At 33.6% G+C, this 57,671-nt stretch carries 59 protein-coding genes (2 of these 59 cut by a window edge); 23 read left to right on the top strand and 36 right to left on the bottom strand.

Annotation, left to right across the window (positions count from 1 at the left end; genetic code table 11):
* The 3 genes in view from IEV63_RS04170 to IEV63_RS04160 are tightly spaced (at most 28 nt apart) and all read right to left on the bottom strand, a layout consistent with a single transcriptional unit that may run on beyond the window.
* A protein-coding gene (locus tag IEV63_RS04170) for an efflux RND transporter permease subunit (RefSeq protein WP_188405532.1) crosses the window boundary here: on the bottom strand, positions 1-2,318 show its 5' portion. It extends 877 nt beyond the left edge of the window; the window shows 2,318 of its 3,195 coding nt (coding positions 1-2,318); its start codon is at positions 2,316-2,318; its stop codon lies off the left edge, out of view.
* A gap of 6 nt (positions 2,319-2,324) precedes the next feature.
* Positions 2,325-3,434: an efflux RND transporter periplasmic adaptor subunit gene (locus IEV63_RS04165; protein WP_188405530.1), complete on the bottom strand. Its 1,110-nt coding sequence runs from the start codon at positions 3,432-3,434 to the stop codon at positions 2,325-2,327.
* 28 nt (positions 3,435-3,462) lie between these two features.
* Entirely contained in the window at positions 3,463-5,373 is a 1,911-nt protein-coding gene (locus IEV63_RS04160) for an ABC-F family ATP-binding cassette domain-containing protein (RefSeq protein ID WP_188405529.1), read from the bottom strand.
* Between the two features lie 64 nt (positions 5,374-5,437).
* Here IEV63_RS04160 and IEV63_RS04155 point away from each other — a divergent pair, with 64 nt between their 5' ends.
* On the top strand, positions 5,438-5,815 hold the full coding sequence (locus IEV63_RS04155; RefSeq protein ID WP_188405528.1) for a DUF983 domain-containing protein: 378 nt from the start codon (positions 5,438-5,440) through the stop codon (positions 5,813-5,815).
* On the opposite strand, the gene IEV63_RS04150 is transcribed toward IEV63_RS04155, so the two are convergent.
* The 8 genes from IEV63_RS04150 to IEV63_RS04115 form a co-directional block, all read right to left on the bottom strand.
* Positions 5,808-6,836: an NAD(P)/FAD-dependent oxidoreductase gene (locus IEV63_RS04150; protein WP_188405526.1), complete on the bottom strand. Its 1,029-nt coding sequence runs from the start codon at positions 6,834-6,836 to the stop codon at positions 5,808-5,810. The genes IEV63_RS04155 and IEV63_RS04150 overlap by 8 nt on opposite strands.
* A gap of 67 nt (positions 6,837-6,903) precedes the next feature.
* Positions 6,904-7,914, bottom strand: coding sequence for a type IX secretion system ring subunit PorN/GldN (porN, locus tag IEV63_RS04145; protein ID WP_188405525.1), 1,011 nt, complete (start codon positions 7,912-7,914; stop codon positions 6,904-6,906).
* 10 nt (positions 7,915-7,924) lie between these two features.
* Positions 7,925-9,502 carry a type IX secretion system motor protein PorM/GldM gene (gene porM, locus IEV63_RS04140; RefSeq protein ID WP_188405524.1) on the bottom strand — a complete coding sequence of 526 codons (1,578 nt, stop codon included), beginning with the start codon at positions 9,500-9,502 and terminating at the stop codon, positions 7,925-7,927.
* 54 nt (positions 9,503-9,556) lie between these two features.
* Positions 9,557-10,207, bottom strand: coding sequence for a type IX secretion system motor protein PorL/GldL (porL, locus tag IEV63_RS04135; protein WP_188405522.1), 651 nt, complete (start codon positions 10,205-10,207; stop codon positions 9,557-9,559).
* A 46-nt stretch (positions 10,208-10,253) separates the two neighbouring features.
* Positions 10,254-11,612, bottom strand: a complete 1,359-nt coding sequence (gene porK / locus IEV63_RS04130; RefSeq protein ID WP_188405521.1) for a T9SS ring complex lipoprotein PorK/GldK — start codon at positions 11,610-11,612, stop codon at positions 10,254-10,256.
* Between the two features lie 100 nt (positions 11,613-11,712).
* The gene (locus tag IEV63_RS04125; RefSeq protein ID WP_188405519.1) at positions 11,713-12,873 is read right to left on the bottom strand and encodes a formimidoylglutamase; all 1,161 of its coding nucleotides are present in this window, start codon (positions 12,871-12,873) and stop codon (positions 11,713-11,715) included.
* A gap of 8 nt (positions 12,874-12,881) precedes the next feature.
* Positions 12,882-15,410, bottom strand: a complete 2,529-nt coding sequence (gene topA / locus IEV63_RS04120; RefSeq protein WP_188405517.1) for a type I DNA topoisomerase — start codon at positions 15,408-15,410, stop codon at positions 12,882-12,884.
* A gap of 161 nt (positions 15,411-15,571) precedes the next feature.
* Positions 15,572-16,003, bottom strand: coding sequence for a hypothetical protein (locus tag IEV63_RS04115; protein ID WP_188405516.1), 432 nt, complete (start codon positions 16,001-16,003; stop codon positions 15,572-15,574).
* A 111-nt stretch (positions 16,004-16,114) separates the two neighbouring features.
* Between IEV63_RS04115 and miaB the strand changes: the two genes are divergently transcribed.
* From miaB to IEV63_RS04075, 8 genes are all read left to right on the top strand, one after another.
* Entirely contained in the window at positions 16,115-17,563 is a 1,449-nt protein-coding gene (gene miaB / locus IEV63_RS04110; protein ID WP_188405515.1) for a tRNA (N6-isopentenyl adenosine(37)-C2)-methylthiotransferase MiaB, read from the top strand.
* A 1-nt stretch (position 17,564) separates the two neighbouring features.
* Complete coding sequence (locus IEV63_RS04105) at positions 17,565-18,851, top strand: sigma 54-interacting transcriptional regulator (RefSeq protein WP_188405514.1); 1,287 nt, start codon at positions 17,565-17,567, stop codon at positions 18,849-18,851.
* On the top strand, positions 18,841-19,350 hold the full coding sequence (locus IEV63_RS04100; RefSeq protein WP_188405513.1) for an LptE family protein: 510 nt from the start codon (positions 18,841-18,843) through the stop codon (positions 19,348-19,350). The genes IEV63_RS04105 and IEV63_RS04100 overlap by 11 nt, the downstream gene beginning before the upstream one ends.
* A 1-nt stretch (position 19,351) precedes the next feature.
* Positions 19,352-20,140, top strand: coding sequence for a DUF8458 domain-containing protein (locus IEV63_RS04095; protein ID WP_188405511.1), 789 nt, complete (start codon positions 19,352-19,354; stop codon positions 20,138-20,140).
* Positions 20,140-20,478, top strand: a complete 339-nt coding sequence (gene secG, locus IEV63_RS04090; RefSeq protein ID WP_188405509.1) for a preprotein translocase subunit SecG — start codon at positions 20,140-20,142, stop codon at positions 20,476-20,478. The genes IEV63_RS04095 and secG overlap by 1 nt, the downstream gene beginning before the upstream one ends.
* A gap of 131 nt (positions 20,479-20,609) precedes the next feature.
* Positions 20,610-20,885 (top strand): co-chaperone GroES, encoded by a 276-nt coding sequence (locus IEV63_RS04085; protein WP_188405507.1) that lies wholly within the window; start codon positions 20,610-20,612, stop codon positions 20,883-20,885.
* 31 nt (positions 20,886-20,916) lie between these two features.
* A complete protein-coding gene (groL, locus tag IEV63_RS04080) occupies positions 20,917-22,554 on the top strand; it encodes a chaperonin GroEL (protein WP_188405505.1) in 1,638 nt (545 codons plus the stop codon).
* Between the two features lie 336 nt (positions 22,555-22,890).
* Positions 22,891-24,375, top strand: coding sequence for a S10 family peptidase (locus IEV63_RS04075; protein WP_188405504.1), 1,485 nt, complete (start codon positions 22,891-22,893; stop codon positions 24,373-24,375).
* 284 nt (positions 24,376-24,659) lie between these two features.
* Here the strand turns inward: IEV63_RS04075 and IEV63_RS04070 are convergent, their stop codons facing one another.
* The 12 genes from IEV63_RS04070 to hpt form a co-directional block, all read right to left on the bottom strand.
* A complete protein-coding gene (locus IEV63_RS04070; RefSeq protein ID WP_188405502.1) occupies positions 24,660-25,076 on the bottom strand; it encodes a ribosomal maturation YjgA family protein in 417 nt (138 codons plus the stop codon).
* A gap of 113 nt (positions 25,077-25,189) precedes the next feature.
* Complete coding sequence (gene hisS, locus IEV63_RS04065; protein ID WP_188405500.1) at positions 25,190-26,572, bottom strand: histidine--tRNA ligase; 1,383 nt, start codon at positions 26,570-26,572, stop codon at positions 25,190-25,192.
* Positions 26,573-26,619: 47 nt separating this feature from the next.
* A complete protein-coding gene (locus IEV63_RS04060; RefSeq protein WP_188405498.1) occupies positions 26,620-27,093 on the bottom strand; it encodes a DUF6495 family protein in 474 nt (157 codons plus the stop codon).
* Between the two features lie 67 nt (positions 27,094-27,160).
* Positions 27,161-27,613 (bottom strand): 50S ribosomal protein L9, encoded by a 453-nt coding sequence (gene rplI / locus IEV63_RS04055; RefSeq protein WP_188405497.1) that lies wholly within the window; start codon positions 27,611-27,613, stop codon positions 27,161-27,163.
* A 13-nt stretch (positions 27,614-27,626) separates the two neighbouring features.
* A complete protein-coding gene (rpsR, locus tag IEV63_RS04050; protein WP_188405496.1) occupies positions 27,627-27,923 on the bottom strand; it encodes a 30S ribosomal protein S18 in 297 nt (98 codons plus the stop codon).
* A gap of 2 nt (positions 27,924-27,925) precedes the next feature.
* Positions 27,926-28,267, bottom strand: a complete 342-nt coding sequence (gene rpsF / locus IEV63_RS04045; protein ID WP_188405495.1) for a 30S ribosomal protein S6 — start codon at positions 28,265-28,267, stop codon at positions 27,926-27,928.
* Between the two features lie 521 nt (positions 28,268-28,788).
* On the bottom strand, positions 28,789-30,144 hold the full coding sequence (locus IEV63_RS04040) for a UDP-N-acetylmuramate--L-alanine ligase (protein ID WP_188405493.1): 1,356 nt from the start codon (positions 30,142-30,144) through the stop codon (positions 28,789-28,791).
* 199 nt (positions 30,145-30,343) lie between these two features.
* Positions 30,344-31,078 carry a tetratricopeptide repeat protein gene (locus IEV63_RS04035; protein WP_188405492.1) on the bottom strand — a complete coding sequence of 245 codons (735 nt, stop codon included), beginning with the start codon at positions 31,076-31,078 and terminating at the stop codon, positions 30,344-30,346.
* 25 nt (positions 31,079-31,103) lie between these two features.
* Positions 31,104-31,718 (bottom strand): DUF4136 domain-containing protein, encoded by a 615-nt coding sequence (locus IEV63_RS04030; protein WP_188405490.1) that lies wholly within the window; start codon positions 31,716-31,718, stop codon positions 31,104-31,106.
* Between the two features lie 78 nt (positions 31,719-31,796).
* Positions 31,797-32,798 carry a GTPase ObgE gene (gene obgE / locus IEV63_RS04025; RefSeq protein WP_188405489.1) on the bottom strand — a complete coding sequence of 334 codons (1,002 nt, stop codon included), beginning with the start codon at positions 32,796-32,798 and terminating at the stop codon, positions 31,797-31,799.
* A gap of 138 nt (positions 32,799-32,936) precedes the next feature.
* Positions 32,937-33,512, bottom strand: a complete 576-nt coding sequence (locus IEV63_RS04020) for an adenylate kinase (protein WP_188405487.1) — start codon at positions 33,510-33,512, stop codon at positions 32,937-32,939.
* A gap of 3 nt (positions 33,513-33,515) precedes the next feature.
* A complete protein-coding gene (gene hpt, locus IEV63_RS04015) occupies positions 33,516-34,046 on the bottom strand; it encodes a hypoxanthine phosphoribosyltransferase (RefSeq protein ID WP_188405485.1) in 531 nt (176 codons plus the stop codon).
* 198 nt (positions 34,047-34,244) lie between these two features.
* On the opposite strand from hpt, the gene fabD reads away from it, so the two are divergent.
* Both fabD and IEV63_RS04005 read left to right on the top strand, forming a co-directional pair.
* Positions 34,245-35,132, top strand: coding sequence for an ACP S-malonyltransferase (gene fabD / locus IEV63_RS04010; protein WP_188405483.1), 888 nt, complete (start codon positions 34,245-34,247; stop codon positions 35,130-35,132).
* Between the two features lie 204 nt (positions 35,133-35,336).
* Positions 35,337-36,203 carry a hypothetical protein gene (locus IEV63_RS04005; RefSeq protein WP_188405482.1) on the top strand — a complete coding sequence of 289 codons (867 nt, stop codon included), beginning with the start codon at positions 35,337-35,339 and terminating at the stop codon, positions 36,201-36,203.
* A 188-nt stretch (positions 36,204-36,391) separates the two neighbouring features.
* On the opposite strand, the gene IEV63_RS04000 is transcribed toward IEV63_RS04005, so the two are convergent.
* Both IEV63_RS04000 and IEV63_RS03995 read right to left on the bottom strand, forming a co-directional pair.
* Entirely contained in the window at positions 36,392-37,216 is an 825-nt protein-coding gene (locus IEV63_RS04000; protein ID WP_188405481.1) for an SDR family oxidoreductase, read from the bottom strand.
* Positions 37,217-37,228: 12 nt separating this feature from the next.
* Entirely contained in the window at positions 37,229-38,176 is a 948-nt protein-coding gene (locus IEV63_RS03995) for a 3-oxoacyl-ACP synthase III family protein (RefSeq protein WP_188405480.1), read from the bottom strand.
* Between the two features lie 233 nt (positions 38,177-38,409).
* Here IEV63_RS03995 and IEV63_RS03990 point away from each other — a divergent pair, with 233 nt between their 5' ends.
* Genes IEV63_RS03990 through IEV63_RS03980 form a run of 3 tightly spaced genes read left to right on the top strand, consistent with a single transcriptional unit; the run spans position 38,410 to position 39,658 of the window.
* Entirely contained in the window at positions 38,410-38,907 is a 498-nt protein-coding gene (locus IEV63_RS03990) for a hypothetical protein (protein WP_188405478.1), read from the top strand.
* A gap of 38 nt (positions 38,908-38,945) precedes the next feature.
* A complete protein-coding gene (locus tag IEV63_RS03985) occupies positions 38,946-39,452 on the top strand; it encodes a hypothetical protein (RefSeq protein ID WP_188405476.1) in 507 nt (168 codons plus the stop codon).
* Positions 39,453-39,454: 2 nt separating this feature from the next.
* Complete coding sequence (locus IEV63_RS03980) at positions 39,455-39,658, top strand: helix-turn-helix domain-containing protein (RefSeq protein WP_188405474.1); 204 nt, start codon at positions 39,455-39,457, stop codon at positions 39,656-39,658.
* Positions 39,659-39,715: 57 nt separating this feature from the next.
* Here IEV63_RS03980 and IEV63_RS03975 read toward each other — a convergent pair whose 3' ends face one another.
* Complete coding sequence (locus IEV63_RS03975; protein WP_229737171.1) at positions 39,716-40,324, bottom strand: superoxide dismutase; 609 nt, start codon at positions 40,322-40,324, stop codon at positions 39,716-39,718.
* A gap of 226 nt (positions 40,325-40,550) precedes the next feature.
* Positions 40,551-41,756, bottom strand: a complete 1,206-nt coding sequence (locus tag IEV63_RS03970) for a sensor histidine kinase (RefSeq protein WP_188405472.1) — start codon at positions 41,754-41,756, stop codon at positions 40,551-40,553.
* A 113-nt stretch (positions 41,757-41,869) separates the two neighbouring features.
* On the opposite strand from IEV63_RS03970, the gene IEV63_RS03965 reads away from it, so the two are divergent.
* Entirely contained in the window at positions 41,870-42,736 is an 867-nt protein-coding gene (locus tag IEV63_RS03965; protein ID WP_188405470.1) for a flavin reductase family protein, read from the top strand.
* Positions 42,737-42,747: 11 nt separating this feature from the next.
* Entirely contained in the window at positions 42,748-43,128 is a 381-nt protein-coding gene (locus IEV63_RS03960) for a DUF3127 domain-containing protein (RefSeq protein WP_188405469.1), read from the top strand.
* 132 nt (positions 43,129-43,260) lie between these two features.
* On the opposite strand, the gene IEV63_RS03955 is transcribed toward IEV63_RS03960, so the two are convergent.
* From IEV63_RS03955 to IEV63_RS03940, 4 genes are read right to left on the bottom strand one after another with little or no spacing between them, the layout of a single operon-like run.
* Positions 43,261-43,872, bottom strand: a complete 612-nt coding sequence (locus IEV63_RS03955; RefSeq protein WP_188405468.1) for a lipoprotein signal peptidase — start codon at positions 43,870-43,872, stop codon at positions 43,261-43,263.
* Between the two features lie 33 nt (positions 43,873-43,905).
* The gene (locus IEV63_RS03950; RefSeq protein WP_188405467.1) at positions 43,906-44,529 is read right to left on the bottom strand and encodes a DUF4097 family beta strand repeat-containing protein; all 624 of its coding nucleotides are present in this window, start codon (positions 44,527-44,529) and stop codon (positions 43,906-43,908) included.
* A complete protein-coding gene (locus tag IEV63_RS03945) occupies positions 44,522-45,466 on the bottom strand; it encodes a 2-hydroxyacid dehydrogenase (RefSeq protein ID WP_188405466.1) in 945 nt (314 codons plus the stop codon). The genes IEV63_RS03950 and IEV63_RS03945 overlap by 8 nt, the downstream gene beginning before the upstream one ends.
* Positions 45,467-45,472: 6 nt before the next feature.
* Positions 45,473-45,868 (bottom strand): acyl-CoA thioesterase, encoded by a 396-nt coding sequence (locus IEV63_RS03940; RefSeq protein ID WP_188405465.1) that lies wholly within the window; start codon positions 45,866-45,868, stop codon positions 45,473-45,475.
* A gap of 139 nt (positions 45,869-46,007) precedes the next feature.
* Between IEV63_RS03940 and IEV63_RS03935 the strand changes: the two genes are divergently transcribed.
* From IEV63_RS03935 to IEV63_RS03920, 4 genes are read left to right on the top strand one after another with little or no spacing between them, the layout of a single operon-like run.
* Complete coding sequence (locus tag IEV63_RS03935; protein WP_188405464.1) at positions 46,008-46,436, top strand: ATP-dependent zinc protease family protein; 429 nt, start codon at positions 46,008-46,010, stop codon at positions 46,434-46,436.
* Positions 46,426-47,298 (top strand): 30S ribosomal protein S6--L-glutamate ligase, encoded by an 873-nt coding sequence (gene rimK, locus IEV63_RS03930; RefSeq protein WP_188405463.1) that lies wholly within the window; start codon positions 46,426-46,428, stop codon positions 47,296-47,298. Before IEV63_RS03935 ends, rimK begins: the two co-directional genes overlap by 11 nt.
* Before the next feature lie 11 nt (positions 47,299-47,309).
* Positions 47,310-48,296, top strand: a complete 987-nt coding sequence (locus IEV63_RS03925) for a succinylglutamate desuccinylase/aspartoacylase family protein (RefSeq protein ID WP_188405462.1) — start codon at positions 47,310-47,312, stop codon at positions 48,294-48,296.
* Positions 48,289-48,855: a 5-formyltetrahydrofolate cyclo-ligase gene (locus tag IEV63_RS03920; protein ID WP_188405461.1), complete on the top strand. Its 567-nt coding sequence runs from the start codon at positions 48,289-48,291 to the stop codon at positions 48,853-48,855. The genes IEV63_RS03925 and IEV63_RS03920 overlap by 8 nt, the downstream gene beginning before the upstream one ends.
* Before the next feature lie 60 nt (positions 48,856-48,915).
* Here IEV63_RS03920 and IEV63_RS03915 read toward each other — a convergent pair whose 3' ends face one another.
* The 4 genes from IEV63_RS03915 to IEV63_RS03900 are packed head-to-tail and all read right to left on the bottom strand — an operon-like array spanning position 48,916 to position 53,847.
* On the bottom strand, positions 48,916-49,494 hold the full coding sequence (locus tag IEV63_RS03915) for a DUF3332 domain-containing protein (RefSeq protein ID WP_188405460.1): 579 nt from the start codon (positions 49,492-49,494) through the stop codon (positions 48,916-48,918).
* Positions 49,495-49,519: 25 nt separating this feature from the next.
* Entirely contained in the window at positions 49,520-51,337 is a 1,818-nt protein-coding gene (locus IEV63_RS03910; RefSeq protein WP_188405459.1) for a M1 family metallopeptidase, read from the bottom strand.
* Positions 51,327-52,988 (bottom strand): S8 family peptidase, encoded by a 1,662-nt coding sequence (locus IEV63_RS03905; protein WP_188405458.1) that lies wholly within the window; start codon positions 52,986-52,988, stop codon positions 51,327-51,329. The genes IEV63_RS03910 and IEV63_RS03905 overlap by 11 nt, the downstream gene beginning before the upstream one ends.
* A 1-nt stretch (position 52,989) precedes the next feature.
* Positions 52,990-53,847: an MBL fold metallo-hydrolase gene (locus IEV63_RS03900; RefSeq protein ID WP_188405457.1), complete on the bottom strand. Its 858-nt coding sequence runs from the start codon at positions 53,845-53,847 to the stop codon at positions 52,990-52,992.
* 95 nt (positions 53,848-53,942) lie between these two features.
* Here IEV63_RS03900 and IEV63_RS03895 point away from each other — a divergent pair, with 95 nt between their 5' ends.
* Genes IEV63_RS03895 through IEV63_RS03885 form a run of 3 tightly spaced genes read left to right on the top strand, consistent with a single transcriptional unit; the run spans position 53,943 to position 57,470 of the window.
* Positions 53,943-55,820, top strand: coding sequence for a cation:proton antiporter (locus IEV63_RS03895; protein ID WP_188405456.1), 1,878 nt, complete (start codon positions 53,943-53,945; stop codon positions 55,818-55,820).
* Positions 55,821-55,832: 12 nt separating this feature from the next.
* Positions 55,833-56,939, top strand: a complete 1,107-nt coding sequence (dprA, locus tag IEV63_RS03890; RefSeq protein WP_188405455.1) for a DNA-processing protein DprA — start codon at positions 55,833-55,835, stop codon at positions 56,937-56,939.
* Positions 56,940-56,948: 9 nt separating this feature from the next.
* Positions 56,949-57,470 (top strand): hypothetical protein, encoded by a 522-nt coding sequence (locus tag IEV63_RS03885; protein ID WP_188405454.1) that lies wholly within the window; start codon positions 56,949-56,951, stop codon positions 57,468-57,470.
* 72 nt (positions 57,471-57,542) lie between these two features.
* Here the strand turns inward: IEV63_RS03885 and IEV63_RS03880 are convergent, their stop codons facing one another.
* Positions 57,543-57,671: the 3' portion of a DUF3078 domain-containing protein gene (locus IEV63_RS03880; protein ID WP_188405453.1), read on the bottom strand. It continues 780 nt past the right edge of the window; 129 of the gene's 909 nt are visible here — the last part of the coding sequence; the start codon falls outside the window, past its right edge; its stop codon occupies positions 57,543-57,545.

Here is a 57,671-nt window from a genome sequence, read left to right as displayed (position 1 = left end):
AGCTCGTACCGGACCCAAACCCTAATTTCATCTTTACCTCGCTGAAAGCGTTGTGCTTCTCTCCCAAAAAATGCATTTCGAGTTTGGCGCATAATTTCTCCTAAATCTAAACCTAAGGCATAGGCGCTTGGCTTCAAATTAATTTCAATTTCTTTGATGCCTTTTGGGTCATTATCTATAACATCTTTAAGCTGTGGATTATCTTCCATCCAAGCTTTTAATTTAGTTTTAGCGTTTTGTAACTCTTCAATATTATTCCCTAACAAAGAAACTGAAACTGGTGAACCCCCAAAATTACTTCCTGAACCAAAAGTTAAACTTTCAACTCCATAAATGGGTCCTGTTTCTTCTCGAATGGCATTGGTAATTTCTGCAGAAGAAAAGTCGCGATCTTCGCCAGGCAATAAATTTACCTGAACCGATGCTTTATTATTACCTGGACCAACTCTTTTTACTGTATTTTCAACCACTTGTAAATTTCCGCTTTGTTTTTTCGAAAACTCTTCATTAACTCGCCAGGTTGCAGCTTCAACAATAGAAATTATTGAATCGGTACGTTCTGGATTTACTCCTTCGGTCATTAACAAATTTATATCCACTCGATCGCTGGCTACACTTGGAAAAAAAGTAACTTTTACTACGTTTGCTCCAATAGCACCAAGCGTTAATGCTAAACTAGCGAATATAATGGAAAGTGAAAAAATTCGATTATGTAGAGCAAATTTTAAAATAGGGGCGTAAGATTTATCACGCAAGAATCCCATAATTTTATCGCCAAAGGCATTTACATTTTTCATTTTAGCGAAAAACTTTCCAACTAATGTTTTACGTTTTTTTCCAGGAACTTTTGGTTGAATTGCTTTTGAATGTGCAATGTGTGCGGGTAAAATTATGAAAGCTTCAATTAATGATACAGTGAGTGTAAGCAAAACAACTATAGAAACTTGACTAAAAAATTCTCCTATTCTTCCTTCTAAAAAGAAAAAAGTTGCAAAAGCTAAAATGGTAGTTAGAATAGCAGATGTTATGGGTGGTATTACTTCTAAAGTTCCACCTATTGCAGCCTTAATAGGTGGTTTTCCGCTTTCGTAGTGTTGGTAAATGTTTTCTGCAATAACAATTCCATCGTCTACCAAAATACCGATTACAATAATCATGGCAAACAAAGAGAGCACATTGATGGTTACGCCAAAAAGCCCTGCAAAAATAAACATTCCTAAAAAAGAAAGTGGCAATCCTAAAGAAACCCAAAGTGCAAGCCTAATGTTTAGAAAAATAGATAAAAATGCAATAACCAATAAAATTCCGACAGCTGCATTTTCCATGAGCAAAGCTGTACGTTGCTCTAGTGTTATAGAAGAATCACTTACTACATTTAGCTGTACATTATTATTGGCTGAGTTGAATTCTTGGATATAGTCTTTTACTTCACTGGCTGTAGATAACAAATCTTCTGAATTGGTATTGCTAATTACCATATTAACTGCTGTATTGCCACTAAAATACAAGGCATTAGGAGTTTCTTCGAAGCGATCGCGAACTGAAGCAACATCGCTTAATTGAATGGGAGAACCATTACTAGTAGTTTTTATTACTACGTTGTTAAGTTTATCTGCGTAATAACTTCTGGTATTTGCTCGTATTAAATAATCTTCTGCATCGGTTTTTATAGTTCCGCCAGTTGAAAGCATATTAGAGCCTGCAATACGTTGAGCTACTTCGTCGAAAGTTAGGTTGTAAGCTAAGAGCGCATCTTGACTTAAGGCAATTTCAATTTCTTCATTAGGAAAACCACGAATTTCTATTTGTGAAATCCCATCGATCATTCGTAAATCAGATTCTATTTTATAACTAATATCTTTTAAAGTTTTTAACGGAACATCTTTTCCAGAAACTGAAAACTCAATAGTTTGGCGAACGTTTTCAGTTTTAGCAACTACGAGCGGTTCCATTCCGATTGGGAAATTAGGCACGCGATCTACGGCGTTTTTTACTTCCGTAAGCATGACATCGATGTTCTCGCCATCTTCAATTTCAACAGTAATAGAACCCCCACTTTCTCTAGCAACTGCCGTGGTGCGGTCAATTCCTTCTAAACCTTTAAGATTATCTTCTATTTTTAAAATAATTCCTTCTTCGATTTCTTCGGGTGAAGAACCTGGATAGGTAATATTCACAGTTATAATTTTCGATTCTTGGAGTGGGAAAAAAGAAGATTTTAAACTAAAGACACCTACAAAACCAAAAATTACAAAGGCTAGAATAATTACATTTACTGCAACTTCGTATTTAATGAAATAAGTAATTAATTTTTTCAAGATCGATTAGTTTTTGTTAAGCTTTACTAGCATTCCTGAATAGGCACTAGACAGGTTAGACGTCATAATTACATCGCCATTTTCTAGCCCTTTTACAATCGCTGTATTTGTACTATAATGTAGTGGTTTAACCTTCTTTAGTGCTAAAACAGAATCTTTTACCACAAAAACTTCGTTGTTATTATTTAAAAGCGAGCGATTCAATTGAAAGGCATTTTTTATAGTTTGTCCTTTAATATTTGCTTCTAAATACATGCCTTCGTTAAGGTTTTTGTTTTCTACATTAACAAAAACTTGAATAGTTTGAGAATTAGGGTCAACTTGGCTATTAATTCTGCTAATTACACCTTTTGCAGTTGGTGTATCATCAATTGAATTTAAGCTAACCGTATCGCCAACTTGAATAAAATTAATGAAGTTTTTTTGCAAAGCAATTTCAAGCTCCATTACACTAGGGTCGATAAACTCGCCTAATCGTTGACCTGGTCTTATTAATGTTCCAGAAGTGATATCGGTTTCAGTTAAAACTCCTTTAAAAGGAGCGCGAATGGTAAACTTAGCTAAGCGAACTTCTAAATTTTTGATGTTGTAAAAAGAAGTCAATATGCCTCTACCATTAATAAAATACTTAAATGCTTCATCTTTAATTTCTGGTAATTGCGGTAGATTTTTATGAACAGATAAGGAGTTTAAATAGGTTTGCCAAGTTTCATACTGTTCAGCATAATCTAAGCGGATGTCTGGCATTATAGAAACTAATAAATTAATAAACTCACTTTTAGTCGATTTTAAACTTGCTAAAAATTCTTCATCATTAATATTCACTAAAACTTCGTTAGCTTGGTATGCTTGACCTGGTCTAAATAATTTTTTGGCTGGCGTAAAAACCCCTTGCACTTCACTAAAGATTTCGAATTTATTAAGTGCTGTTAAGTTACCGTTAGTTTGTATTTCAACTAAAATATCTGCGTTTTGAACTTCTTTAACTGAAATAGGTTTTGCAATGTCTTTTTTAACAGCAACTTCCTTTTTATTACTTTTTACTAAATAAATAGCGCCAAAAATTGAAATTACTATAATAATTAAGCCAAGAATAGCAAGTATTATTTTTCTCATGAAAATTTAATTTGTGTTGATAAATTAGTTAGCTTTCTAAGTCTAATTGAACTTCTTCCCAATCTTTCATAAGTTTAGACAGGCGTTCTTTCTTTTGGTTGTATTGATCAAAAAAATTTTCTTTAGCAATAGTTTCTTCGTAATTTATTTGCAAATCTTGGTCTATTTTTTTTATCTCTTTTTCTAATTTACTAATTTCTGATTCTACTTTTGAGAGTTTATTTTTTAAAGATTTTTGTTTTTTTTGATCTTTATAAGATTGTTTGCTTTGTACAGCATTAACCACTGTTTCTTTTGGGTTGGTATTTGCTTTTTCTACCTGACGCATATCGCCTAGCTTACGCTCTTTCAAGTAGTCGTCGATTCCTCCTAAAAATTCTTTTAATTCATGGTTTCTAAATTCGAACACTCGGTCTGCTAAACCCTGTAAAAAATCACGGTCGTGCGAAACTAAAATTAAGGTTCCTTCGAAGTTGTTCAATGCATTTTTTAATACATTTTTAGATTGTATATCCAAGTGATTTGTAGGCTCATCCATTACCAACACATTAAAAGGGCTTAATAACATTTTGGCTAATGCAAGCCTGTTTCTTTCGCCGCCAGATAAAACTTTTACATACTTCTCTACTTCATCTCCACGAAACAAAAATGAACCTAGTATATCTCTTACCTTACTTCGGTTAGTCTCGTTAGCAGCATCGATCATAGTATCGAGTACGGTTTTATTCCCATCTAAATACTCAGCTTGGTTTTGAGCAAAATATCCAATCTGCACATTGTGTCCTAATTTTAAATTGCCCTGATGTTTAATCTCTCCTATAATAATTTTTGCAAGCGTGGTTTTTCCTTGTCCATTTTGGCCAACAAAAGCCAATTTAGTTCCACGTTCTATCATGAAATTAAAGTCATTTAAAACCTTTTTATCGCCATAAGTTTTAGATACATTTTCAGCTTCAACAATTACTTTCCCAGGATTTACAGAAATAGGAAACTTAATATTCATGCTCGCATTATCTTCTTGGTCTACTTCAATGCGATCAATTTTATCTAATTTTTTAATCAGCGATTGAGCCATGGAAGCTTTAGTTGCTTTTGCTCTAAATTTCTCAATCAGTTTTTCGGTTTGTTCAATTTCTTTTTGTTGATTTTTTTGAGCAGAAAGTTGCTGCTCCATCAGCTCTTCTCGTAAAACTTTAAAATCGGAGTAATTTTTAGGATAATCATAAATTCTACCTAGTGAAATTTCGATGGTACGGTTGGTTACTTCATCTAAAAACATTTTATCGTGCGAGACAATAACCACGCATCCAGCATAATTAGTTAAAAAACTTTCAAGCCAAATAATACTTTCGATATCTAAATGATTGGTAGGTTCATCGAGAAGCAAAATATCGTTATTTTGTAGAAGCAACTTAGCAAGCTCGATTCGCATTCTCCAACCGCCAGAAAATGTATCGGTAAGTTTATCAAAATCGCTTTCTAAAAAACCTAAGCCTTTTAATACCCGCTCAGCACTACCTTTATAGTTATATCCACCTAGAAATTCGTATTGGGTTTGCTTTTCGGTTAAATCGACCATAAGTTGATGGTAGGAATCTGACTCATAGTCTGTTCTGTCAACTAAATCTTGGTTAATTACTTCGAGTTCAGCTTCAAGTTTTTTAATTTCATAAAAAGCTTGGTGTGCTTCTTCAATTACCGTTCTGCCTTCTTCAAAGTCTATGTCTTGTTTCAAAAAGCCTATACGTATGCCTTTTTCTTTAGCTACTTCGCCGGTATCTTTTTGCATTTCGCCAGAAATAATTTTAAGCATCGTAGACTTACCAGCTCCATTTTTTCCAACTAAACCTATACGGTCGCCAGCTGCTAATCTAAAACTAATATCTTTAAACAAATATTCGCCTGAAAAGGAAACAGACAAATTATTAATATGTATCATTGGTCACAATTTCTTTTTGCAAATATTGTTATTTTTACATTCCAAAACATTAAATAAATCAAAAATGCTGAAAGGCTCTAAACTCTATAGTATTTTTACCGGAACTTGTCCTGTTTGCCAATCAGAAAACATGTACGAATCGAGTAATCCATTCAATTTATCTAAAGCAACAGCCATGAATGAACGTTGCTCACATTGCGGCACAAAATACAAAATAGAGCCATCGTTTTTTTATGGTGCTATGTACGTAAGTTATGGACTTGGCGTTGCTATAGCTGTTGCGAGTTTTATAATATCGTACTATTTTTTTTCATTAGATAAACTCACTTCTTTTTTTATAATTTTAGGTGCATTAATTTTTTTAATGCCAATTAACCTAAGACTTTCTAGAAACATATGGATTAATTTCTTTATGAGTTACGACCCAGAAAAAGCTAAGTAGCTATAAAACGCTTTACATCTACTTCTTTTCTTAGCGGTTCTCCCTGCTCTATGTGTCGTAATAATTCTTCGGCAAGCAAAGGCGCCATCATTAAACCACGACTCCCCATTCCGTTTAAAATGTGCATATTTTTGTAAATGGGATGTGTACCATAAATAGGCTTCTTATCTTTTACGGTAGGCCGTATTCCAGCTATTTGTTCAATAATTTCATAAGAACAACTTATCAATTTATCTAAATAGACTAACATCTCTTCGCGAGCTTCTTGTGAAGCTAGCTTACTGAAGTCATTACGATTATAGGTAGCTCCATATTTATACACATCGTTTCCTAAAGGAATAAGAAAATATTTGTTTTTTAAAATAGCATTTAGTTGAAGCTCTCTCGATTTAAAAAGTAGATATTCGCCTTTGTTTCCTTGAATGGGAAGTTGTTTAAAAAAAGGGTTTAAGCAAATACCATAACCTTCACAAAATATAATGTTTCTTGCTTTAGTGCCTTTGTATTCGATGTGGTTTTTATGAAAAACTAACAAATCATGATTAAAAGTTTCTGTGAAAATTTTATTTTGTTGTTTCAAGTTATACAACTCATTTTGTAATAATCGCTGAATTTGGATTACTCCACCTCCAAGCACTTCACTCATTTTATAAGGAGCATTAATGTTTGGATATGCTTCTAGTATTGCATATTTTGTGTACAAGCTGGTTAATGAATTTTGAAATTGACTAACATGGTTATTTTGGTCTTCTACTGAGAAAAATACTCGATGAATTGGAAGAGATGAAAAATATTCTTGATTGAATGAAGAATAAAAGGATTTAGCATGAGGTAAAAATTCGTCTACATTCCAAACAGGTTTTCCAGTTTTAAGCATAAGAGGATTAACCAGCCCGCCAGCAGCTAAACTAGCATTTTGAGATGAGTTATTATACAATACAAATGAAAGTTTTCGATTGGACAGTGATCTGGTTACAGACAAACCAGATATACCAAATCCAACGACTATATAATCTAACATAAAATATAAAATTAAAGAAGCATCCCGAAAAGGATGCTTCTAATAATTAATGAATTATAAGTTGCAATTAGTGATTCCACATGTCTAACTCAAAATTTCTAATTTCTTCTTTGATGCGATCTGCTTCTAACAATTGCATCATTGCGTCATTTTGTATATATTCTTGGATTTTTCTATCTCCATATTCATTTTCAGTTTTATAAATCACAGCATTAAAACGTCTTGAGTTTAGCAAATGATCAAAACTAATTGGTTTTGCACTATTGTCTTTATTAAGAACCTTGGCTTTATGTAAAGCATTTCTAGCATCTGGAAACCAAATCCAAAAGTACTCTACTGGAGTTGAAGCAACATTAGTGCCTTTTGTTCGTACATCGTCACCAACAGGAGCAATACCTAGCAAACGGTAACGCATTTCACCTTGTATTTTATCGAAATACCACATTCCTTTAATATGATAGTAAGATATATCACGCGCAGAGATTTCAGTAGTTTCTACAAAAAAGTCCAAACGCTCTACTAAGTCCGCTGGATAATGCTGCTCAAGCGTACCTTCTTTATAACGCTCAATATACAAATCTTGTTGTTCAGTACCAACAATACCATACTCATCTAATATTGGAAGACCAGCATCAATAATACGTGTATATTTTAATTGATTTAAAGCTTTCTGTCCTTTATATTGATCTTCTTCTCTAAAATAATCTGAACCATAAATTTGAGTAATAGCAAATTCAGATGGATTTTCTGAAGCTCCGTCTTCAATAGCTTCTACTAAAACTTGAAATAAAGGTTTTCTACTGTCACTAAACATTGTTTCCTGAGTTGGATAATAAAGTGGAAAATTCACTTTTTGCTTTAAATCCACCTTTTCCCAGATAGTCTTAGCCCACAAAACATCGCGGTCTCCGATATAACCATATTCAAGTGGCTTGTCATTATTCCCAGATTTTTCATCTTCCGTCATCACACCCACTTCTTTAGGTGTTTTAGCATTCAATATATTAGCTTGACTAAATGCTTTTCCAGCAAATAAAACAAGAAAAAGAAGTGATAGTTTAAAAGCCTTAAATTTCATATAAATAATTTTAGTTTGTCAATTGAACTTCAAAAGAAGTTGGACTCGGTACGTTAACACCAGGAACATCTGCCTTTATATCGAAGATAGTTAAAACATCACCTGCGTTAGCAAAATTTAATAATTGCTGTGCTGCACCATCAAATGTATTTCCTGATACAGTAACAGCTGGTCTACCTGGAACACGCACAGAGAAACGTTTAACAACTGCCTTAATATCAAAGTCAAAGTTTTCAAATTCAGCTCCAACAGGAGATCTTGAAAGCGCGCTTTTAGTGATATTAATTGGCTTACCTTCTGGTATTTGTCCACGAATAGAACCTGTAGGTCTTGGTAAAGACTTAATTCTAAACACAGCAGTTGAAGGGAAAGATTGACCATCGATAGTACCCGTAACGTTAATTTTTACTTCTTTTCCAGTTGAAGGAACTAAGTTATACTTTGAACCAGATAATTTTTTTAAATTTTGTCCAGGTGCAGAAACTTGTACATTATTTTCTGGAACGCCTGGCATGGAAACTGTAATTGGATTATCTACACCACGATAAACTACGTTCATTTTATCAGCTGAAACAATGGCTTGATTTGGTTTTGGAATAACCTGAAATGATTGATCTACGGGAACTTCTACGGGTTTACCATCTTGCAAGAAAATTAACTTTCCTTCAATTTTTTGGTCACCAACAGAAGATGCAGTTACATTTAATTTTACTTGTCCAGCTTCTATAGTGTAATCTTTATCTTTTTGAAGTTTTCTACCGTTGAACTTTAAATCTACCTCGTCCGGTACAGTACTTTCGTCAACACGTCCTAAAACCACAGATCCATCAAAAGCTTCTCCTTGATAGTAAGCTCCTTTTGGTTGTTGTAGAAGAGTTGAATAATTGTCCATCGATGCAATAGATGTTAATTGTCCTGCTAATTTTACCGATAAAATTTCGTTTTCGATGATTTTTAAATCATGTTGTAAATTCGAAAGTTTGGTAATAGTAGAAATCAAAGGATAACCAACAAAATGGTAGTTGATATAATTCAGTGGAGTTGCATTTTCGCCAGCATCTCTAGGCATTACATCAGCCGCACTAAATTTTTCTTTGATGGTTTTAACAAAAGGTGCGTAAGTTGGGTCATCTCCAAGCAAACTTACCATTTTATCCTTATAGCTACGCATATTATTTAAAAAGGCTTCACCATCTGGTTTAAGCTGGTCTCCTTTTCTAAAATATTCACTTACATAAGAATCTTTATCCATTGTTTCGTAATCTGTTGGATTTTCAACAGAGCTTAAGAATTCTTGTTTCACTGAACCTAAATATCCGTAAAGCTCATTGGTATGTGCAACAACCTTTTTTGCTTCATCGTATATTTTACCAAATTGCTCTGGCTGATCTTGGGCTTTTTGCTTTAATTGTGCAAGTGCCTGGCTGTTTTTATCTTCAAAATTTGAACTACTTTCAACAAGTGATTCATTAATTTGCCCAAAAGCCGACAATACTTCCTTAGACATATTAAGTGCTAACATTGCTATAAACACCAAATACATTAAGTTAATCATCTTCTGCCTTGGGGTTTCCTTTCCTCCTGCCATACGTACTGAATTTAATTTTTTAGTTTATTAAAAATGGGGTTTGATTAAAGAATCTTATTTCTTTGGTGACATTGCGCTTAACATTCCACCATAAACACCATTTAATGAATTTAAATTCATAGTTAGGGATTCCATTTGATCTTTAAGTCTTCCAGCATTATCAGTTACAGCTTGATTAATTTCAGCTTGTTTTGTAGCTGCTTCAACTTGTACTTTATATAGATTATTTAAAGATTCCATTTGTGTTGCAGCTTGAGAAATTTGGCTACTATATTTTTGTTGAGAATCCATAGCCTCAGCAGTTGGAGCGATATGCTTAGATGCAGCTTCGAAACTTTTAATACTTTGCCCTAAACTTTCCATTAATTGAGAATCTATCTTAGCTTCTTTTAACATGTTGTCTAGTTTTTTAGATAACATTCCTTGCTCATCTTCAATTTGTTGATCATCGCTACCAGCAACAGCATCTCCACCCGCTAATTCTGGATAAACCTTAGACCAGTCTAATTCATCGTCTACTGGCTCGAATGCAGAGATAGCAAAAACACCAGCTTCAACTAATAATCCAATTGTTAACATTACTCCACCAGTTAAGAAACCATATTCTAAGTGTTGAATTTTGAACAATGCTCCAATAATTACGATTGCTGCTCCCAATCCATAAACCATGTTCATTATTTTCTTTTGTGCTTTTGATTTTGCCATTTTTATAATTTTTAATTGTTGTTTGTTTAATTTTTATTGTTAAGTATTATTTGTTTCTCAAATCAAGGTTATTACCTAAGAAATCTTGAACGGTTCTAAAACCGATATAACTTCTCGCTGAATCAGCATATTCGTAGTCACGCGAACTAACTTGTAAAAAGTAACTCACATCTTTCCACGAACCACCGCGAACAACTTTGCGTTTGTTTTTCTTATTATTCACGTTTGGACTCATGCTAGACATGTACTCGTAAGAATCAGGCTCATAAGAAGTTCCAACCCATTCCGAAACATTACCTGACATATTGTATAATCCAAAATCGTTGGGCTGATATGAATCTGCTTCTACAGTATACAAAGCTTCATCAGCAGCATAATCTCCACGTAAAGGTTTAAAGTTAGCTAAAAAACAAGCTCTATCATCTTTAGCATAAGGACCACCCCATGGATACGTACCAGATTCTAAGCCGCCGCGTGCAGCATACTCCCATTCAGCCTCGGTTGGCAATCTAAAAAAATTAGCGTGTTCCAAACCTTTTGATTTTCTGAAGCTATTTAAGTATTGTGTTCTCCAGTCTGAAAAAGCTTTCGCCTGATTCCAATTTACACCTACCACAGGATAATTATCGTAAGCAGCATGCGAAAAGTAATCGTTATGAAGTGGCTCATTATAGGAATAATGAAAATCTTTAATCCACACTGTTGTATCAGGATAAACCAAGACTTCAGACTCTTCGATAAAGTTTGTACGATTTCCAGACTCACGTGCTGCAGCCTCTACATCCATAGTTTTTAAAGAATATGCGAATTTGGTAACATCCATCATGCGCTCACCATTATACGATTGCTCGTTAGGCAAATAGAATTCATCCATAACATATACATAATCTGCATCTGGATATTCTTCTTGATTCCAAATGATTTCAGCATCCCAATTGATTTTTTGATTCATTGGATCGTAATGCTTAGAAAATTCCTGAAAAGGAGTTAAGTTACCTGCATCTTGGTCAGCCGCATTTTTAAATGCAAAATCTCCGATGGTTTGGTTATTTCTACCTCCACCACCTTGAACATTTCCTGCTAATTCTGCAGCTTCAGCTAACTTTTGCCGAATAGTAGAATCTCTAACCCATTGTACAAACTGTCTGTATTCTGAGTTTGTAACTTCCGTTTCATCCATATAAAAAGAGGGAACAGTTACTGTTTTAGTTGGTGCGTTGTTTAATCCAGCGATATCGTAATCTGATTTCCCCATGATAAAAGCTCCACCCTGAACTAGAACCATACCAAAAGGCTTCTCTGGATTCCATTTTTTACCTTTAACTCCAATTAACTGTCCGCGGTCGTTACCACCACAACTTATAAGTAAAGAAGCTAAAACTAAGATTGAAAGAATATTTCTCATCTGCATTTGATTATCGTCAATTTTAAAGGCGTAAACCTATTTAATTATTTCCAAAATTACAACTTAATTCTTAAAAATGACTTAATTTAAATTAATTCAATTAAACTTCATTTTTGTATTTCGCTCGCATCCAGCGCTCTGGAAGCGTTTGATCACATGCCAATAGGTAATCGTTTTTATTACATGGTAGAAACGAAACTTCTGTTAGTTTATTTTGTTTCCCCGAAAACTGAGGGATTTCAATCCACCATCTTCCAGTATTTTCACTTTCATAAAAGTGAAGAACTTCTTCGTTTATAGGCACTTTATAGTGTATGAATTTGGATTTGTCCAATTTCGGATTTTCTAAAACACGATAATGTAAACCTTCAATATAATACCATATTATTTGAGCCGCAATTTGAGAAATTGTATTGATATTTTCAAACTTTTGTAGGTTATATATTCCAAAACTTGTGTTTTTATGGCTCAAGCCGCTGTATCGGGCTAATGCACATAGTTCTTTAGACTCAAAACCATTCACCATTTGGTGTGTTTTTGAAATAATTTCGGAAGCTTTTAAACTGTTTAAATCTAAGCTAACTAGGTCAGCATCTCTTAATACGGGTTCCATCTCGGCTAAATTAGTTGTTGCTTCACCCAATCGATAAGCTTCAAAAAACAATTTTTCTACTAAATCTTTTTCTTCTTGTTTTACATAATATGTTTGGTAACCTATATTCGAAAAATTAAATAAGTTATAAGGTTTTTTAACAATCATATGGCTAACGTAAGATTCGTCTGATATTGGTTGCTCGGCGTCACCAATATCAAATTTAGCATCTATTCCTACTAAATTAACCATGTATTTATAATTATCGTAAGCCCTATATTGAGCATAGGTTAAATCTTGGCGACCACCTAAAACAATCAAAACTATGTCTTGTCGCATCAATTCACGTTGCACTTCTTGCAATACAAAAAAACTATCTGAAAGTTTATTTCCAGCCGGCATATTACCTAAATCTAGTATACTTTTTTGCCAGTTGGCTTTATACAATTGGTATAAATGTTTTCTTATGTGCAAATAAAAATCTGAGTTCGGGGCTTCATCATTGTTAAAATCAGTAACCGATAAAATGGCAATATTAAAACCAGACCAATTTTCGATTTCAATTTCATGAAAAAACTGAACATCTTTGCCAATACAACCAGGCTCAAAATTTTGCACTTGCTGTGTAAACGAACTTGGCAAGGCTTCTAAAAATGAGAAAACTTCCATTAAGCTTATTATTTCTTATTCTTAGTTGATACTTTCTTTTTAGTTGAAGCTGTTTTCGTAACTTTTTTCTTTGTTGCTACTTTTTTCTTTTTGGGAGTTTTCTTTTCTAGCATGGCTTCCACCTCATCTAAGGTTAAAGCTTCAGCATTGGTTGTTTTTGGCAATTCAACTTTAATTTTGCCTTTAGAAACTTTAAATCTTCCCCATCTTGCTTTTTCTACCTTAATACCTTCATCTTTCCAGTGATGAATTAATTTATCTTTCTCCTTTTGGATTTTATCTTCAATTAAGACTTCAATATCTTCATTACTAAGGTTGTCAAAATCGTATTTTTTACTCACGTTAATAAACATGTCGTTCCATTTTAAAAATGGACCGAATCGACCAACTCCTTTTTGAACCCCTTTTCCTTTGTATTCGTATATAGGTTTGTCTGCTTCTTCTTTAGCTTTTATTAGTTCTAATGCACGTTCGTAACTTACTTCTAAAGGATCTTCATCTTTCTCTAAAGAAACGAATTTTTTACCAAAACGAACATAAGGACCGTATCTTCCAACATTAGCTTCTACCGTTTCACCTTTGTATTCTCCTAATTCTTTAGGTAATTTAAACAAATCCATTGCTTCATCAAAAGTAATGCTTTGTAAAGTTTGACTTGGTCTTAATCCTGCAAATTTTGGCTTCTCTTCGTCTTCAACCGAACCAATTTGAACCATAGCACCATACTTCCCTAATCTCGCACTTACAGGCTTTCCAGATTTTGGATCAGTTCCCAAAACTCTTTCTCCAACTTCTCGCTCTGCATTTTTCTCAACGTCTTTAACCGTTGGATGAAATTTACTGTAAAATGATTTTAAAACCTGTGTCCAGTCTTTTTTACCTTCTGCAATTTTATCAAAATCCTGCTCGAGTTCTGCCGTAAAATTAAAATCTAAGACGCCACTAAAATGCTCAACTAAAAAGTCGTTGACTACCATACCTACATCTGTTGGCACTAATTTTCCTTTATCTGAACCTACCATTTCAGATAGGATTTTTTCTCGAATTTTATCTTCCGCTAGTGTGAATTGAGTGTATTTGCGCTCGCTTCCTTCAACTTGACCTTTTTCTACATATTTTCTATTCTGAATAGTAGAAATTGTTGGTGCATAAGTAGAAGGACGACCAATTCCAAGTTCTTCTAATTTTTTAACCAAGGAAGCTTCGGTATACCTAGAAGGTGGACGAGTAAAACGTTCTGTAGCTTGAATAAAATTATTTTCGAGGTTATCGCCTTCTTTCATTCGAGGTAAAATTCCACTTTGCTCCTCATCTTCATCATCTTTCCCTTCCAAATAAACCTTTAAAAATCCATCGAATTTAATCATTTCACCCCGTGCAATAAAAGCATCTTTATGTGAATTGGCTTCAATTTTTGCGGTAGTCCGTTCTAATTGTGCATCGCTCATTTGTGATGCAATTGCACGTTTCCAAATTAATTCGTATAATCTTTTCTGATCGTAATCGGCACCTGTATTATGGATTGCAAAGTTAGTAGGACGTATGGCTTCGTGGGCTTCTTGTGCACCTTTAGCTCCAGATTTATAATTGCGTTCTTTATGATATTTTTCTCCATAAACCGCATTAATTTCTTGCTTTGCACCTTTTTTAGCTTCAGCAGATAAATTTACACTATCTGTTCTCATGTAAGTAATATGACCAGATTCGTATAAACGCTGGGCTAAACTCATGGTTTTCCCTACTGGAAAATATAATTTTCTCGCTGCTTCTTGCTGTAGGGTTGAAGTTGTAAATGGTGGTGCAGGCGATTTTTTCGCTGGTTTAGTAGCAAGCTCTCCCACCTTAAACTCAGCTCCAAGGTTTTGCTCTAAAAACTTTTTAGCAGCTTCTTTAGAAGCTATGTTTTTGGCTAGCTTAGCTTTAAAACTTGCTCCGTGTTTTGTGCTAAATTCTGCATCAATTCTATAGGAAGCTTCAGCTTTAAAACCAGTTATTTCTCGTTCTCGTTCTACAATTAAACGTACGGATACCGATTGCACTCTACCTGCAGACAAGCCGCCTTTTACTTTTCGCCATAAAATAGGAGATAGCTCATAACCTACCAAACGGTCTAAAACTCTCCTAGCTTGCTGTGCATCTACTAAGTGATAGTCAATTTCACGTGGATTTTGGATGGCTTTATCTATTGCTGTTTTTGTGATTTCATGAAAAACAATACGTTTTGTATTTTCTGGCTTCAGCTTTAAGGCTTCAGACAAATGCCATGCAATTGCTTCTCCTTCTCGGTCCTCATCACTTGCTAACCAGACCATCTCAGAAGATTTAGCTAACTTTTTAAGTTTACTAACCACATCTTTTTTGTCTTTACTAATTATATATTTAGGTTTAAAGTCATGCTCTACATCAACTCCAATTTCTTTAGAAGGTAAATCTGAAATATGTCCATAACTAGAAGCTAAATGATAATCCTTACCCAGAAATTTTTCGATAGTTTTTGCTTTTGCAGGTGACTCAACGATTACTAAATTCTTTGCCATATAATAAAATTGTACTGCAAAAGTAGACGAATTTTTTGATTTCGGATTTTGAAATGCAATTGTTTCTAAACTATTTACAGAAAGTGCTGTTAAAGTACTAAGCCTTTTAAAAGCTTAATTTTAAAGCAAAGTAAACAGGCAACAATTAAACGATGCTTCAATTATAGAAAGTCTTCGCTTTCAATTTGAATAACTGTTTTACCTAGCTGCAACAACAAAAAACGATTGTAAACTTGTACTAAAGTTTCTTTATAAAAACCGTAAAATCGTTCTTTTAAAAAATCGGATTTTGCATTAACTCCTATATAAAGATGCTGAACACCTTCCGAATTATTAATTATGAAAATTTCTTGCACAAAATGTACGTCTTCATTTGAAAATTCATAGACAAAAACTCCATTATTTGATTCAACTAAAGTTAAATCATCATTTATATTTGGGTAATTGTCCTGAAGCAAAACAAGGGCATTTGGTTGACTTAAATTAATTTTCATTTCGAAATCGTAGGTATACTTTTTAACGAAAAAATACCATGAAATTAAGCTAACGAACGCAAATAGTAGTAAACTATATAATTTCTGTTTCTTTTTCAATGCTACAATTTAAAGGAAATGTAAAGTTCAAAATTAAGCAATACTGAAGAATGTTAGTGTGACACTTTGTCAGAACTCTAGAACAAAGTATCTTTGCACAAAATTTTGAAGATGGAAAAGCTAATTGACGAATCAGTACAGGGTCAAGTTTTAGAACAAAAAACACAAAACACAAACAGTAAAAAGTTATATATAGAAAGTTATGGTTGCCAAATGAATTTTAGCGACAGTGAAATTGTAGCTTCTATTTTAGCAAATAATGGATATAATACTACTCAGGAATTAAATGAAGCTGATTTAGTATTAGTGAATACTTGTTCTATACGTGATAAGGCTGAACAAACTGTTCGTAAACGCTTAGAGAAATTTAATGCGGTAAAACGTGAACAACCCCATATGAAAGTTGGAGTTTTAGGTTGTATGGCAGAACGTTTAAAAGAAAAGTTTTTAGAAGAAGAAAAAATAGTAGATTTAGTTGTAGGTCCTGACGCGTACAAAGATTTACCCAATTTACTTAGCGAAGTTGAAGAAGGAAGAAACGCAGTAAATGTAATTCTATCGAAAGAAGAAACCTACGGCGATGTTGCTCCTGTTCGCTTGCAAAGCAACGGAGTTTCTGCATTTGTATCGATTACGCGGGGATGCGACAACATGTGCACATTTTGTGTGGTTCCATTTACACGTGGTAGAGAACGTAGCCGTGACCCACAAAGCATTTTAGAAGAAATAAAAGACTTATGGAGCAAAGGTTTTAAAGAAATTACCTTATTGGGTCAAAATGTAGATTCGTATTTATGGTATGGTGGCGGACTAAAAAAAGATTTTAAAAACGCCAGCGAAATGCAAAAGGCAACTGCTGTAAATTTTGCTAATTTATTAGAATCGGTAGCAAAAGCAGCTCCGAAAATGCGCATCCGTTTTTCTACTTCCAACCCACAGGATATGACCTTAGATGTAATTGACATGATGGCGAAATACCATAATATTTGCAATTACATTCATTTACCCGTGCAAAGTGGAAGCGACCGTATTCTTCAAAAAATGAATCGTTTGCATACCCGTGCGGAATATTTTGAATTGATTGATAACATTAAAAAACGTATCCCTGATTGCGGAATTTCGCACGATATGATTGCTGGTTTCCCTACTGAAACCGAAGCAGACCATCAAGATACCTTAAGCTTAATGGAATATGTAAAATACGATTTCGGTTTCATGTTTGCTTATTCTGAACGACCTGGTACTATGGCTGGGAGAAAATTTGAAGATGATATACCCGAAGCTACAAAAAAACGCAGGTTAACTGAAATTATAAATTTACAGCAACGCCATGCTTTATACAGAACACAGCAATACCTTAACCAAACTGTTGAAGTTTTAATTGAAAAGGAATCGAAAAAATCTGATCTACATTGGGCTGGACGAAACACGCAAAACACAATGGTAGTTTTTCCAAAAGAAAATTATCAGGTTGGTGATTACGTAATGGTAAAAATTGAAGATTGTACCAGCGCAACTTTAAAAGGAACACCCGTTGGATATTCAACTATAATGCAATAAAATGGAATCAGTACAAGCCATAAAACAGCGCTTTGGTATTATTGGCAACAATGTTTCTTTAAATCGCGCTTTAGAAAAAAGTATACAAGTTGCTCCTACCGATATTTCGGTTTTAGTTTCTGGCGAAAGCGGTGTTGGTAAAGAAAGTTTACCTAAAATTATTCACTCGTTATCGCATCGCAAACACAATAAATACATAGCAGTAAACTGTGGAGCTATTCCAGAAGGAACCATAGATTCTGAATTGTTTGGACACGAAAAAGGAGCCTTTACAGGCGCATCGCAAGCTCGAGATGGTTATTTTCAAGTGGCTGATGGTGGCACCATTTTTTTAGATGAAGTTGGCGAACTTCCGTTAACTACGCAAGTACGTTTATTACGTGTATTAGAAAATGGTGAGTTTATTAAAGTGGGCTCTTCTAAGGTGCAAAAAACCAATGTACGAATTGTAGCTGCCACTAACGTTAACATGCATGAAGCTATTCAAAAAAATAAATTTAGAGAAGATTTGTATTACCGTTTAAGCACCATCGAAATTCATCTTCCACCTTTACGCAATCGCAAAGACGACATCCATTTATTGTTTAGAAAGTTCGCTTCAGATTTTGCTACCAAATACAAAATGCCAACCGTACGCTTAAGCGATTCAGCTCAAAAATTATTAGAAAGCTGCAACTGGCCTGGCAATATTAGGCAGTTAAAAAATGTAGCCGAGCAAATTTCAGTTTTAGAAAAAGAACGCGAACTCAATGCAGATCGTTTACGAGAATACATTCCGAAAACAAATAATTTACCATCGGTAATTAAAAACGAAAAAGCTAAAGAAGACTTCAGCAACGAACGCGAAATCTTATACAAAGTGCTTTTTGATATGAAAAGTGACTTAAACGACTTAAAGAAATTAACCTTAGAGTTGTTGAGTAATGGGAATACAGAAAAAGTAAAAGATGAGCAGGAAAATTTGATAAAGAAAATTTATGGGCAAACCAAAGAAAGCAGAAACAATGAAGATGATTTTGACGAACGCCTAGAAGTTTTACAGATCCCAGAAAAAGGTTCTAAAGAAATTAATGATGAAGATAATGAAGAAATAGAAATTGAGACAGCATCTTCTTACGACTTTGCTGAAGATATTGAAGAAGAAGAAACATTATCGCTACAAGAAAAAGAAATAGAATTAATAAAAAAATCGTTGGAGCGTTACCAAGGAAAACGAAAGCCTGCAGCTGAAGAGCTAGGCATTAGTGAACGCACACTTTATCGTAAAATAAAACAATATGACCTATAACATTTTCCGTTTTAGCGCTATTGCATTTTTCTGTATTGCTTTAAATTCTTGTAAATATTATTCATTTACTGGAGCAGATACAGGGAACGCTGAAACCTACCAAGTAAACTTCTTTCAAAATAACGCTCCCTTAATAGAGCCTGGAATTGATAGATTATTTACCCTTCAATTGCAAGATTTAATTCAGAATCAAACTAAACTTGGTCAAGAAACTTCAGGCGCAGATTTAATTTATGAAGGTGAGATAGTACAATATTACGTCGCTCCAATGACGGCTACTAGTGATAATCGAGCAGCTCAAAACCGCTTAACCATTGCTATTAATGTAAGGTATTACAATACTTTAGAGCCTGAAAAAGACTTTGAGCAGAAATTTTCGTTTTATTTCGATTACGATGCTAATTCACAGTTAGTAGGACCCATTAAGGATGAAGCTATTAATGAAATATTTACTAGAATTTCTCAAGACGTTTTTAATGCATCACTAACCAATTGGTAATATGGACAAAAAAACACAAATCAATCAGTTATTACATCAGCATCAACAAGTGGGAAAGATTGATTTTGTTCAATTACAAAATTGGATAAACCAATATCCTTTTTTTCAAAGTTTACAATGTGTTTACCTAAAAAAATTATATCTAAACAATTCCTTTCAGTATAACACACAATTAAAAAAGACAGCAGCAATAACAAGTAGTCGAGCTATTTTATTCGATTATATTACTTCAAAAACATTTCTGCAACAAGATATTGCTGAACAAATTCAAAACAATCAATTAAATGTTGAGGAAGAATTTGAACTGGGCATGACTTCTTTGGAAGCAAAAAAAATTGCAAATCCAGATTTGTTTGTCCCTAAAGTAAAATCTGGAGAACCGCTTCATTTTTCAGATAATGAAAAACATAGCTTCAATCAATGGTTACAGCTTACAAAAGTAGAACCTATACAACGAAGCGAAAAACAATTAAACTCAAACCACAAAAGAAGAATTGAGACCGAAAAAGATAAGTCTAATTTAAAAATGGATAAAATAGATTCATTTTTGAAAGCAAATCCAAAAATAAAACCTACCAAAAACTATTCGCCTAGAAAAGAAATTAAATTAAAAACAAGCCCATCATCTCAGCTAATGACAGAAACTTTGGCTCGTGTTTACGAAGAACAAAAAGCTTACGAAAAAGCAATACAAGCATATAAAATATTAATTTTGAATAATCCCGAAAAAAATAGTTTCTTTGCAACCCAAATTGAACGACTAGAACAACTTTTAGAAAACAATATATAATGAGTACATTTTCAATATTCCTAATCTTAATTTTAATTGTAGCCTTTTTACTAATTGTAACCATTATGGTGCAAAACCCAAAAGGTGGTGGTTTATCTTCATCATTCGGTGGTGGTGGTAGTCAACAAGTTGGTGGAGTTAAACAAACTTCAGACTTTTTAGATAAAAGTACGTGGGTATTAGCTACCTTGCTTTTGGTATTAATTCTATTATCAAACGTTACTATAATGAAATCAGACGGAGGTAATAAAATAATTGACGGATATGAGCAAAACACAGAAATTCCTGAAGCTCAATCAATTCCTCCAATACAAGAAACAGGAGAAAGCGAAGAATAAATACTGTATTTTACAATATTAAAATGCCAGCTTATGACAAGCTGGCATTTTTTTTTTAATGAATGACATAAAACTAACATTGGCACACTTTTCGAAATGCTTGTAGTAGTTAAACTTTAAAAACATAAAAAATGGCAGTAAATATTAAACCATTAGCAGATCGAGTGCTTGTAGAGCCTCAAGCAGCAGAAACGAAAACTGCATCTGGAATTATTATTCCTGAAACCGCAAAAGAAAAACCACAAAAAGGAAAGGTAATAGCGGTAGGTAACGGAAAAAAAGACCATGACATGACCGTTAAAGAAGGTGACATGGTTTTATACGGTAAATATTCTGGCACCGATTTAAAGTTAGAAGGTAAAGATTACCTAATGATGCGAGAAGACGACATTTTAGGCATTATTTAAAAAACATTGTAGAATTTAAAAATTTAAGAAGATGGCAAAAGATATAAAATACAATTTAGAAGCAAGAGACGGCATTAAACGTGGGGTTGATGCTTTAGCCAATGCAGTAAAAGTTACTTTAGGACCAAAAGGACGAAATGTAATCATCTCAAAATCCTTTGGAGCACCAACCGTTACTAAAGATGGTGTTAGCGTAGCTAAAGAAATTGAATTAAAAGATGCTCACGAAAATATGGGCGCTCAAATGGTTAAAGAAGTAGCATCAAAAACCAACGATTTAGCGGGTGACGGAACCACAACTGCTACGGTTCTTGCACAAGCAATCGTAAAAGAAGGTCTAAAAAACGTAGCTGCAGGTGCTAACCCAATGGAATTAAAAAAAGGAATCGACAAATCGGTTGAAGCTATTACTAAATTTTTAGAAGAGCAAGCCGAAGAAGTTGGAGATTCTTCCGATAAAATTAAACAAGTAGCTTCTATTTCTGCAAATAACGATGAGCATATAGGTGAATTAATTGCTGAAGCTTTTGGAAAAGTAGGAAAAGAAGGTGTAATTACTGTTGAAGAAGCAAAAGGAACTGAAACTTATGTGGATGTAGTTGAAGGTATGCAATTCGACCGCGGCTATTTATCACCATACTTCGTAACCGATAGCGAGAAAATGGTAGCTGAATTAGAAAGCCCACAAATCTTAATTGTAGATAAGAAAATTACTGCAATGAAAGATTTATTGCCCATCTTAGAACCTGCTGCACAAAGTGGAAAACCACTTTTAATCATCGCCGAAGATATCGAAGGTGAAGCTTTGGCTACTTTAGTAGTAAATAAATTACGTGGTTCTTTAAAAATTGCAGCTGTAAAAGCTCCAGGATTTGGAGATCGCAGAAAAGCAATGTTAGAAGATATAGCTATCCTAACCGGTGGTACCGTAATTTCTGAAGAGCGTGGATTTACTCTAGAGAATGCTACTGTAGATATGTTAGGTCAAGCAGAAAACATTACGATTGATAAAGACAACACTACAATTGTAAATGGAGCTGGCGATAAAGACAACATCAAAAACAGAGTAAATCAAATTAAATCGCAAATAGAATCTACTACTAGCGATTATGATAAAGAAAAACTACAAGAGCGCTTAGCTAAATTAGCGGGTGGTGTTGCAGTACTTTATGTTGGTGCTGCATCTGAAGTAGAAATGAAAGAAAAGAAAGACCGAGTAGACGATGCACTTCACGCAACTAGAGCTGCTGTAGAAGAAGGTATTGTTGCTGGTGGTGGCGTTGCTTTAATTCGTTCAATCGAAGCATTAAAAAGCTTAAAAGCAGATACGCCAGACGAGAAAACTGGAATTCAATTAGTAGCAAAAGCCATAGAAGCTCCAATGCGAACTATTGTTGAAAATGCTGGTGGAGAAGGCTCTGTTGTAATTAACAAAGTACTTGAAGGTAAACTTGGGTACGATGCTAAAACTGGAACTTATGTAGATATGCTAAAAGCTGGAATTATCGACCCTAAAAAAGTAACTAGAATAGCATTAGAGAATGCTGCTTCAGTTTCGGGAATGATTCTTACAACTGAATGTGCTTTAATCGAGCTACCTGAAGATAATGAAGGTGGCGCTCCAGGCGGAATGCCAGGAATGGGTGGCGGTATGCCAGGAATGATGTAATCGTTTAACCCAAAACATATACTAAATCCGTTGCATGAATTTGTAACGGGTTTTTTTATGAAAAACACTTTGAAGCTGTCATTCCTTGCAAGCCATAGCGCGACAAGGAATCTTATGAAACCAAAATAATGTCGAACAAAAACGAACACTATGTCTTGGTAATTATATGATTATCAGCAAAATTTTTTGGATATCGCATCAATCAGGGCTAGGCATTCAATACTAAAATTAACATTTACACAAAGTAGATGGCTAAGTTTTCATAAAATGAATAACACAAGAGTTTATCTAATTCAAAAGACTTATTTTTAAACCAAATTCAAAAAAATACGCAAAATGAAAATTAGCTTTGCCTTTATTTTATTACTGTTATCACTAAATATAAACAGTCAAATTCTAGATTTCGATCCAGAGAAGCCTTCTATCACGCAACATAAAGTGAAAATTAATGGAAAAACCATAGATTATACAGCAGAAGTAGGCATGCAAGAAGTTTACAATAATAATGATGAAGCTTTTGCTTATTTATTGTACACCTATTATACTCGAAAGGATAAAAAAGAAGATGCTAATAGACCATTGGTGGTTTCATTTAACGGCGGACCAGGTTCAGCTTCGGTTTGGATGCATTTGGCTTACACGGGTCCAAGAATATTAAATATTAGTGATGAAGGTTTTCCGCTTCAGCCTTATGGTGTAAAAGAAAATCCACATAGTATTTTAGACATTGCCGATATTGTTTATGTAAATCCAGTAAATACAGGCTATTCTAGACCTTTAAAAGATAAAGAAGGAAAATTCGATAAAAATGAATTTTTTGGAGTAAACGAAGATATTACCTACTTAGCCAAATGGATTAACGATTTTGTAAGCCGAAAAGATAAATGGAGAAACCCTAAATACCTCATCGGTGAAAGTTACGGAACAACGCGTGTATCTGGATTAGCCAATCGATTACAAAATAACCATTGGATGTACATTAACGGTGTAATTTTAGTTTCCCCAACCGAATTAGGCATAGAACGCAACGGACCTGTAGAAGTGGCGAATCGCTTACCTTATTTTGCAGCAGCAGCATGGTACCATAATCAATTAGATTCAAAATATCAAAATATGCCCATTCAGGAATATTTAGATGAAGTTGAAAATTTTACAATCAACGAATTGACTCCAGCTATGGTAAAAGGTGGATTCTTAAAAGAAGATGTTAGAAAGCAAATGGCCATGCAAATGGAAGAATACAGCAGCATTACAGCTGAATTATTTTTACAACATAATTTAGAGTTACCTTATAATTACTTCTGGAAAGAATTACTACGAGATGAAGGTTTTACGGTTGGCAGATTAGATTCTCGTTACAAAGGTTTAGATGAAAAAGATGCAGGCGGTAGACCAGACTACAATGCTGAATTAACTTCTTGGCTACATTCTTTTACACCAGCAGTAAACCATTATTTTAAACACGACTTAGAATTCGAAACTAGAAATGCTTATAATATGTTTGGCAATGTGTATCCATGGGATCGTTCTAAAAATAATAATACAGGAAAACAGCTTAGACAAGCTATGGCACAGAACCCGAGTATGCAAGTTATGATTCAAGCAGGTTATTTTGATGGTGCTACTACCTATTTTAATGCAAAATACACCATGTGGCATATCGATGAAAGCGGAAAATTAAAAGATAGAATGCATTTTAAAACCTACGAAAGCGGACACATGATGTATTTGCGTAAAGAAGATTTAAAGTCGGCTAACGAAGATGTTAGAGAGTTTATTTTGAATACGATACCTAAAGAAGGAGAAGCGATTAAGTATTGATTTTTTTATTGTCTTAGTAAAATATAAAATGCGAAGTTTAAAGCTTCGCATTTTATGTTTAGCCATAATTAAGTGAAATAAGCTCTCGATACAATTTAAAAAGCTTTTGGAAGCTATTTAAATAACTCGAACAGACATCAACTAACAAAGCTCTCGATACAATCATAATTTGTTTTTCTGTAAAAACAAATTATGACCACTCGAGCAGACATTCACTTTAAATAAATTTATCAGCTATGCGAAGATTGAATCTTCGTACTCTTTAAGTTTGTGATAGCCTAAAATCAAACAGAGTGAAATTTGTTTGAAAAATAGCACCACAGATAATCAAAACCAAATCCAAACGCCACGCCAATAGAATAGGCCAAAATATCACTCCACAAGAAACCAAAACCTAGAATTAGTCCGCCTAAAAGTGTTTTTCGAATATCATTAAGCCATTCTGCTTGATATAACTGGCTAATTTCAATGGCATAAGAAAAAGCAAGGGTTAAAATTGCTGAATTAAGAATTCGATACTTTGGTGAAATGCATCTAAATCCAAAATAAACCATCATTGCCCAAATAGCATCTCCCAAGTATAAGTTGAACTCTTTAGGAATTCCTATTTCAAAATTTCTTGACGCTAATCCTAGGCCTAAGCTGATGAACATGAAAAAAGCATAAAAAATTGATGCTAACACATGTTTTTGTTTAATCATGTAAGTATAATTATTTATCCAACATTGAAGCTTATAGCCTACAAATCGAAGCTCCTTAAAATGTTGTGATTCTAAAATTTATGTTTGATACAATTCTTGTCTTAGAAATACCTTTAAGCAAATTTATCTTGCAAACGTTGAGATATCTGAGCTAAATTCAATTCAAATTGCTCCCTAGACTTCATATTTTTTAAGGTAAAAACTTCTTTTTGTATTTCGGCTTCGCCTGCTAAAATTACATAAGGAATATTACGTTTGTTTGCAAAATTCATTTGTTTTTTCATCTTCGCTGCATCGGGATACAAATCGACCGAAAAGCCTTTTTTTCGAAGTTGACTTACAGCTTTTAGTGCATATAAAGCTTCTTTTTCTCCAAAGTTGATAAATAAAATTTGTGTTCCTTCAGTAATGGTTTTGGGGAACAAGTCCAGTTCTTCTAACACCAAGTAAATACGATCCAAACCAAAAGAAACACCTACTCCTGACATATCTTTTAAACCGAAAATACCAGTTAAGTCGTCATATCTTCCACCACCACCAATCGAACCCATTTTCACTTCAGAAGGAGCCGAAACTTCAAAAATACAGCCTGTATAATAATTCAGTCCACGCGCTAAAGTAATGTTCAATTTTAATTTTGCAGTTGCTAATGGCATTTTTTGAATGCATTTACTAATAAACTGTAATTCTTCAATGCCTTGCAAACCAATTGCTGAATCGGAAAGTAGCTGAGATAGTTCCTGTAATTGATGCTCAAAATCTCCAGAAAATTGAAATACTGGAGCTAATTTTACAATAGCTTCTTGGCTGATACCTTTTTCCAACATTTCCTTTTCTACTCCTGCTCTACCTATTTTGTCTAATTTATCTAAAGCAACCGTAAAGTCGATAAGCTTATCGGTTTCTCCAATTACTTCGGCTAATCCAGAAAGCACTTTTCGGTTATTGATATTAATTTCAACTCCCTTTAAGTTTAAACTACTAAAAACCGCATCGTATAATTGAATAAACTCTACTTCCTGCCATAAACTTTTACTGCCTATTACATCTGCATCGCATTGTGTAAATTCTCTAAAACGCCCTTTTTGGGGACGATCTGCGCGATAAACATTTTGAATTTGATAACGCTTAAACGGAAAGTCAATTTCATTTTGGTGCTGTACAACATAGCGAGCAAAAGGAACAGTTAAGTCGTACCGAAGTGATTTTTCGGTGATTTTGTGGGCAATAGTATTTGAATTTTTACTTTGGTAAGTTTCATCTTTCACTTTAGAAAGAAAGTCGCCCGAATTGAGAATCTTAAAGATCAATCGATCTCCTTCTTCACCGTATTTACCTAATAAAGTGGAATTATTTTCAAAACTTGGCGTTTCGATAGGCTGAAAACCAAAATTAGAAAAATGATGACTAATTTGCTGAATAATGTAGTTTCGTTTTGCTACTTCTTCAGGAGAAAAATCGCGTGTTCCTTTTGGTAATCCAGGTTTTTGAGCCATTTTAATTTGCAGTTTTAGGTATTACGAATATAGTGAAGTTTAAAAAGTTAAGCATGAACTAATTTTTCAAAATAAAGGTATAATTCGCCTTTTGTTATTCTTGCACCTTGTTTAATTAAGGCAAAAATGTCTTTGTTTCGGTCTTCGGTAATGGGTTTTTCTGATGTATATAAATCAACATCATCGTTCATTAAATTTTGTTTTAACCACGCGTAACCTTCTGAAGTTTGCAAATCTACCGCTGGATTATTTACCTTTATTCCTATAAGATGAATTAAATGATCATCGAAATAAAACAGAAAAATTTGCTGTGGAGAAAAGTGCTCAATAAACTCAACCTTATTTAAAACGCCTTCCCATACTAAATCGCTAAATAAGTCTAATTCTTCTTCAGCAACTTTAGGTTTTTCTTGTTTAATTTTTGTCCACTCGTCTTTTGTGATTTGTTGGGTAGCCAAAAACTTAGCAAACTCTTCGTGGAGTTCTTCTAGTTGTTCTCGTGTTAAACGCTCGTACTTCATTAGTCTATTTTTAAGGAATAAAAAAGCCTACCCAAAATGAGTAGGCTTTTGTATATAAAAATTTTGCTTAAGCTTCTGCTACTACATCGAAAGTGAAATCTTTAATCACTTCTCTATGAAAACGTAATTTAGCTTCATACTGACCTAAACGCTTAATGTTACCGCCCAAAATACTGATGTATTTTTTATCGATAACTACATCGTGTTTAGCTAATGCATCGCTTACATCGGCAGCAGTAACACTACCGAACAATTTATCGTCACCGCCCGCTTTGGCAGTCATTTTAAATTCTTGTAAGTCTTCTAATTTTGCTGCTTCTTTTTTTGCTTCGTCTACAACTTTTTGCTCTTTGTAAGCACGTTGTCTTAAATTTTCTGCCAAAACTTTACGTGCAGAAGGAGTTGCTAATACCGCTAATTTTTGCGGGATTAAGTAATTACGACCATAGCCGTTTTTTACTTCTACAACATCGTCGGCAAATCCTAATTTTTCTACGTCTTGTTTTAATATAACTTCCATAATTATTTGCCTTTTATTTTAATAAATCGCCTACGTATGGCATTAATGCTAAGTGACGTGCTCTTTTAATTGCTACCGAAACTTTACGTTGGTATTTTAAAGATGTACCTGTAAGTCTTCTTGGAAGAATTTTACCTTGGTCGTTTACAAATTCCATTAAAAAATCTGGATTTTTATAATCTACATATTTAATACCAGCACGCTTAAAACGGCAAAAGCGTTTTTTAGATTGCGTTTCTATATCTAGGGGCGTTAAATAACGAATTTGCCCGTCGTTTTTTTCTTTTGATTGTTCTTCAATTGTTGCCATAACTACTTGCTTCCTTGTTTAATTCGTTTAACTCGTTCTACAGCCCAATCTGCTGCATACTTATCTAACTTAACAGTTAAATAACGCATAATGCGCTCATCTCTGCGGAACATTACTTCTAGCGGATCAATTGCTTCTCCATCTACTTGGTACTCAAATAAGTGGTAAAATCCACTTTTTTTGTGCTGAATTGGGTAAGCTAATTTTTTTAAGCCCCAATCTTCTTTGTTCTGCATCTTGGCACCTTTGGAGGTAAGAAAATCTTCGAATTTCTTCACTGTTTCCTTTATCTGGTCTTCAGATAAAACGGGATTCAAGATGAAAACAGTTTCATAATGATTCATAATTCTTCGTTTAATTTAATGAAGCGCAAAATTACAATAATATTCTGATATAGCAAAAAGCAATTTTAAAAGTTAGTTTTGTTTTAAAAAGCAGACTTTCACGGAGTATTGAGCATTTAAATGAAACCTATTTTCAATTAAGGGTTAATAAAAACTTAGGGTAAAAAACTAAAGAAAATGCCTAGCTAAATCTAGCAGGTGACTAAACTTTGTTAAGCTGAAATCAGTCTTGTCACTCCTTGCCTAGACACAGAGTATCATGCTATGGAAGACAAAGCAAGTTGGATTTATGTTTTAAGTTTGTATTTATAAGATTCCGCATCACTGATCGGAATGACAGGTTTGTAATACTTAAAATATAAACTCGAATTCCTAGCCCCGATTGCAGTGGTTACCCTGCAGAGCTGCTGCTTATATTTTTAGGTTTTTACAGTGGCGACCAAAGAAGCCGTTGGAAATACCATAAAAATAAAGCAGCAGATGGAAGCGTAAAAACGGAAAGCGGGTAAAAGCTACTGAAATTATTGTACCCACTTTTTTACTTCGTTGAAATCTAAACCACCATAGTTTCCGCTACTCATGAGTAATAACACATCATTTTTAAAATGCTTGGCTTTTAAGAATTCTTGAAATGCTTTAGGATCGGTAAAAACCTGTAAATTTTTTCGATTAAAAGCATCAAAAATTTGTTGCTCATCTATGGCTTCGAGTTGTTTTATTTGAATGGCTTTGGGTGAATAGAAAACTACCGCTTCATCTGCTGCTTCTAGGGCGTTTTTATATTCAGCTAAAAAATCTGTATTTAAGCTACTATAGGTATGCAACTCTAAACAAGCAATCAGGTTTCGGTTACTAAATTGTGTTTTAACCGCTTTGGTGGTGGCGCTTACTTTAGATGGACTGTGTGCATAATCTTTATAAACTATGGCTTTTGGGGTTTGGGTAAGTTTCTCTAAGCGCTTAGATGCGCCTTTAAAGGTTGCAATTGCTTCGTAAAAATCTTCTTCGTCTACGCCCATGTGTTGACAAATCCATTTGGCACCAGCTAGGTTTTGTAAATTGTGTTTTCCGAAAATTTCTAAAGGCATTGGTCCTTCGGGTGTTTCTAAATAGCAGGTGCCATCTTCGATAGAAAAATCTGGGGTGGAATAGGCGTGTTTTCGGGTTGGCTTGGTGGCTTCAAGGGCAATTTTATTTAAAATTTCGTCTTCTTCGTTATATACCAAAGTGCTACCATTGGTCATGCTATCGACAAACAATTGAAACTGCTCTACATAATTTTCGAATGTGGGAAATACGTTGATGTGATCCCAAGCAATTCCGCTTAACAATGCAATATTGGGTTGATACCAGTGAAATTTAGGCCTTCTGTCCATTGGAGATGATAAATACTCATCGCCTTCTAACAAAATAAAATCGTTTTCTTTTGTTAGGTGCACCATGGTATCGAAGCCTTCTAATTGTGCGCCAACCATAAAATCGACTTTTTTGTCGTGGTAATGCAACACATGTAAAATCATAGAAGTAATGGTGGTTTTACCATGCGAACCTCCGATAACTACCCGCGTTTTATATTTGGATTGTTCGTATATAAATTCTGGATAAGAGTAAATTTTCAATCCCAATTCTTGTGCTTTCAATAATTCGGGATTATCGGGTTTGGCATGCATACCTAAAATTACAGCATCTAAATTGGTAGTTATTTTTTCTGGAAACCAACCGAATTGTTCGGGCAGCAAATTATGTTTGGCTAGCCTAGATTTTGAGGGTTCAAAAATTTCATCGTCACTTCCTGTTATTTTGTAGGCTTTGTGATGTAAAGCAAGTGCTAAATTGTGCATTGCACTACCACCAATGGCTATAAAATGTATTTGCATGTGTTTTATTTTGAAGATTCAAATATACTTAGTTTTAAAATGAACACATAATAATAGTAAACTAAAGTCTTTGTTTTGGTTTATTCCATAACAAGTATGTGGAGAAGTTGAAGATTTCGCTGAAAACTGGATTTTCGTTGTAAAAACTGAACACAGCAACTTTGCCGAGCTAGCTAAACTGCTATTTTTGAAAAACAACTTACAGATTTAATTTTTCTAATTGAATTTTGAATGCATCTACCTGAGTAACTTTATAAGCTTCTTGAAGTGTTTTTTTGGCTTCTTGAAGTTTATTTTGTTTCAATTGTACTTCGATTAATTTTTGATAGCAAGTTTCTGATTTTCCTATGGCAACTGCTCTTTTATATTCCTGTTCTGCTGCTTTCCAATCTTCTTCATAAAAATAAATGTAGCCCAATGCCAATCGACCATCGACAGGACTTAACTTTAATAATTGTGCTGCGTAATCTTCGGCGGTAGATTTACTTCCGCCTACTATAAAAGGTAACTCCATATAAATTTGTACTAAGGCCCAGCGCGCATCAATGTGTTTGGAATTTAATTCTATAGCTTTTTTTAAATAGTATTTAATATCGCTAATGTAAGTAACCGATTTAACTGGATTTATACTCTTTGCATATAAACCCAAACTTCCGCCATAATAAAAATTGTAATCGGCATTATTGGGATTGGCTTCTACCAGTATTTTATAGGTTTCTGCGGCAGCTTTCCAATTTTCTGTTTTTGCATAGGAACGCGCTAGTTTAAAATTAACTTCTGAATTGTTTGGATTTTTATCGAAACAGTTTTTTAGGTAATTTTGAGCTAATTTATAATTTTCTTCTTTAAATGCGGCTTCACCTTTTACACAATCATCTTGAGCAAAAGAATAAAGGCTAATTAGAAGAAAAAAGTATTTACTGAATGTTTTCATAACATCAAATTGAAATTTGGATAAATTATTTTCCTGTCTCTTTTTGGGTAGTTGAATTTGACTTTTCTGAATTTGAAGCTCCATCATCAGTTTGATTTGTTTTTGACTTTGCTTCATCTAAATTTGCTTTCTCTTCAGGTTTTGGTGGATAGTTAGCTAAAGCAAGCTCAACAAAGTCTTGGTACAAAACTGTGAGCTCTTCGTCTGAGATGTATGGATTTATCTTTTTTTCTACCACTGCTTGCCAGAACAATTCGCTTGTTAACGCATCTGCAAAACTTATAGTCATAACCACATAGGTAGAAGAATTGTTTAAATCTGAATAGCTAGCGCCAATATTTCCAGCGTATTGTGCCCCAAACGAAAAGCTATTTTCTGTTTGCACAAATTCTACTAAAAAATCGATGCTAAATTTTGATATTACTTGTGATTCTAATCCTTTAGCTTGCAAATTTTCTTCAATCAAATCCATGATTAAGTTTTCTTCTTGCTCACTAATTGCGGTATTTGGGGCGTAAAAATTATAGGTAGGATATTTTTTAAAATCTACATCTTCATTATAATCGATATAAACCGAAGGTGGAAAACAAGAAAAACACAGACAAAAAACACATAGCAAGGAAAATTTTCTAAGATGCATGATCATAAGGTTATGGATTACCATCTAAAAGTACGACTTATAAATGATGAAAAGTAGGCTTTAAAATAATTTTGTGTTTTATTGGTTTAAGTTCACCCAAAGCATGTCTTTGAGTTCTTCTAGACCTTGTTGCGCTACAGAAGATATAAAAACAAACTTCATTCCTTTAAATTTTTGCTCTAGCTCTTGGTTGAGTTCTGTTTTTAATTCTTCGTCTAATAAATCTGATTTAGAAATAGCGATTAAACGATCTTTATCTAATAATTCTGGATTATAACGCCGCAACTCATCTAATAAAATATCGTATTCCTTTCGTAGATCTTTTGCATCGGCTGGAATTAAAAAGAGTAGGGTAGAATTGCGCTCAATATGTCGCAAAAATCGGTGTCCTAAACCTCGACCTTCAGCTGCACCTTCAATAATACCTGGAATATCGGCTACCACAAAGGTTTTCATATCGCGATACTTTACAATACCTAAATTAGGCTTTAAGGTTGTAAATTCATAGTCAGCTATTTTTGGTTTTGCAGCTGTAATTACTGATAGTAATGTTGATTTTCCTGAATTTGGAAATCCGACTAAACCTACATCGGCTAGAATTTTTAATTCTAAGGTTACGTCTACTTCCTGGCCATCGATACCCGGTTGTGCATAACGAGGTGTTTGGTTTGTAGATGTTTTAAAATGAGCGTTCCCTTTTCCACCTTTTCCGCCTTCAGCAGCGATAAAGGCTTCACCATCTTCGGTAATTTCTTTTAAAACTTTGTTGGTTTTTGTATCGCGAATTACGGTACCAAGTGGTACTTCAATAAATTGATCTTGACCATCGGCTCCCGTACTGGTTTGCTTCCCTCCGTCACCACCGTGTGTAGCTTTTATGTGGCGTTTAAATTTTAGATGAAATAAAGTCCAAAGGTTTTTATTGCCTTTAATAATAATGTGTCCACCTCGACCTCCATCGCCACCATCAGGACCACCTTTGGGAATATATTTTTCACGACGTAAATGCGTGGAACCTTTACCACCTTTACCCGATGCTAAATGAATTTTTATGTAATCTACAAAATTGCCTTCGGTCATTTTCGTTTACTAATTTAGTTTTATATACAAAAGACTTATTTGTCTTTTTGTTATTTCAAGCATAATAAGAAATCAAAGCAAAAATCTTTTCAGTAAAGAAAAAAACTTAATAATATGCTTTGGCGATTGTTTGTAAAGCTATAGTTTATTAATTACTTCGCTTATGCGAGAAGTAATCTCTTCAATGCTACCAACACCGTCAATTCTATAGAATTTATCTTGGGTTTGGTAGTAATTTTTTAAAATTGCAGTTTCTTCGTAATATACTTTTATGCGATTGCGAATTACATCTTCATCAGCGTCATCTGCTCTTCCAGAAGTTTTCCCACGCTCTAAAAGGCGTTCTACTAAAACTTCGTCGTCTACTTCTAAAGCAATCATTGCATTTACTTGTGTGTTTTTTTCGTGCAATAATGCATCTAAAGCATCCGCTTGCGCTTCCGTTCTTGGAAAACCATCAAAAATAAAACCACTAGCTTTACTTAAGTGTTTATCTACTTCTTTAGCTAACATATCGATGGTTACTTCGTCGGGAACTAATGCGCCTTTATCGATATATGATTTTGCTTTTTTGCCGAGTTCAGTTTCATTTTTAATATTGAAACGAAAAACATCTCCTGTTGAAATATGAATTAAGTTATACTTATCTTTTATAATATCTGCTTGAGTGCCTTTGCCTGCCCCAGGTGGGCCAAATAGAACAATATTTGTCATTTTTTAATCACTTTTTAGTTGATATATTTCTGGTAAATTTCTTCCTAATCCATTATAATCTAAGCCATACCCTACAATAAATTTATTGGGAATCGCCATACCTACATAATTTATTTCAAGATCTTTATCGTATACTTCTGGTTTCAAAAATAAAGAACAGTAGGCTAAAGATTTGAGTTTTTTCTGTTGAAGGAGTTCATTTATTTTCAGCAGCGTATTTCCAGTATCTACAATATCTTCAACTACAATTACATGTCGATTAGTTAAATCTGGAAAATCTAAGTCTATTTTAACTTCTCCGGTGGTAGAAGTTCCTTCGTAGGATTTCATTTTTGCAAATTCAACCTCACAATTATTCTCAAAATTCTTAAGTAAGTCCGATAAAAACATAAATGCTCCATTAAGCACACCAACAAAAATTGGATTTTTATCGGCGTAATCTTCAGCTAATTGCAAAGCCAAAGTACGCACTGTAATCTGAATTTCTTCGGGAGTTAAATAGGGCTGGAATTGTAAGTCGTGTAATTGAATCATTTGTAAATAAGTGCAAATATATGCAAATCAAGTAGTTTTTTAGCTGGAAGCGAGTTGCTATTTCAAAACTTCTTTAAAAATTTTAATAAAAACAAATGCGTATAAGTTAGAAGGCACATACACTCAAAAATACTTCATTAAAATAAGGCTAGTAAAATAAACTCATTAACTTTGTTTTCGTAAAAATTGAATAAAAGTATGAAAGCATATGTATTTCCTGGGCAAGGTGCTCAATTTTCTGGAATGGGTTTAGATTTATATGAAAAATCTCCACAAGCCCAAGAATTATTTGAAATTGCTAATAAAATTTTAGACTTCAACATTACCGATATTATGTTTGAAGGCAGTGCAGAAGACTTAAAACAAACCAAAGTTACTCAACCTGCAATTTTTCTGCATTCGGTAATTTTAACTAAAGTATTGGGTAAAAGTTTTCAACCAGACATGGTGGCTGGTCATTCATTAGGTGAATTTTCGGCCTTGGTGGCTAACCAAACCTTAGCCTTTGAAGATGGTTTGAAATTAGTTTACAAACGAGCACTTGCTATGCAAAAAGCTTGTGAAGCACAAGCTTCGACCATGGCAGCTGTTTTAGGTTTAGAAGACCAAGTGGTAGAACAGATTTGCGCGCAAATACCTGGCGTAGTGGTTCCTGCCAACTACAACTGTCCAGGACAATTGGTTATTTCTGGAGAAGTTACCGCAGTAGAAAAAGCTTGTGAATTATTAAAAGAACAAGGTGCAAAACGAGCTTTGCTACTTCCAGTTGGTGGTGCGTTTCACTCGCCTTTAATGGAACCTGCTAGAGAAGAATTAGCGCAAGCCATTGCCGCAACAGAATTTAAAAAACCCATCTGCCCGATTTACCAAAATGTTAGCACAACTGCAGTTGAAGACCCAGCAGTTATACAAGAAAATTTAATTGCTCAATTAACCGCTCCTGTAAAATGGACACAAACTATGCAGCAAATGCTAGCCGATGGTATGACCGAATACATCGAGGTCGGACCGGGTAAAGTTTTACAAGGTTTATTGAAAAAAATTGATAGAAAATTCGAAACACAAAGCGCAGAAATTCCGAGTTAATTCATGCTTTTGTATGTAAGTACTTTTTTAGAAAAAGCACCGAATATACGTTTTGGTTTTAATCTGTTATTCTTTACTAGAATTAGATTTTAGCATTGGGATGATTTCGTTATTGAAAGGTTTAAAAAAAGCGAAAAGCTAAAGCAAAAAGGCTAAGGCTTTCGCTTTAAACAAGTTTTATAATTATATTGCAAAAAACATTTTATGGCATTTGCTAAAGCAGTTATTCGTCAAGTTGGAAGAGATTTAGGGAAGGTAATTAGTAACCAAATTTTTAAAGATAGGCATTCCACTCCATACCGTAGAGTTGGCCGACAAAATAGAGTTAGTGCTCAACAAGCTACGCCAACTCACACACAAGTAAAAGAAACAAAACTTGAAGAGCTAACTTCAAAAGCATTCGATCAAGCTCTTGGTTTTTCTACCACTTACACAGCTCCAACCCTAGTTCGAAAATTAATGGGTGTGTATGAAGTAATAAAAAATGAAATATTTAAAGCTAAAAGAGATGGATTTATCGATAGCGATGAAGCCAGATTGATCTTTAATATGGAGCAAGAATTTCATCATAAAGCTGAAGTAATCAACGATTTGTTGGAATTAAATGAAGAAGAAAATGAAAAACAGTTAGAAAAACTTGAAAAAGTAGTACGATTAACTTCTGGCTTATTTCATGAAACTTTAGATTTGGCTATTGAAGGTGCCGAAATTGAAAAGCAACACTATACGCAGGAACAACAAAAAATACAGCCTATTAATTTTGTTAATTACATTTTCTTGCATTCAATTTTAATGGGAACCTATGCCAAAACAGGTAAAAAGCAACTGTGGAAGACCATTTTTGGCAATATATTTTCGCTTATTTTACTTATGATTATATATATTCCTTTACTTAATATTATTGGATTTATACAGGGTTTAGTAAGCTACAGCTCCGAAAAATCGAAAAGAGACCAACAAATAAGGCTTTATCAGCAAGAAATAAATTTAGCTGAAAAACAAAAACAACTCTATAGAGAAGTTCAACAACAAACTAAAAATTTAGCTCAAGAACTTGACACAAATAAATAAAATTTTTCATCACTTGATTAAATTGTTTTTAAAAAAGAACAACTGACTAAAATCCAGCATGATTTTATAAAAAACTAGTGTTCTGTAAATTTCAAAAACTCGAATTAAGCATATTGAACTAGAATATTTCATAAAACTGATTTTTCTAATTCGTAACAAAATATCTTTAGCAGTTATGTTACATCAAGTTACCCCATAATATGATAACCTCCATCGATATGGCGTATTTCTCCCGTAATTTTTCCGTTAGGTCTAAATAAATTGAGTACATCGTAGGCTAAATCTTCTGGCGATGCATTACCAAGTGGACTTATTTTAGCAGCAGTGTTTACATCTTGTTCTGTTAATGTTGCATTTCCAGCTTTGCTCCCCATATAAGGAGAGAAACGAACACAATTTACACGCGTTCCGTTTCTTCTACCTAATTCGTCTGCCAATTCTATAGTAATGCGTTCTAAAGCAGCTTTAGCTATACTAATATTACGATAAGGATGAAAAGTGACTTTAGCAGCGGCAATATAACTTATTGAGCAAATTGAAGATTTTGGCTGAAGTAAATTAAAATTATATAAAGCCTTAGTAAGTTTTATTAATGAAAAAGCAGAAACATCCATAGTTTCGCAAAATTCTTCTAAAGAAACATCTAAAAGTGGTTTTACTACTTTACCACGAATGGTTTTATCCATTGCTATAGCATGTAACCAACCATTAAATTCAATATTTGCAGCTTTCATGCTAGTACAAAAATCGTCGATGCTTTCGGGTAAGGTAACATCTAAGATTTCGGTTTTAGTTTCTTTTCCAAGTTCTTGATGTACACTTTTTTGAAAATCTGCGTGTGTAGCATTTAAAAATTGCTTGGCTTTATCTGATAAATTTTCGTGGTGCTTACTTACACCTAAGCCTGTGCAAACTACTTTCCCTCCATGATCAATAATAGCTTTTGCAACATACATGGCTAGCGATTTTTCGTCTGCAATTCCTGTAATTAAAAATGTTTTTCCTGTAAACATAAGTGGTGTATTTTAAACTTTATATAGTGCAGTTCCCCAAGTCATTCCAGCTCCAACAGCTGCAAAAAGAACATGTTTAGCATTATTAAAACGGCCTTGAGTTTTGGCTTCGTGCAATGCGATAGGAATAGTACCTCCAGAAGTATTGGCATATTTATCCATATTAGTCATTACTTTTTCAAAGGGTAAGCCTACTTGTTGAGCAATGGATTTTAAAATTCCTATACTGGGTTGATGCGGTATAAGCAAATCTATTTGATCGATATTAAAATTATTTTTTTTCAATAAAGCTTCAATTGATTTAGGAACTAAATCAGTAGCTCCATTATAAATCGCTCTGCCATCCATATAAAAATAGGCATGCGAATCAGGATTATCGGGTTCTTTATTTTCAATGGTAAAATGATTTGCCCCGCGACCATCAGAATATAAATTGAAATCGATAAAACCTTTATCTTCAGTTGTAGCACTAATTACTAAAGCTCCTGCTCCATCGCCAAAGAAAACAGAATCTCGTCGCGACCAATCTATAATGTGCGAAAATGTGTCGGCTCCAATCACCAATACATGCTGATAGGTGTTATTTTCTACAAATTGACAGGCTACTGAAACAGCAAACATCGCTCCAGAACAAACTGCTGACAAATCGAATGCGGCTGCACCATGAGCTTTTAATTTATCTTGCACATAACAGGCTGAAGATGGAGCCTGCTTATCGGGTGTAGAAGTTGCTACAATAATTAAATCGATATCTTCTACTCTTAAACTTGCATCTGCAATGGCATCCAATCCCGCTTTAGCAGCTAAATCGCTTGTTAACTCATCGGTTACAATTCGCCTTTCTTTTATTCCTAAAGTGTTGTAAATCCACTTGTCCGATGAACCTACTTTTTCAAAAAAGGAATTTGGAAGTGTTTTTTTAGGAACATACATTCCCGTTCCACTGATATAAGCATTCATTTATGAAATTATTTTAAGCAGCAATTTTATAGTTTATAAGCTACTTAAACAAACATAAACTTGTTTAAATTGTTAATTATTTGAATAATTATTATATATTCAGCTTATTTGATGAATTTTACTTATATCGTATTAATATTTAATTTTTCTGATGAATATTTAATTTTTTTTTAATTTTATTATTGTTATTCAATAATTTTATTACTTTTGTTATTGTTATGCAATAATTTATTATGAAGTTGGCTCTATCTTTTGCTTGGTATCTTATTCAATTTTTAAAGCTTGTGTTTAGTTCATTAATAATCATTTTAGGTTATTTGTTAATTTTCGATTCTACTTTTTGGGAAGCTACCCAACCTAATTCATGGAGCGAAAATTTACTTTGGATGAGCATTTTTGTATTTGGAATTTTAGCACTAATTGCTTGTAACAAATTAAATCGTTCTATTAAAAACATAAAAAACAAGCTTATTTTTACAATACAAAACAAAAAAGCTTTTCAATTTGCAGCGATAACTACAAGCTGTTATTTAGCTGGAAAGCATGTTTTGTTATTCTATTTACATTCAGTAGATGAGCAAAAAATTGTGTGGCAAGCTTTGTGGAACAATTCTAACACACAATTTTCTGAAGTTATAAGTCTAGGTTTACTAGCTAGTTTTTTCTGGATAATTGCACAACTAATTAGCGAAGGAATTACCTACAAAACTGAAAACGATTTAACTATATAATGTAAACTGAATTTTAAATTCTGTAAAATCTATACTTTATGAAAACCAAAGTAATTTTTAAAACTTTATTAGACATCTTGCTGTTTATTGCAGCTGCAACCTTTATTGAAGCCATAATAAGAATACTAGGTGTTTTCATTGAAGCATTTCCCAATTTTTTAATCAACAAAGAAACGTTTTTGAATAATCCACTAAAAATAAAAAGTTTGGTTGTTTTAAATTTTGTTAATCAGGCTTTGTTTTTAGTTAGCATTGTATTTCTTCGAAAGATTGCAAAAATATACCGTGATGAAAAAAGTGTTTATCAGCTAAAAATTCTTCATTATCTAAGAGTGTCAGGTTGGTGTTTATTGTTTTTTTCAGGTTTAGAAATAATTGTAAAAGGCTTAGAAATATTAATAGATACTGGTAATTTTAAACTAGCAGGAATTACCGCAACTCAAAAAAGTGCTTTACTTGCCGTTTTAGCTATATTAATGATTCGCATATCTAAAATATTTAAAAACACGGTAGAAGAAAAGAAAGAAAATGAATTTACAATTTAGGTATGTGCATTATAATTAATTTAGATGAAGTTTTAAAAGCCCGAGAAATGAAGTCTTACGAACTAGCAGAAGCCATTGGGATCACTACCGCAAATCTATCGATCTTAAAAACTGGAAAAGCAAAAGCTATTCGATTTTCGACTTTGGCTAAAATATGTAAAGCTTTAAATTGCCAGCCTGGTGACCTACTAGTGTTTGAAGAATAGCATAAAAAAAGCCGCTAAATAAATATTTAACGGCTTCCGAATTATATAAATTCAATTTTATTTATTGGCTTCATACAACTCAGCTACCTTATTCCAGTTAATTACATTAAAAAAAGCATCAATGTAATCTGGACGCTTGTTTTGGTAATTCAAGTAATAAGCATGTTCCCAAACATCAATTCCAAGAATTGGAGTACCAGCACAGCCTACATTTGGCATCAGCGGGTTATCTTGGTTTGGTGTTGAACAAACTTCTAATCCGCCACCTTGGTGCACACACAACCAGGCCCAACCTGAACCAAATTGAGTTGCTGCTGCGTTACTAAATTTTTCTTTAAACTTTTCAAAAGAACCGAAAGAATCGTCGATAGCTTTAGCTAATTCACCAGTAGGATTTCCGCCACCATCTGGGCTCATTACTTCCCAAAATAAGCGGTGATTATAAAATCCACCTCCGTTGTTTCTAACCGCTCCATTCGATAAATCTAGATTATGAAGAATGTCTTCAATCGATTTTCCTTCCAAATCAGTTCCTTCAACCGCAGCATTTAATTTACTAGTGTAACCTGCATGATGTTTACCATGATGGATTTCCATAGTTTTTGCGTCGATATGTGGCTCTAATGCATCGTGAGCGTAATTTAATTTTGGTAATTCAAATGCCATAATATATGTTGTTTAATTGATTTAATTTATAGCTTCAAATTTAAAGATTTAAAAAGCTTATTACAAACATAGCTTGTTATAAAATCCTTAAATCTAAAATATTAGTTACTCATCCATCATAAAACTTAAAATCTAAAAAGAGATTTTATAACTAATTAATGCTTTTAATTAATGCTTTCTTAAATCCTATTCGTTAGGATAATTCTCAATATGCATTGCAGAATTCTTATCCATCTATTTTTCGCAAACGAATTTCGAAAATTGAGCCCTTATTTAACTCGCTATAAATTATTTGAATTTTACCATTATGATAATCTTCAATAATTCGTTTTGCTAAGGATAAGCCCAAGCCCCAACCTCGTTTTTTGGTGCTGAAACCCGGCTGAAAAATTTTGTTGAAATTTTTTAAAGGTATTCCTTTACCTGAGTCCTTAACTAAGATTTTAACCCAATTACCACTGCGTGCTAATTCAATTTCTAATTTTCCTTTTCCCCTCATGGCATCGATTGCATTTTTGGTTAAATTTTCGATAGTCCAGGAAAACAAAGGCTCATTAAGCATAACAAAAACAGATTCTTCAGGTAAATCTAAGTGAAAATCGATTAGTTTAGAACTTCTAGATTTTAAGTATGCATACGAATTTTTAGTTGCCAGGTTAATGTTGGTTTTTTCTAACTTTAATTGGGATCCTACTTTAGAAAAGCGTTCGGTAATGGTTTTTAAACGGTCAATATCTTTTTCAATTTCGTCTATATATTCCTGATTTACACCTTCGGCTTTTAAGATTTCTAACCAACCAAAAAGAGAAGATAACGGAGTGCCTATTTGATGAGCAGTTTCTTTAGCCATGCCAGCCCAAAGTTTATTTTGCTCGCTACTACGAGATGTAATGTAAAAGAAATACAACAAACCACTAAAAAGCGCTACTATTAAAAACAAAATAAAAGGATAATACTTAAGTTTATTTAGTGTGGGTGAATTTCCGTAATACAAGGTTTGCTTGTATAAAGTTTGTTTATCTCCATCCTTCAAGTCAATTTCTATGGGAGTGTTTTCTGTTTTTATTTGATTTAAAAAAGCAGTAAATTTTTCAGGATTTTGCTTCGCTTCTTCTTTTGTAGTTGGCACACCTTGGGGCACATTTTCAATTAAAGTAGGCTCGCCATTTTCATGTATAATAATAACTGGTGTGCTACTTTCGTTATTCCTTAATATTTCAAATATTTCAAGCTCCAACCCCACATCATCATTTTTTAAATCGGCTTGTTCAATCGATTTTATTACAGTTGACCAAATCATCATTTTAGAGCGTTCATCATCTTTAATGCGATTATAAAAAACAGTAATGTTCCAAATCATTAATACAACAATAGTTGTAGAAGATAAAATGATAAACCAACGGGCAAATATTTTATTTTTTAAAAATTCCATGTTTCAATATTAAACTAAATAGATGAAATATTGTTAATTTTCAAATTTATTGAATTTATTCATTCATTTTTGAATAGCAACGAGAATATGTACATTTGCACAAATTCATAATTATGAAGAGTTTTCTACCTTCCGCATTAAAAACACCCCAACTGCATGCTTTATTGTTGGGCTCTATTGGTCCAAGACCTATTGCATTTGCAAGCACAATAGATGCTAGTGGAAAACCTAATTTATCACCCTATAGTTTTTTTAATGTATTTAGCGCGAATCCGCCCATTATGATTTTTTCACCAGCAAGACGCGTTCGCAACAATACCACAAAGCATACCTTAGAAAATGCTTTAGCTACCAAAGAAGTAGTTATAAATGTTGTAAACTATGCAATAGTACAGCAAATGTCGCTTTCTAGCACAGAATATGCAGCTGGCGTAAACGAATTTGAAAAAGCAGGTTTAACTATGCTAAAATCGGATTTAGTGAAACCTTTTCGTGTAAAAGAATCGCCAGTACAGTATGAATGTAAAGTAAATGAAGTGGTTGCACTTGGAAAAGAAGGTGGAGCTGGAAATTTAATTATCGCTGAAGTAGTGAAATTACATGTAAATGAAGCTATTTTAACCGATGATTTAAAAATTAACCAATACGAAATTGATTTGGTAGCCCGCATGGGTGGAAATTGGTACACGCGTGCAAATTTAGGTATGTTTGAAGTACCTAAGCCTTTAACGAGTTTAGGAATTGGAGTAGATTCGATTCCACAAGCAATTCGAAATTCTAAAATATTATCAGGTAACGATTTAGGACAATTAGGCAATATAGAAAAATTACCTAACACTGAAGAAATTCAACAATTTATTGAAACCGAAAAACTAGAAGAAAAAATCGATTTAAAAAGTGAAGCAGCGAAACATGAACAAGCCAAAAAATATATAAATAACGGCCAAATTGAAGCGGCCTGGATAACTTTATTAGCATAAAAAACAGACAAATGGAAGTAGAAGGAAAAATTAAATTAATAGGAGACACCAAAGAATTTGGTAGTAACGGTTTTAGAAAAAGAGAAGTTGTAGTAACTACAGAAGAGCAGTATCCACAACATATTTTAATTGAATTTGTACAAGATAAAACCGAAATATTAGATCCGTATAAAGTCGGACAACGCGTAAAAATAGGCATTAATCTACGTGGCCGAGAATGGGTAAGCCCGCAAGGAGAAACTAAATATTTTAATTCGTTACACGGTTGGCGAATTGACAACCTAGAAAGTGCTAATACATCTGCTGGTGCGCCACCCGCACCACCAATGGATCAATTTGAACCAGCTCAAGATTTAAATAATAACGACGAAGATGACGATTTACCCTTTTAAATTCTTACATCAATTTAACTATTAAATATGGCTACTTAGGTCATTCATTTAGCTTAATTCAAAATAAAAGTCCTGTAAATTTAAATTTACAGGATTTTTTGTTTAAACTAATTTCGGTTAGTGTTTAAAGCTTCAGTTCTTTTTTTTAGTTTCTTTAGGAAAAGCTTTTTTATTGAACACAATTAGCAATCCAAAACCAATACTAATGGCGGTATCGGCAATATTAAAAACAGGTTCAAAAAAGACGAAACGCTCACCACCCCAAACCGGAATCCACTCTGGTAAAATACTATCATATAATGGAAAATACAGCATATCGACTACTTTCCCTTTCAAAAAAGTACCGTAATTGTCTTCAGCGAAAATACTTGCTACATTTCCTAAGCTATCGTCAAAAATTAAACCATAAAACAAAGAATCTACAGTATTACCAATGGCTCCAGCTAGAATTAAAGTAACCGACCAAATTAAAACCTGTGGTGCTTTTTCTTTAATACTAGAATTTAACCAATACCCAATAGCAATAATAGCCACTACTCTAAAACTGGTTAAAATTTCTTTGCCATAAGCGCCTGGTATTTTTGCTCCCCAAGCCATTCCTTCATTTTCGATAAATAAAATCTTAAACCAAGAAAAAACATCTATCGCTTCACCCAGTTGAAAATTGGTTTTGATATATATTTTAGAAATCTGATCGATTAATAAAATTACAAAAACTACAATAGCTGCTTTTTTAATATTCATATTGAAAAATTTAAAGTGGCAAAAATAGTTTTTTTAATTCAATTGAATCACATGTATATCGCCTTCAATACTCTTTAATTCTATGATGTGTTTTTTATAGATTGCTTCTTCTACTTCTAGATTTCCATTTCTGGTTTCAGCATCAATTTGGGCAGCTTGAGTTTCGACATTTATATTACCACGATAGGTGTTTACTTTAGCATTGCCCTGAAAATTTTGAAGATAACAATTTCCACTTTTTAAGTTGGCATCAAAATAAGTAAGAGTTCCATTTAAATGTACCTCAGCAATATTAGATGAAATGGATAACTGAAGCTTTTCGGGTAGCTTTACTTTAAGTTGAATTGCAAATACTTTATGCGAACTCAATTTATCAAAACCACTAGATAAAATAGCATCAAACAAACTATTAACATACAAAGTTTCTTCAATTTGCTTAATTTCTAGTTGAAGCTCTTCTGCATACTCTCCTTCGGCTTCCGAAATAATTTCAATATTAGAAAAATTACCCGTTTGTATTTCTACGGCAAAAACTTCATCTAGATTCAATTGAAGATTTTTGATATCGCTAGCATCTATTGTGTTAGTTTGCGTAAATTGAGCATTCGCGTTTAAGCCTAATAACAAAAATGCAATGCAAAAAATTGGCTTACGCATAAAATGCTTTTACTTTATCTACAATGGTTTGTGCTAATTTTATTTTGCTTTCTTGCGTCCAGCCAGCAATATGTGGAGATAAAATTACATTTTTGGCGTTGGTGAGATAGGCAAAGGCTTCAGGTAGGTTTCCGCCTTCAAATAAATTTTCGAATGAAGATTTTTCGTATTCCAAAACATCTAAGGCAGCGCCTAAGATTTTCTCTTCTTTTAAAGCAACGACTAAATCTTCTGTAACCACAGAATTTCCTCTTGCTGTATTAATGAACCAAAATGGCTTTTTAAAAGCTTCAAAAAATTCTGCATTAAGCATATTTTTTGTCTCTGGAGTGATGGGTGTATGCAAGCTCAGCACATCGGTATGTTTTTGTAATTCGGCTAAACTTACTTGTTTAGCATTTTCATCACTTACGTCAGGTTTGGTGTCGTAACATAAAACTTTTACATCAAAACCACGCAATTTTTTGGCAAAAGCTTTGCCCATATTTCCATAACCAATAATTCCAATAGTTTTACCATCTAGTTCAAAACCCCTATTTTCTTCACGTTTCCAAACTCCTGCGCAAACTTCTTGGTGTGCTGTATGTAATTTATTGAGTAAACTCAGTAACATACCAAGTGCATGTTCTCCAACTGCATTTCGATTACCCTCTGGCGCATTGAATAATTGAATGTTTTTTTTAGCTGCAAAATCTGTATCAATATTTTCTAAACCCGCTCCTACTCTACCAATAAACTTCAGTTTTTTAGCTTTTTGAAGAAATTCTTTATCCAGTTTAAAGCGACTTCTTATAATGATGCCTTCATACTGATCAATTTGCTGCTCTAATTCTTCCTTAGGTGTTTGATAAGCTTCAACATTTTCAAAGCCAAGCTCGTGAAGTTGATTAACTAATAATGGATGATTTTCGTCTATATGGAGAATTTTAGGTTTCATGTAAGTTTATTCAAAGTAAGGTTCAACAATTTCTGGAGTTATTCTAGCGGGTTTTTGATGAATTAAATCAATTAAGCACCATAAAGTACTTGCTTCTAAGATTAATTTTCCTTGGGCATTGCGTATGGTAGTTTTTCGTTCAGATTTTACGCCCTTGCTCGATGCAATCCAGGTTTTTAAATAAATCTCTTCGTTCAATTTTGCTGGATGTTTGTAATAAATATGCTGCTCTAAAACCACCCAACCATAAGTATTACGAATTTTTTCTGATGTTTTTGTTTTCCAATGCAATTCAGATATTTCTAACACCCAATCTATATAACGTAAATTATTAACGTGGTTTAGGTCATCTAAATCTGCTTGAGACACTTCTTTTTTTATTTCGAAGGGAATAGGCTTCATCTTTTTGATGCGAAGGTAAGAAATTTGTAGATTGAACTTCTGCTTTGCTTTTATACTTCATTTTAGCAAGTTTATGGTTTGCTTCTGCTTTAGAGAATAATTTGTGTAGCTTTGTTACAAGACTTAGAAGAAAAACGGAATGAAAAAAACAATTGGACGAACCGATAAAGCTACGTTTCCTGAATTAGGGCTTAAGCATCTTCCTATAAAAATTGATACCGGTGCTTACACTTCATCAATTCATTGTACAAATTTTAAGGTAGAAAATGGTGTTTTATATGCTGATTTTATAGATGAAGCTTCACCAAAATCTAAACCTAAAACGGTTTCTTTTTCAAAATTTAATACAACAAAAGTAAAAAGTAGTAACGGCGAAGTACAAAACCGATTTGAAATTAAATCAAGTATAAAATTATTTGGTAAAGTTTATAAAATTGGACTTACTTTGGCAGACCGTAACAAAATGAAAAATCCCGTTTTAATTGGAAGAAAATTCCTGACTAAAAAATTTATAGTAGATACCGAACTAGAAGATCTTTCTTATAAAGCCGAACAGCATGAACATTAAAATTTTATCGCGAAACACTGATTTATATTCTACTAAACGATTAGTTGAAGCTGCCGAAAAACGCAAACATAATGTAGAAGTAATAGACCACTTAAAATGTGATTTAGTTATTGAAAGGAGAAAACCGAGTATAGTTTACAAAGGTGAAGTACTTTCTGATACCGATGCAATTATTCCCCGAATTGGCGCTTCTGTAACTTTTTATGGAACAGCAGTTGTTCGCCAATTTGAAATGATGGGTGCTTTTACCACGGTAGATTCTGAAGCTTTAGTAAGAAGCCGAGATAAATTAAGAAGCCTGCAAGTATTATCTCGAGCAAAGATTGGACTTCCTAAAACTGTTTTTACCAATTATTCTAGGGAAACAGAAAGTGTTATAAAACAAGTTGGTGGTACTCCTTTAGTGATAAAATTATTAGAAGGAACTCAGGGTCTAGGTGTGGTTTTAGCTGAAACTAAAAATGCAGCAAAATCTGTTATAGAAGCTTTTAATGGTTTAAAAGCTCGTGTAATTGTACAAGAGTTTATAAAAGAAGCCAAAGGTGCAGACATACGCGCATTTGTGGTAGATGGACATGTAGTTGGAGCTATGAAGCGACAAGGTAAAGAAGGTGAATTCCGTTCAAATTTACACCAAGGTGGAAGCGCTGAAGTTATCGAACTTAGCGATGAAGAAGAAATTGCAGCGGTTAAAGCAGCAAAAGCTATGCGCTTAGGCGTTGCTGGGGTAGATATGTTACAAAGTTCGCGCGGACCGTTAATTTTAGAAGTAAACTCATCTCCAGGACTAGAAGGAATTGAGCGTGCTACAGGAAAAGACATTGCCAAAACTATTATTCGGTTTATCGAAAAGCATGTTTAAAATATAACTGTATGGAAGTTTCACCATTTATTGATGAAAAAAATATACTACACCTTTTGGGTAAAAAAATTAAACCTGGAAAAAGCAAACGTATTAATTTTAATACGGCTAAACTACATACGCATACTTCGGTTGAAATTCCTGTAATTGTGGAACGTGCAAAAAAAAAAGGACCCGTTGTTTTAATTACTGCTGGAATTCATGGCGATGAGATCAACGGAATTGAAATTGTTCGTCGTGTGGTTGCCGAAAGTATTAATAAACCCGAAAAAGGAACTATAATTTGTATTCCTGTACTTAATATTTTTGGCTTCATTAACGGTGCAAGAGAGTTTCCCGATGGTCGTGATTTAAATCGTGTTTTTCCTGGAACTAAAAATGGAGCTTTGGCAAGCCGATTTGCCTATCATTTTAGTAATCAAATTTTACCCATTGCCGATCTATGTTTAGATTTTCATACAGGTGGTGCCAGTCGATTTAATGCGCCGCAAATTAGAATAGACAGAAGCCACAAAAAAAACACCTTGCTTTCTAAAATATTTTCGGCACCCTTTACGGTAATTTCACCAAACATAAAAAAATCATATCGCTATACCTGCGATCAATATAACATTCCTGTTTTGTTATACGAAGGCGGAAAATCGCTTGACAGCAATAATGAAATTACCCAAGTTGCAATAGAAGGTATTAAGCGGGTTTTGAGTCATTATGGTATGTTACGGATAGAAACACCTGTTGTTCCTTCTGAAACTGAAAGTATTTTGATTGAAAGTACATTTTGGATGCGCGCTAAATACAGCGGACTTTTGCACTTAAAAATTCCTGCTGGTAAACAAATTCGAAAAGGAGAAATATTGGCGCATATTACAGATCCGTATGGTAATTTTATTCATCGGGTAAAAGCAACATCAAACGGACATGTAATTAATGCTAACCAATCGCCAACCGTTTACCAAGGCGATGCAATATTTCATATTTCTAAAGAAAGCAATGGATAAAACAGCAGCACGATCTTTTTTTAAGAGTAAACGAAAAGCACTCACTAAACTGCAAATTGAAGATTTAAGCTTACAAATAGCAAATCGCATTGTAAAATTACCCATTTGGGAAAAAGAATTTTATCATTTATTTCTTCCCATCGAAAAGCAAAAAGAAGTGAATACTGAGTTCATCATGCATGTTTTACAAGGAAAAGATAAACATATTGTTATTTCGAAATCGAACTTTGTAGACTTTACAATGCAACATTTTTTACTTACCGATACTACTCAAATAGAAGTAAATAAGTTTGGTATTCCTGAGCCTAAAAATGGAATAGAGATAAAACCTGAACAATTAGATGTGATTTTTATTCCCTTATTAGCAAGCGATAGCAAAGGAAATCGTGTGGGTTATGGAAAAGGATTTTACGACCGATTTTTACATCGATGCAAACCTAGTGTGTTAAAAATTGGGCTTTCTTTTTTTGAACCAATAGATCATAAAATAGAAGGTTTTACTGAAAATGATATGCAATTGAATTATTTGGTAACGCCGAAAGATACTTTTCAATTTTAAAACTAAAAAAACCGTCTTCTTATAAAAAGAGACGGTTTTTTAATTCAATTTTACTTCCGTTTAGTGTTTTACATAACGCAACCCACTTTGTTCCAATTTATTTTCTAAAATGGCCATATTTACTTCATTTGAAGCATTAGGATCTATTTTAATACTTTCGCCTTCTGGCGTATGGATTAAATAAAAACCATCTTCCATAGAAGCTAATTTAGTCAATGCTCCATTTTCATCAACAGCATTCCAAGATTTATCTTCAGGTACAAAAAGTAAATTTACTTCTTTGCTTTCATTTTCACCGCTTAAAATAGCTATATCAAATTTATTTTTAGAAGCAGTCATGCGCACATCGGTTCCTTTAATGTTGGCATATTGTGTTTCTGTCTCTCCTTCTGCCATAGCAATTGGGTTGCTTCCTGTCCAGAATTCCAATAAATTGAAAAACAATACATCACCTGCAATAAATAATGAATAAACAGGCACAATATTTAAAGCCCAAAATACCAAGTTATCCATAAATTTATTGTTGGTTAAGCCATCATTCCAATCTCGTAAAGAATTAAATGCACTAAACGAGCCCAAGCATGATGTGGAGAGTATAGTAACACTTAAAAGTCCACAAATTAAAAATTTCTTATTCATAATTATCTGTTTTTAGGTTCTACATTTATTTTGTTAACGAATTGTTTTCACGTTGTATGTCTGCCATTAAACCAGATGGATCAATTTCTACTTTTTTAACACCAGAATTTGTTGGAACATTAAAAGTATATTCAGGATAAGCCCAAGCCCAATCGGATTGTACATTCTGTGTATTTGGTTTTGTCCAGCGCATCATGCGAAGTGGTATATAATAATTTACAAGCTTTCCATCTTCGTAAGTAACTGCAATATCTAATGGCATAGGCATCAAACCAATTCTTTTAAGTAAAATAGCCGTTTTTTCTTCGGAAGCTTCAATGGTTTTAACCGCATAATCGATTGTATTGGTTGTTTGTGTCCAATCGGTTAAATACCAATTTAATTGAGCTCCCGAAACTTTTTCAGCTACTCGAATAAAATCGTTTGGTGTAGGATGCTTCATTTTCCAAGTTAAAAAATATTGTTTTAAAGTTTCAGCAAGTAATTCTTCACCAATTAAATATTCCAACTGAGCTAAGAAAACTGAACCTTTAGAATAGGCTGAAGCGCCATAAGCCGCATTAAATTGCCATCTATCGGCATGAGTAGTTTGTGGTTGTTCGTAACCTGAATTTGCTAGATTTGAATAGCTAGCATAACTTCTAGCCAATGGATTTTCTTTATTTTGGTTCATTACTTCGTTCATGGCTAAACCAGCAATATAGGTGGTCATGCCTTCGTCCATCCACTCGTGTTTAGATTCGTTTGTTGCCAATACATGCTGAAACCAAGAATGCGCTAACTCATGTGCGGTTACACCTACTAAGCTTCCAAAAGAACGTTCACCTGTAATTAGCGTACACATGGCGTACTCCATTCCGCCATCGCCACCTTGAATAACTGAATATTGTTTATACGGATATTGCCCAACATGTGTATTAAAAAACAAAAGCAATTCTTCTGTTTTAGGTTGTAAATTTTTCCAGTTTTCTTGAATTTCTGGATTATCTTTATAGAAGAAATGAAGTTTGGTACCATCTTTTGCAACAAAAGAATCGTGTATAAAGTTTGGATCGGCACCCCATGCAAAGTCGTGCACCATCGGTGCTTTAAAATGCCAGGTTAATTTTTTCCCTTTTGTTTTTACTTTTACGCCTTCGTCTTGGTAACCGTGTCCTATTTTATTCGGATTTTGGAGATATCCTGTACCACCAATAACATAGTCTTTATCAATTTTGATTTTTACATCAAAATCTCCCCAAACACCTTGAAATTCTCGACCAATATATGGGTGTGCATGCCAACCTTCAAAATCAAATTCGGCCATTTTTGGGTACCATTGCGTCATAGAAAGCGCCACGTCTTCAGCATTATTTCTGCCCGATCTTCGAATTTGTAGTGGGACTTGGCCTTCAAAGTTTAAATTAAAAACACTTGTTTCGCCTGGTTTTATTGCTTCATTTAAGCTTACTTCTAAAACAGTTCCTACAACTTTACTTTCTACAGCTTGGTTGCGATGTGTTAAATTCATTACTTTTAAATACCCTATTTCGTCTGGATTTAAATTTCCAATTCGGTTACCCACGCGTGGATCTGGATCTTGAATAGTTTGCGAACGCACGTCCATTTCACTGCCAGGTTGAAAAGCATTAAAGTATAGATGTATAAATACTTGGTTTAATTGGTCTGGTGAGTTATTAGTATACTTTATAGTTTGCTTACCTGTGTACTGGTATGTTTCTACATTCATATCAACTTCCATTTGGTAGTCTACATGTTGCTGCCAATAGGAAGTATTATTTTGTGCAGTTAAAGAAACTGCACAAAACAAAACCGTAATTATTGTAAGAAATCTACTGCTCATCTGCTAAAATTAAGGCATTGTATAGATTTGCTATTTTACCTGAAACCGACAATTCTGAAAACGGCATAGTTTTATTTGGATCTCCACTTACAATCACTTCACCTTCAAAAGCTAAACCAGAATCCATAATAACTTGCTTAACTTGAGCTGCAGTTAATTTTGGGTAATACGAGCGAATTAAAGCTGCAACACCAGCAACTGCAGGAGAAGCCATAGATGTACCTTGTAAAAACTCATACGTATCTAAAGGAGTTGATGCATAAATTTGAGAACCAGGAGCAAAAATATCGACATTTAATTTTCCATAATTAGAAAATCCTGAAACCATAGCTTTACCATAAGCTGGAGTAATCGACCCTACATTTAAGAAATTATCTGCAATTTCAGTAGTATTTTTTGGGTTTTGGTCGTTAGGATACACTTGTTTTTCGTCTAAATCTAAGCCTTCGTTACCAGCTGCATTAACAATTAGCACATCGTGTTCTGCAGCATATTTAATAGCTTCCATAACTTTTTCAGGATGTGTAGAAAAGTATTTTCCAAAACTAGTATTAATTACTTTAGCGCCATTATCTACTGCATAACGAAATGCTAGCGCAATATCTTTATCGTACTCATCTCCATCGGGTACAGCACGAACCGATAAAATTTGAACATTTTGTGCTACGCCTTTTGCTCCTTTATCGTTAGTTCGATTAGCAGCAATTATTCCTGCTACATGAGTTCCATGTTTAGCATCTTCTTTTTTAGGATCTGGACCAGAAACTTGGTTATTTCCGTATATAGTAACACTAAAATCGTTTTCATCGTCGCCTAAATTGTTTGCTCTAGCATATAAGTCCTTTTTAAAATGCGAATCTAGCCTTGCTTGAAAATACTCCATGGCATTGTCTAATTGGCTATAAACTTCTTCTAAATTTTCGCCAGCATTAGTCATGATGTTTAACATGAAATTTTTATCGTTCATTAGCTGAGTTGAGTCAGTTTCAAACTCACGAACACGATCAATGCTAAGTTGATCTACACCAATAGCAGTTTTTAAATTTTTCTCACCACGTTGTAAGTTGGTAAGCAACATTAAATAGCGGTTGTAATTAGTTTGCGATTGTTTTCTTTCTTTTTCATACTCAGCTTTAGCATCTTCATACAAAGTTTTCTCTTCCTGACTAGCCTGAGAAGGGTCATCTCCATAAAGATCTTCAAAATCACGTACAATTCTTGTATACTCAAGATTTTCTTCAACTATATCGCCAAGAAAGTTCCATCCATACACATCGTCGACAAAACCATTTTTGTCGTCGTCAATTCCGTTTCCAGGAATTTCATTTGGATTAACCCACATAACAGAAGCTAAATCTTCATGTTCGTTATCAATTCCACTATCGATAACACCTACAATTACAGTTTCACCTTCTTGGTCGCGAATTAATTCTTCATAGGCACGGTTTACGCTCATTCCTGGAATGGTATCGGTTAGTAAGTCGGCATGACTCCAAGATTTAAGCTCTTCTTCAGACAATTCCTGGTTTTTCTCTGGTAAATCTCCTAATCTTAAAGGTTCTGCATTAAACTGCAAACCTTTTGGACCACAGCTTGCTAATACTGTTGAAGCTACAATGGCTCCAATAATGTTTCTATTTGTTTTTTTCATTTTAATTAAATAATTCGTTAAAAGTAAAAGTTTGATTAAGTCGGACTCCTTTTTCAGTTTGATTTAAATTAATAATTTCATTGTGTGCGTCATGCTCTAAAAATAAAAAGTAATTTTGATTTGCAGCTTCATCTAGAAATTTCTTTTTTTCTTTTAAGGTAAGTAGTGGTCGAGTATCGTAACCCATTACAAACGGTAATGGAATATGACCTGCTGTAGGTAGTAAATCGGCGGCAAAAACAAGTTTTTTATCTTGGTAAGTAATAATAGGTATCATTTGTTTATCGGTATGGCCATCAGCAAAAAAAACTTCAAAATTTAATTCGTTATAAAAGTGGCGTTGTTGGGTACGATCTAAAAAATGTAGCTGTCCAGACTCCTGCATAGGTATAAGATTTTCCTTTAAAAAGGAAGCTTTTTCCCTATCGTTTGGATTAATTGCCCATTCCCAATGTTCTTTGTTTGTCCAAAATTTTGCATTTTTAAAAGCAGGTTCGTATCCTGTTTTATCTTTGTTCCATTGTATGCTACCACCGCAATGGTCAAAATGAAGATGCGTCATAAACACATCGGTTATATCATCTCGATGAAAACCATGTTTAGCTAAAGATTTATCTAAGCTATGCTCACCCCACTGATAATAATAACTAAAAAATTTTTCGCTTTGCTTATTACCTAAACCTGTATCGATTAATATAAGTTTTTTTCCATCTTCAATAAGTAAACTCGTAGCGGCAATGTCTATCATGTTGTTTGCATCTGCTGGATTTGTACGTTGCCATAAAGATTTTGGCACTACTCCAAACATGGCTCCACCATCTAATTTAAAATGACCGGTTTCAATGCTGTATAATTTCATTTAGTTTTGTTTAATTGCAAAATAATAAACTTACGTGAAGACAAACTTTGTATTCCTTCTAATTGTAGTATTTTTAACAACTCAATAAAACACTTATGCTAGAACTTTCTGGAATTATAATTTTGGGTATTGCAGCGCAATGGGTTGCTTGGAAATTTAAAATACCAGCCATTTTACCACTAATTTTAATTGGTTTGGCTGTTGGTCCTTTAGCTACACTTTATACAGAAGATAGTTCTAAATTAATAGAACCTATTTGGAATGGCGAAAGGGGATTATTTCCTGGCGAAAGCCTATTTTATTTTGTGTCGCTAGCCATTAGCGTTATCCTTTTTGAAGGTGGACTTACGCTTCGCAGAAGTGAATTATTAAACGTGGGGCCGGTAATTGTAAAATTAATAACCGTTGCTGTAATTATTACATTTGTAGGAGCTGGAATGGCTGCTCACTGGATTTTAGGTTTGAGCTGGCAAATTTCATTGTTGTTTTCGGGTTTAATTATTGTAACTGGTCCAACTGTTATAGCACCTATTTTAAGAAATATCCCCTTAAAAAAAGATGTATCTGCAATTTTAAAATGGGAAGGTATTTTAATCGACCCAATTGGCGCGCTTGTAGCAGTTTTAGTATACGAATTTATCTCTGCTGGTGGTGGCGAAGCTTTTACAAAAACAGCTTTAATTGAATTTGGCAAAATTGTACTTTTTGGCTCAACCTTTGGCTTCACCTTTGCTCACAGTTTAACTTTCTTAATTAAGAAAAAAGTAATTCCAAATTATTTAATGAATGTCTTTACACTGGCCACAGTATTGGGTGTTTTTGTACTAGCCGATAGTTTCGCTCACGAAAGCGGATTACTAGCAGTGGTTGTTATGGGCATTATTATGGGAAATACCAATCTCCCTAATTTTAAAGAACTCTTGTACTTTAAAGAGTCGTTAAGCGTATTGTTAATTTCTATTCTTTTTATTTTACTTGCTGCTAATATTAATATGAACGAATTAGAACTTGTTTTTAATTGGGAAGCACTAATTTTATTTGCTACTGTAGTTTTTGTAGTTCGCCCACTAGGAGTATTTTTAAGCAGCATCAATTCTAGTTTAAATTTTAGAGAAAAATTATTTATAAGTTGGGTTGGACCACGTGGTATTGTTGCCGCAGGTATTGCTTCGTTATTTGGTATAAAATTAGCTAGCCAAGGTGTACATAATGCTGAATTAATTACGCCTTTAGTTTTTATGATTGTTTTAGGTACTGTCTTGTTAAATGCGACTACTGCTAGGGCATTTGCTAAGTTAGTGGGTGTTTTTCAAACTGACTCTGATGGAATTTTAATAATTGGTTCTTCTTCTTTTTCACGAGTAATTGCCAAATATTTAATCGAAAATGACCGCCACGTTATAATAGTAGATAACAACCAAAGCAATACAGAAGCAGCGAAAAAAATGGGAATAGAAGCCATTAATGCTAATGTATATTCTGATGATTTAGTAGATAATGTAGAACTTTCTGACATTGGATATATGATGGCACTTACCGGGAATACTGCTGTAAATAACAAAGCCATTGAAAATTTCTCGTCACATTTTGGAGGTAAAGGAGTTTATCGGGTCATTTCTCCAGAAGAAATGGAAGATGCAGAAAACAATCCAGAAGAAGGCTTGTTTTCTTATACAGACGACTACATTAAATTGGTTAATTTAACACGTAAGTTTCCCGAGATTCACGAAATTCCATTAGCATCTAAAGTACACTTTGAGAAACTAATTGAAACAACTAATCAAGAGCCTGATGCTATTCCTTTATTTGTGAAAAACAAAGAGAATGAACTTATGTTAATTCCATCTAATGCACAACAATTAACTATTGAAGAAGGTTTTAGATTGGTCTACCTCGGCAAAGAAATATCTAACGAATTTTCTGAACAAATTACCAAGGAAACTTCAGTTAAAAAAGAAACAGACGCCGACTAAATATTTAGCTTTATGTTATCTGAAACTGAATTACTTTACCGAATCGCACTCCAAAAACTACCAAATTTAGGTGATGCATCAGCTAAAAAACTGATAGACAGAATAGGGAGTGCAGAAGCAATTTTTAAACAGAAAGAGAATTCTTTGTTAAAAATCGATGGAATTGGATTACATAAAATTAAATACCTAAACGATTCTTCCTATTTAGATGAAGCAGAAAAAGAATTGCATTACATACAAACTAATAAAATAGATGTTTCTACTTTTGATGAAAAAGAAGGCTATCCTAGTCTTTTGAAGCATTGTTTAGATGGTCCTATTTTACTCTTTAAGCGTGGCAATATCGACATACAAAATAAGAAAATAATCAGTATTGTTGGAACACGAAAAATTACTTCTTATGGCATGCAATTTTGCAAGCAACTTATTGCTGATTTAGCCGTTTTAAACCCCGTTATTGTTTCGGGTTTTGCCTACGGAGTAGATATTACAGCACAAAAGGCAGCTATAGAACACAATTTACAAACCATAGGTTGCTTAGCGCATGGCTTAGACCAACTTTACCCTAAAGCTCATGCAAAATATGCACCTGATATTGAGAAAAATGGCGGTTTTATTACTGACTTTTGTAGTGATGATTCCTTTGACAGGAATAATTTTTTAAAAAGAAATCGAATTATTGCAGGAATTAGTGAAGCAACAATTGTTATAGAAAGTGCAGATAAAGGCGGCTCGTTAGTAACTGCAGATATCGCCAATTCTTACAACCGAGAAGTATTTGCTGTTCCTGGAAGAACTACCGACAAACTTAGTTTAGGCTGTAATAATCTAATTAAAAAACATCAAGCTAAATTAATTACAAGTGCTGCCGATTTAATATACCACCTTAACTGGGATATAGAAGCAAAACCTGTTCAACAAACTCAGTTATTTGTTGAATTAAATGAAACAGAGCAAAAAATTGCAGATAAATTACAAGAAGTCGGTAAATGTGAATTAGACCAATTATCTTTACATACGGAAATTCCAACTTATCAATTGGCTAGTTTATTGCTTAATTTGGAATTAAAAGGAGTTGTAAAACCCTTACCAGGAAAACAATTTGAACTAATAAATTAAATATTAAACATGAAGAAAATTGCCCTAAGTTTAAGTCTTATCTTATGCATTACACTAAGCTTTACAGCTTGTGAGAAAAAAAGTAAATCTGAAAAAAACAACACGAGTAATGTAGAACAAATGCAATCTAAATTTGACAGCATTATGAAAGAAACAATCGCTATACATGATGATGTTATGCCTGATATGATTTTAGTGAATGAAAAACTCACAAAATTTGAATTTATTAAAGGTAAAATTGACGATCAAGAATATGAAAAGATAATTGCTGATTTACAACAAGGAACTAAAAAAATGATGACTTGGATGAAAGAATTTAGCAATAATTTTGAACGAAATGAAATTAATTCAAAAATAGATATTCAAGACGAAGAGCAACTTGAATTAAAGCTTAATAGTTTAAAAGAGTTTAAGCAATCTGCAGAAAAAATGAGTGATCATATTTCTAAAAGTATTGTAAATGCAGACAAAATATTAGAGCGTTTTGAAGACAAAAGTAAAAAAGAACCTGAAGAGTTAAAAAAACAGTAAACGCATATTTGGAGTACAAAAAAAGCCTAGTCTTAAAAAACTAGGCTTTTTTTTGTGTCTGATTTTCAATTTTTACAATTGAAAAGCTAGTCCTACTCCAAGTACTTGTCTAACCTGAAAACCTTTTACTGCATTATCATCATAAATAGCTTGGAAAGTAAAATTAGTCGAAATGTATTCGTTTACCTTCATTACTAAGTT

It is taken from the genome of Psychroflexus salis, from assembly GCF_014640175.1.
Classification (GTDB): domain Bacteria; phylum Bacteroidota; class Bacteroidia; order Flavobacteriales; family Flavobacteriaceae; genus Psychroflexus; species Psychroflexus salis.
This window is presented reverse-complemented; position numbering and strand designations above follow the sequence as displayed.

Excerpts from the sequence above, each read along its gene's own strand:
- IEV63_RS04165 (WP_188405530.1), bottom strand. The coding sequence starts at position 3,434 with ATGAGAAAAATAATACTTGCTATTCTTGGCTTAATTATTATAGTAATT.
- IEV63_RS04160 (WP_188405529.1), bottom strand. The coding sequence starts at position 5,373 with ATGATACATATTAATAATTTGTCTGTTTCCTTTTCAGGCGAATATTTG.
- IEV63_RS04155 (WP_188405528.1), top strand. The coding sequence starts at position 5,438 with ATGCTGAAAGGCTCTAAACTCTATAGTATTTTTACCGGAACTTGTCCT.
- IEV63_RS04150 (WP_188405526.1), bottom strand. The coding sequence starts at position 6,836 with ATGTTAGATTATATAGTCGTTGGATTTGGTATATCTGGTTTGTCTGTA.
- porN (WP_188405525.1), bottom strand. The coding sequence starts at position 7,914 with ATGAAATTTAAGGCTTTTAAACTATCACTTCTTTTTCTTGTTTTATTT.
- porM (WP_188405524.1), bottom strand. The coding sequence starts at position 9,502 with ATGGCAGGAGGAAAGGAAACCCCAAGGCAGAAGATGATTAACTTAATG.
- porL (WP_188405522.1), bottom strand. The coding sequence starts at position 10,207 with ATGGCAAAATCAAAAGCACAAAAGAAAATAATGAACATGGTTTATGGA.
- porK (WP_188405521.1), bottom strand. The coding sequence starts at position 11,612 with ATGAGAAATATTCTTTCAATCTTAGTTTTAGCTTCTTTACTTATAAGT.
- IEV63_RS04125 (WP_188405519.1), bottom strand. The coding sequence starts at position 12,873 with ATGGAAGTTTTCTCATTTTTAGAAGCCTTGCCAAGTTCGTTTACACAG.
- topA (WP_188405517.1), bottom strand. The coding sequence starts at position 15,410 with ATGGCAAAGAATTTAGTAATCGTTGAGTCACCTGCAAAAGCAAAAACT.
- miaB (WP_188405515.1), top strand. The coding sequence starts at position 16,115 with ATGGAAAAGCTAATTGACGAATCAGTACAGGGTCAAGTTTTAGAACAA.
- IEV63_RS04105 (WP_188405514.1), top strand. The coding sequence starts at position 17,565 with ATGGAATCAGTACAAGCCATAAAACAGCGCTTTGGTATTATTGGCAAC.
- IEV63_RS04100 (WP_188405513.1), top strand. The coding sequence starts at position 18,841 with ATGACCTATAACATTTTCCGTTTTAGCGCTATTGCATTTTTCTGTATT.
- IEV63_RS04095 (WP_188405511.1), top strand. The coding sequence starts at position 19,352 with ATGGACAAAAAAACACAAATCAATCAGTTATTACATCAGCATCAACAA.
- secG (WP_188405509.1), top strand. The coding sequence starts at position 20,140 with ATGAGTACATTTTCAATATTCCTAATCTTAATTTTAATTGTAGCCTTT.
- IEV63_RS04085 (WP_188405507.1), top strand. The coding sequence starts at position 20,610 with ATGGCAGTAAATATTAAACCATTAGCAGATCGAGTGCTTGTAGAGCCT.
- groL (WP_188405505.1), top strand. The coding sequence starts at position 20,917 with ATGGCAAAAGATATAAAATACAATTTAGAAGCAAGAGACGGCATTAAA.
- IEV63_RS04075 (WP_188405504.1), top strand. The coding sequence starts at position 22,891 with ATGAAAATTAGCTTTGCCTTTATTTTATTACTGTTATCACTAAATATA.
- IEV63_RS04070 (WP_188405502.1), bottom strand. The coding sequence starts at position 25,076 with ATGATTAAACAAAAACATGTGTTAGCATCAATTTTTTATGCTTTTTTC.
- hisS (WP_188405500.1), bottom strand. The coding sequence starts at position 26,572 with ATGGCTCAAAAACCTGGATTACCAAAAGGAACACGCGATTTTTCTCCT.
- IEV63_RS04060 (WP_188405498.1), bottom strand. The coding sequence starts at position 27,093 with ATGAAGTACGAGCGTTTAACACGAGAACAACTAGAAGAACTCCACGAA.
- rplI (WP_188405497.1), bottom strand. The coding sequence starts at position 27,613 with ATGGAAGTTATATTAAAACAAGACGTAGAAAAATTAGGATTTGCCGAC.
- rpsR (WP_188405496.1), bottom strand. The coding sequence starts at position 27,923 with ATGGCAACAATTGAAGAACAATCAAAAGAAAAAAACGACGGGCAAATT.
- rpsF (WP_188405495.1), bottom strand. The coding sequence starts at position 28,267 with ATGAATCATTATGAAACTGTTTTCATCTTGAATCCCGTTTTATCTGAA.
- IEV63_RS04040 (WP_188405493.1), bottom strand. The coding sequence starts at position 30,144 with ATGCAAATACATTTTATAGCCATTGGTGGTAGTGCAATGCACAATTTA.
- IEV63_RS04035 (WP_188405492.1), bottom strand. The coding sequence starts at position 31,078 with ATGAAAACATTCAGTAAATACTTTTTTCTTCTAATTAGCCTTTATTCT.
- IEV63_RS04030 (WP_188405490.1), bottom strand. The coding sequence starts at position 31,718 with ATGCATCTTAGAAAATTTTCCTTGCTATGTGTTTTTTGTCTGTGTTTT.
- obgE (WP_188405489.1), bottom strand. The coding sequence starts at position 32,798 with ATGACCGAAGGCAATTTTGTAGATTACATAAAAATTCATTTAGCATCG.
- IEV63_RS04020 (WP_188405487.1), bottom strand. The coding sequence starts at position 33,512 with ATGACAAATATTGTTCTATTTGGCCCACCTGGGGCAGGCAAAGGCACT.
- hpt (WP_188405485.1), bottom strand. The coding sequence starts at position 34,046 with ATGATTCAATTACACGACTTACAATTCCAGCCCTATTTAACTCCCGAA.
- fabD (WP_188405483.1), top strand. The coding sequence starts at position 34,245 with ATGAAAGCATATGTATTTCCTGGGCAAGGTGCTCAATTTTCTGGAATG.
- IEV63_RS04005 (WP_188405482.1), top strand. The coding sequence starts at position 35,337 with ATGGCATTTGCTAAAGCAGTTATTCGTCAAGTTGGAAGAGATTTAGGG.
- IEV63_RS04000 (WP_188405481.1), bottom strand. The coding sequence starts at position 37,216 with ATGTTTACAGGAAAAACATTTTTAATTACAGGAATTGCAGACGAAAAA.
- IEV63_RS03995 (WP_188405480.1), bottom strand. The coding sequence starts at position 38,176 with ATGAATGCTTATATCAGTGGAACGGGAATGTATGTTCCTAAAAAAACA.
- IEV63_RS03990 (WP_188405478.1), top strand. The coding sequence starts at position 38,410 with ATGAAGTTGGCTCTATCTTTTGCTTGGTATCTTATTCAATTTTTAAAG.
- IEV63_RS03985 (WP_188405476.1), top strand. The coding sequence starts at position 38,946 with ATGAAAACCAAAGTAATTTTTAAAACTTTATTAGACATCTTGCTGTTT.
- IEV63_RS03980 (WP_188405474.1), top strand. The coding sequence starts at position 39,455 with ATGTGCATTATAATTAATTTAGATGAAGTTTTAAAAGCCCGAGAAATG.
- IEV63_RS03975 (WP_229737171.1), bottom strand. The coding sequence starts at position 40,324 with ATGGCATTTGAATTACCAAAATTAAATTACGCTCACGATGCATTAGAG.
- IEV63_RS03970 (WP_188405472.1), bottom strand. The coding sequence starts at position 41,756 with ATGGAATTTTTAAAAAATAAAATATTTGCCCGTTGGTTTATCATTTTA.
- IEV63_RS03965 (WP_188405470.1), top strand. The coding sequence starts at position 41,870 with ATGAAGAGTTTTCTACCTTCCGCATTAAAAACACCCCAACTGCATGCT.
- IEV63_RS03960 (WP_188405469.1), top strand. The coding sequence starts at position 42,748 with ATGGAAGTAGAAGGAAAAATTAAATTAATAGGAGACACCAAAGAATTT.
- IEV63_RS03955 (WP_188405468.1), bottom strand. The coding sequence starts at position 43,872 with ATGAATATTAAAAAAGCAGCTATTGTAGTTTTTGTAATTTTATTAATC.
- IEV63_RS03950 (WP_188405467.1), bottom strand. The coding sequence starts at position 44,529 with ATGCGTAAGCCAATTTTTTGCATTGCATTTTTGTTATTAGGCTTAAAC.
- IEV63_RS03945 (WP_188405466.1), bottom strand. The coding sequence starts at position 45,466 with ATGAAACCTAAAATTCTCCATATAGACGAAAATCATCCATTATTAGTT.
- IEV63_RS03940 (WP_188405465.1), bottom strand. The coding sequence starts at position 45,868 with ATGAAGCCTATTCCCTTCGAAATAAAAAAAGAAGTGTCTCAAGCAGAT.
- IEV63_RS03935 (WP_188405464.1), top strand. The coding sequence starts at position 46,008 with ATGAAAAAAACAATTGGACGAACCGATAAAGCTACGTTTCCTGAATTA.
- rimK (WP_188405463.1), top strand. The coding sequence starts at position 46,426 with ATGAACATTAAAATTTTATCGCGAAACACTGATTTATATTCTACTAAA.
- IEV63_RS03925 (WP_188405462.1), top strand. The coding sequence starts at position 47,310 with ATGGAAGTTTCACCATTTATTGATGAAAAAAATATACTACACCTTTTG.
- IEV63_RS03920 (WP_188405461.1), top strand. The coding sequence starts at position 48,289 with ATGGATAAAACAGCAGCACGATCTTTTTTTAAGAGTAAACGAAAAGCA.
- IEV63_RS03915 (WP_188405460.1), bottom strand. The coding sequence starts at position 49,494 with ATGAATAAGAAATTTTTAATTTGTGGACTTTTAAGTGTTACTATACTC.
- IEV63_RS03910 (WP_188405459.1), bottom strand. The coding sequence starts at position 51,337 with ATGAGCAGTAGATTTCTTACAATAATTACGGTTTTGTTTTGTGCAGTT.
- IEV63_RS03905 (WP_188405458.1), bottom strand. The coding sequence starts at position 52,988 with ATGAAAAAAACAAATAGAAACATTATTGGAGCCATTGTAGCTTCAACA.
- IEV63_RS03900 (WP_188405457.1), bottom strand. The coding sequence starts at position 53,847 with ATGAAATTATACAGCATTGAAACCGGTCATTTTAAATTAGATGGTGGA.
- IEV63_RS03895 (WP_188405456.1), top strand. The coding sequence starts at position 53,943 with ATGCTAGAACTTTCTGGAATTATAATTTTGGGTATTGCAGCGCAATGG.
- dprA (WP_188405455.1), top strand. The coding sequence starts at position 55,833 with ATGTTATCTGAAACTGAATTACTTTACCGAATCGCACTCCAAAAACTA.
- IEV63_RS03885 (WP_188405454.1), top strand. The coding sequence starts at position 56,949 with ATGAAGAAAATTGCCCTAAGTTTAAGTCTTATCTTATGCATTACACTA.